Origin of the sequence: Streptomyces sp. NPDC013157, assembly GCF_042899865.1 — a bacterium.
Taxonomy (GTDB): domain Bacteria; phylum Actinomycetota; class Actinomycetes; order Streptomycetales; family Streptomycetaceae; genus Streptomyces.
Genome location: NZ_JBIBAK010000003.1, coordinates 113,245 through 170,401 on the forward strand (window position 1 = coordinate 113,245; position 57,157 = coordinate 170,401).

The following is a 57,157-nucleotide window of genomic DNA, read 5'->3' on the forward strand; positions in this document are numbered from 1 at the left end:
GCGGCGACGCCCCAGGCCGAGCCGGCCGTGCCGGCGGCGGCCGCGCCGCCCAGTCCGCCGCCGACGTAGCAGGCGGAGGCGAACAGCTGGCAGCGCAGGCTGCGCCGGGCCGCGCCGAGGGCGCGCAGACCGGCCGCCGCGCCGGTGCCGAGGCCCGCTCCCGCGACGCTGAGGGTGATCTGCACGACGAGGTGCGAGGAGGAGTGCCAGACGTCGCCGAGCGCCAGGTCGCCGAGCCGGTCGGGCATCAGCAGCAGCGCCGAGCCCCAGAGCAGCGCTCCGGCGGCCTGTCCCCCGCCCAGGAGGAGGCAGAACCTGCCCAGTCGGTGCGGGGCCCGGCGCAGCACCCGTGCGGCCTCCGGGACGGTGACCAGCGAGAGACCCATCAGCACGGCGAGGAACGGGCCCATCAGGAGCTCTGCGCCCCGGATGGCGCCCACCGCGCCGACGCCGACGATCACACCGACCCCGTACGCCCGCACCTGGCTGGCGCCGCTGAGGGAGACGTTCTCGACCAGGTACCGGTAGCCGAGATCGCGCTGCTTGCGCAGCCAGCCGCGGGCCTCGGCCATCCGGGGCCGGATGCCGGACTGGAGGTAGCCGTACCCCGCGGCCACCGTGGCGGAGGCGCCCCAGGCGAGCACGAAGGCGGCCACGGTGTCCACGTGGGCCGCCACCACCATGGCAGGGACGAGGGCGATGCCCCACACGACGTCGTTGAGGAACGCCTTGCGCCCGTTGCCGGCGGCGAAGAACGCGAACCGCCAGGCGTCCTGGAGCAGCAGCCCCGGCATCATGAGGCCCAGGGCGGCGAAGGCGGGCCCCACGCGGCCGCCGAGGCCGAGCCCGGCCGCCAGACACGCCACGCCGAGGGCCGCACCGACGCCGAGCGCGGTACCCGTCGACCGGGCCACCGCCCCGCGCCAGGAGGCCTCCGGCACACCGCTGAAACGGACCACGAGCGGGTCGGTGGCCAGGCCGCGGGAGACGTTGAGCACCACGCCGTAGGTCACCCAGGCCAGGCTGAAGACACCGAACGCGGTCACCCCCAGCGAGCGGGCCACGTAGAGCCCCACCGCGAAGTTGCTGATGCTGGAGGCCGCCTGGTCGGCCAGTCCCCAGGACAGCCTGCCGACGAGAGCCCGCCTGGCGGACCCGGCCGGTACCGTCGTCTTCTCCCCCTGGGTGGTCATGTGCGTCATTCCTTGACGAGGTCGGCGCCGCGCAGGGCATCGGCCGCGGCGGCCACGGTGTCGAACGGCAGCCCGGACCGCTCGGCGACGTCCAGCAGACTGTGCTCGCCGTCGGCGAGGTTGAGCACCCAGAGCATGGCCATCTGGGCCTGCTTGGTGTCGCTGCGGCCGCCGAGCGCGTCGTACAGCCCGCGCCGGCCCAGCTGCGGTTCGCCGTAGGGGCTGAGGTTGACGTACCGCCGGTTGCGGTCGAGGACGGCGAAGGCCTCGCGGCAGACGGCGAGGGTGTCCGCCATCGCCGCCGGGGAGACGAAGTCCAGGTTGTCCGCCGAGGTGTGGTACTCGGGGTAGCCGGCGTACGGGGTCCGGGTGAGCGAGCCCACGCCGAGGTTGAACCCGGGCGAGCAGAACTGCCGCTCGTCGTAGCCGTACGGGGTGAACTCGGTGACGCGGTGCGGGCGTTCGGAGGCGGTCAGGACATGCTGGAGCACCCGGTCGATCTCCGCGTCGCCGCGCCTGCTCTGCTTGTACGTCAGCCGGCCGGGGTCCCCGGCGCAGGCGAGCACGAGTCCGTGCTTGACCCGGTCCACCCGCTCCGCGTTCCGGGCCAACCAGGTGATCGCCCCGATGGTGCCGGGCGCGAACAGGAACCGGTAGGTGTAGTAGGTCGGCTGCTCGGCAAGGGCCCGGGCGAGGTACGTCGCCACCGCGATGCCGGCCAGGTTGTCGTTGGCCAGCGACGGGTGGCAGACGTGGCAGGAGACGATGACCTCGTCCGCGACCTGTCCGGGGACCACGTACTCGGCGTAGGTGAGGTGGCCGTCGGCGAGGGTGGAGTCGATGCGCACCTCGTACTCGCCGTCCGGCAGCGCGTCCAGGGTCTCCTGGGCCAGGCAGAACCCCCAGTCCGGCTTGTAGTAACTGGTGCGGTACGGCACCCAGGAGGGGTGGTCCGGCAGGGTGTGCAGGTGCCCGCGCAACTCGGCCAGCGGCATGGTCGCCGACACGGGCACGCTGTAGCCGAGCACGTGCAGGCTGGACGCGGCGAAGTCGACGACCCGCCGGCCGGCGGTGTCGGCGACGTACGCGTCCCGGATGTTCCACTCCTGCGGCACCGTCCAGTCGAGCACCTGCGTCCCGGTCGGCACCTCGTGCACCTGCAGCGGGATGTACTCCCCGACGATGTCCAGGGTGGCGCGCACACCGTCGCCGGTGATGCTCCGGCAGAGCGGGTACATCCGCTCCACCAGCGCGTACATCTCCTCGCTCACGTCGGTCACCGGCGCCGCCTGAGGGTGTCGTCGACGGTGCCGGCGTCGGACGCCGCGCGCAGCACGGCGAGCCGGGTGTAGCGCCGCTCGAAGTCCTCCCGGTTGAGGTCGAACTTCCGGTAGGCGTCGGCGAGTTCGAGCGCGCCCTGCTTCACCGTCCACTCGCAGTCGAAGCCGGGTATCGCGGCGCGGAACCGGGAGAAGTCCACCCGGTAGGACCGCGGGTCGGCGCCGGTCTCCCCGGTGATCACCACCTTGGAGCCGGCCACCGCCTCGGCGACCTGTCCGGCGATCTCGGCGACCGTGACGTTGTTGATCTCGCTGCCGATGTTGAACGCCCGGTCGTGCACCGCCTCGTGCGGCGCGGTCAGCGCGGCCGTGAAGGCCCGCGCGATGTCGGCGGCGTGCACCAGCGGGCGCCAGGGGGTGCCGTCGGAGAGCACCAGGACCTCGCCGGAAAGGAGCGCGTGGCCGACAAGATTGTTGAGCACGATGTCGGCGCGCAGCCGGGGCGAGAAGCCGAAGGCGGTGGCGTTGCGCATGTACACCGGGGTGAAGTCGTCGTCGGCCAGCGCGTGCAGGTCGTCCTCCACCCGCACCTTCGACTCCGCGTACGGCGTCACCGGGCGCAGCGGGGCGTCCTCGGCCACCAGGTCGTCGCCGCCGGCGGCGCCGTAGACCGAGCAGGTCGACGCGTACAGGAAGCGCCGTACTCCGGCATCGCGGGCCAGCCGGGCCAGGTGCACGGACGCGTGGTGGTTGATGTCGTAGGTGAGCTCCGGCGCCAGCGAGCCGAGCGGGTCGTTGGAGAGCGCGGCCAGGTGGATCACGGCGTCCACCCCGGCCACGTGCTCGGCCGTGACGTCGCGCAGGTCCACCCGCTGCCCCGGCGGGTCCTCGGGCCGCGGGCCGAGGACGCAGTCGGCGAACAGGCCGGCGTCGAGGCCGACGACGTCGTGCCCGGCGGCCTTGAGGACCGGGGCCATCACGGTGCCCAGATAGCCCTGGTGTCCGGTCAGTAGTACGCGCAAGGTTGTTCAACCCCCCAGGTTGAGCGTGAGTTTGGTGACGGCGAACGCCTCGGCGTAGCGCGCGTGGCATTCGATGCCGCGGATCCGGGCGAGGCCGAGGAAGGCCTCCCGGTCGTACCAGGGCCGGTGCCGCTGCGAGGGGTAGTGCTCCTGCAGCAGCCGCACCTTCTGTTCGGCGGTGTCCGGGTCCAGCGGCTGGTAGGCGGCCGGCCGGCCGAGGTCGCCGTCCCACTTGACGATCTCGTAGCCGAGGACGAGGTGGTCGCGGAACGCGGTGGTCATCAGCTTGGCCAGGCCGCGGTGGTCCTGGTGGGCGTCGTCGGTGCGCGGCGCGAGGACCAGGTCCGGGTCGGTCTGCGCGCGCAGTTCCTCGACCGCGGACTTGGCCTCCTCCCAGTGGGCCGGGAAGCGGCCGTCGGGCAGTTTGTGCACGGTCAGCCGCAGGTCGGCGCCCGGGCAGAAAGCGGTGAGCGCGGCCTGTTCCTCCTGCTCGCGTTCGCTGCCGCCGCCGGTGAGCACCAGCGCGTCGACCCGGACACCGGGCCGCGCCCGGCACAGCGTCAGCAGCGTGCCGCCGGCGCCGATGGCGATGTCGTCGCAGTGGGCGCCCACCGCGACGATCCGGTTCAGGGGGCCGCCCCCGAGCCGGATCACGCTCTGGCTCCGGCGGTGTCCCGCTCCCACACGGCCCACGGGCGGTCGCCCCGGACATAGGCGGCGTCGAGCGCGGCCCGTTCCTTCACGGTGTCGGTCGGCTTCCAGAAGCCGCGGTGCTGGTGCGCCACGAGCCGTCCCCGTTTGGCCAGCTGGGCGCAGCCGTCGGCGACCAGGTCACCGTTCTCGGGTATGTGGTCGAAGACCTCCTGGCGGAGCACGAAGTAGCCGCCGTTCTCCCACAGCGGCAGCTCGCTCACCGCGGTGATGCCTCCCACCAGGCCGTCCTCGCCCAGCTCCACGCAGTGGAACGACGACTGCGGCGGCACCACCATCATCGACACCCCGGCGTCGCGCGCGGCGAACTTGTCGATCATCTCCGGCAGCGGGGCGTCGGTGAGCACGTCGGCGTAGTTGGCGAGGAACATCTCGTCGCCGTCCAGGTGGTGCCGCACCCGGCGCAGCCGCTCCCCGATCGGTGACTCGATGCCGGTCTGCGCGAAGGTGATCGTCCAGTCGGCGATGTCGGTGGAGAGCAGCTCGGTCCGCCCGCCCCGCAGGACGAAGTCGTTGGACGTCGTCTCCTCGTAGTTGAGGAAGAAGTTCTTGATGTGGTGGGCCCCGTACCCGAGGCACAGGATGAACTCCTTGTGCCCGAAGTACGCGTAGTAGCGCATGACGTGCCAGATCAGCGGGCGCGGGCCGACCATCGCCATCGGTTTGGGCACGTCGTCGGAGGTTCCGTTGCGCATCCGCATCCCGTAACCGCCGCAGAACAGGACGACCTTCACGACTTCACCTCGACGATGCTCAGTTCCGGGACGGGAAAGACGAGCCGGCCGCCCCACTCGTGGACGAAGGCCAGCTGTTCGGACAGTTCGGCCCGCAGGTTCCACGGGAGGACGAGGACGAAGTCCGGCCTGTCGGCGGCTATCTGCTCGGGCGCCAGGATCGGGATGCGGGTGCCCGGAGTGAACCTGCCGTGCTTGTAGGGGTTGCGGTCGACGGTGTAGGCCAGCAGGTCGGGGCGGATGCCGCAGTGGTTGAGCAGGGTGTTGCCCTTGCCCGGGGCGCCGTAGCCGACGACCGTCTCGCCGCGCTCGGCCGCGTCGATGAGGAACCGCAGCAGGTCGCGGCGCACCTTGGCCACCCGGGCAGAGAATTCGGCGTAACCGGAGAGCTCCTGGAGCCCGGCGGCCTTCTCCCGGGCCAGGACGTCGGCCACCCGCCGCGTCGGCTCGCCGGCCGCCTCGGCCGGGCGGGCCCACAGCCGGATGGAGCCGCCGTGTGTGGGGAGCAGTTCGACGTCCACGAGCGTGAGTCCGCCGCTCGCAAGGGCCCGGATCGCGGAGGCGACCGTGTAGTACTGGAAGTGCTCGTGGTAGATCGTGTCGTACTGGTTCTCCTCGATCAGGGTCAGCAGGTGCTGCACCTCGATCGAGACCCAGCCGTCGTCGGCGACCAGGGCGCGCAGCCCCTGGGTGAACCCGACCACGTCGGGGATGTGCGCGTACACGTTGTTGGCCACGACCAGGTCCGCCGGGCCGTGCTCGGCGCGGACGGCCGCGCCGGTCTCCGGGGAGAGGAACTCCGTGAGCGTGGGCACCCCCGCCTCCCGTGCCGCGCCGCCGACGTTCACCGACGGCTCGATGCCGAGGCAGCGGATCCCCCGGTCCACCACGTGCCTCAGCAGGTAGCCGTCGTTGCTCGCCACCTCGACCACGAAGGCGTCGGGTCCGAGCGGAAGCCGCTCCGCGGCATCGGCGACGAAGGTGCGCGCGTGTTCCACCCAGGAGGTCGAGTAGGAGGAGAAGTACGCGTACTCCTTGAAGGTCTCCTCCGGCGTGATCAACGGAGGGATCTGCGCGAGCCAGCACTCGGTGCAGACCCGCAGGTGCAGCGGGTACGCCGGTTCCGGCTCGTCCAGTTGGTCCGCGGCGAGGAAGCTCTCGCACGGTGGCGTCGCCCCGAGGTCGACGACGCTCGCCATCGCTTCCGAGCCGCACAGTCGGCATCGTGTCATGTGCTGTTCCCATCCCCCCTGCTCACGCGGGTGTCCCCGTCGCGAGCCTGTGCCGACCGCACCGCGATCGCGGTGCGGTACTCCTCCTCCAGGCGCGCCAGGCCGACGGCCGGGCTGAAGCCCTGCTCGTAGCGGCGGCGGGCCGCCCGGCCCATCTCCTGGCCCAGGTCCGGGTCGGCCGCGATCCGGCGTATGCAGGACGCGAGCGAGGCGGGCTCGCCCGGCCGGTGCAGCAGCCCGGTGACCCCGTCCTCGACGAGTTCGACGAACGCGCCGTGGCCGGCCGCGACGGTCGGGACGCCGGCCGCCATCGCCTCCACGACCACCAGGCCGAACGCCTCCAGCCAGGTCGAGGGCGCCACCACGGCGACCGACCGCGCGACGGCCTTCCGGCACTCCGCCGTGTCCAGCAGGCCGGCGTAGCGGACGTCGTCCCGGCCCGCCGCCCAGGCGGTCACCTCCCGCTCCAGCGGCCCCGTGCCCGCGATCACGAGCGGTACGCCCACACCGCCGTCGGCCGCGATCTCGTCCCACGCGGCCATCAGCAGCCGTACCCCCTTGGCCTCCGCGAGCCGGCCGAGGTAGAGCAGCTGCTCTCCCCCGCCCTCCCGGCACAGGCCCGGGTCGGGCACGAAGTTGTGCTTCACCGCCAGTCGCTCGGCCGGCATCCCGGACCGGACCAGGACGTCGCGCTGGGCCGCGGAGATGCAGAGGAACCGCTCGACGCCGGACCACCACCGCCGCCGGTTGGCGGACAGGCTGACGGCGAGCGGCACCGTCGCGAGGCGGGAGCCCCGGTAGCAGCCGTGCCGGACGGCGGGCAGCGGTGCGGAGCCGACGCACTCGGTGCACGGCCGGCCGTCCCGCTGGAGCGTGCCGGGCGGGCAGACCTGGGTGTAGTTGTGCAGCGTGGCGACGGCGGGCACACCGGCGTCGGCGCACGCGGCGAGGACCGCGGGCGACAGGAGCGGGAAGACGTTGTGGACGTGCACCACGTCCGGCCGCTCGGTGCGCAGCCGGGCGGCGAGTTCCGTGCGGACCGCCGGGTTCCACGGTACGAGGAGCGGTACCGCGACCTTGCCGAGGAGGGACCGGGCGGCGATGTCGTCGCTGCGCCGCTCGAACACCCCGACCCGGTGACCGGCCGCGCGCAGCAGCTCCACCTCCTGGTCGACGACCTTGTTCTCCCCGCTCGGCTGTGCGGAGCCGTAGCGGTTGTGCACCACGAGGATGTCCATGGTCAGGTCACCTCCGAGCCCTGGGTCGTCGGTCGGTGGAATCCGGGCGCCGAGGGAGGAGCCGCCGCGACGGGTGTCGCCAGCAGCGAGGCGGCCAGGGCCAGATGCAGCAGGTACGGCGAGGCGTCGCCGAGGCCGGCCTCGGTGTACGAGGCGATCGCGCAGTAGCTGATCAGGAAGATCGCGCAGGCGCGCTGCAGCGACGGCGGCCGCAGCAGGGCGACGCCGCCCAGCACGACGATGATCACCGCGACCAGGGTGACGCCGATCAGACCCTGCTCGTTGTAGACGGCCAGCCAGCTGTTGTCGATCGGCAGCCCGCCGAACGACTTGTCGCCCAGGCCCACGCCGAGGAACTTCTCCGAGGTCGTCCGGGGCGCGGCAAGCAGGGCGTCCCAGACCTTGGCCCGGCCGGTGAGGCTGGAGAAGTTCTCCTTGCTCTGTCCGCGCAGGAACCACGTCTGCAGGGCGGAGGCGAACCCGACCGCGGCCACCGAGCCGACCAGCACCGCCCAGGTGAAGAACCGGCGGGCGGCCGCGCTGGTCAGGATGAGCGAGCCGATCGCCAGTGACAGACCGAGGAGCAGGCCGAGGGTGGCCGTCCGGGTGTGGGTCAGCGCGAGCAGCACGAAGGACGGCACGATGACCACCGCGGCACTGGTCCGGTCGGTCCGGCGGCCCAGCAGGAGCAGCGCGGTGAGCCCGATGATCACCGCCGCGTACTGCCCGATCTGCGGCGGGGTGAGCGGCCACAGCGCGCCGACCAGCCGTCCGCCGTAGAGGTCGGGCAGGGCCGCGCCCGGTGAGACGACCAGGCCGGCGGCCACCGATCCGAGCACCGCGAAGTAGGCCCGGATGTGGTACCGGACGAACGTCAGGCTGCCGTCCCACCAGCGGCTGAGCAGCCACAGGGTGCCGATGAAGAGCGTGAGCCGGAAGCAGCGGAACAGCGCGCCGAACCCGGACTCCAGGTTGGCGCTGGAGATCACGCTCGTCACCAGCAGCAGGGTGAGCAGGAGCAGGTAGGCGCTGGGCCGGACGCGCAGCCGGAGGTTGACCAGGAGCGCCAGCGCGAACGCGGCGACCAGGGCGCCCATGGTGACCATCTGGATGAGGGAGCGGGGCAGCGTGACGATGGTCTTCGCCCCGGCGGAGCCGAGCGTGTTGAGGACCAGCAGCCCCCAGACGACGCCGACGATCCTCGGTGTGGCAGCGCGCGGTTCTGCCTCGGTCTGCCCCTTCATCTGCCCGTTCACCTGCCTGGTCAGCCACGTGTTCATCGGCGTGTTCGTCCGCGTGTTCATCTCAGCCACCGGCCTCCTGGTCGAGGGTGCTGCCCGCGTCCTGCCGGTAGTCCGTGCCCTGCCACTCGTCGAAGTCGAGCACCTGGCTCGGGTCCTGGGCGACGAACTGCCACGGTCCGAGGTAGACGTTGTGGTGCCAGCGGTTGTCCTGTCCGTGGGTGATCGCCTCGGCCACCTTCTCGCCCTTGTACGGCGACCAGTCCGGATAGGTCCCGTAGTTGGACAGCACCGCCATGCGGTTGCACATGTCGGTGCACTTGACCACGGACTCGTCGAGCACGAAGCGGTTGTCGTGGATGTCCACGCGCTGGGTCTTCCACCGGCAGTCGGCGTAGAGCGGAGCCTTGGCGATGGCCGGCTCCGTGCAGCGGTGGGCGTTCTTCACCAGCAGGGTGCAGTCACCGGACGAGGTGTTGGCCGGACTGTTGCAGAACCGGTCGGCGTTCTCCCACAGGGTGATCCCGGACCAGTTGTTCTCCAGCACGTTCCGGTAGACCTCGATCTTGTCGGTGCGGGCCCGGATCCGTGGTTCACCGCCGGACTCCGACAGGTAGACGGCCGCGTACGGGAAGTTGTCGCCACGGTCGGCGTACTTGCGGCCCTCGACCCAGTTGTTCCGACGGATCGTGTTGTTCCGGACGACCGCGTTGTAGCTGGTCTCGTAGATCAGCGCGGCACCGTCGTTGGCCTCCAGCACGTTGTTCTCGATGAGGAAGTCGTTGTTGTCGGTGTCCGCCCACAACCCGGCTCCACGGTTGTCGTGCACCCAGTTGCCGCGCACGTCGGCGCCGTCGACGGCCCAGAACTTGACGCCTCCGGTGCAGCCGCAGCCCTGCTGCCGCCGCTCCCAGTCGTCGGTGTTGTTGCCCACGATCTCGTTGTCCTCGACCACCAGTCCGGTGATACCGCCCCCGCCCTTGTACGCGTTCATTCCGTACTGCCCGTTGTCGCGCAGGCAGCTGGCGCGGACCTGCTGGCGGGCACCGGCCATCAGCCCCGCCCCGGAGTTGTTCTGGATGGTGGTGTGCTCGATCACCCACCCGTCGGCCGAGTCGTGGTTGACCACGCCCTCGTTCTGCGGTGCGACGAAATGCTGCACGGTCAGGTAGCGGATGGTGACGTCGCGGGCGGTGCCGGCGAACGCGTACTGGTTCTTCTTCCGGCCGTCGAGCACCGCGCCCGGCGCACCGAGGTAGCGGTCCCCCTTCTTGGGGATGACCTGGGCGTAGCGGTCCGGGGCGAGCCGGTGCTTGCCCGGCCGGAGCCAGAACGTGGTGTTCGGGGGGCTGCTCCTGGTCTTCGCCGCCAGGTCGCCGACGACCGCGGGGTCGACCGTGACCGCCCCGGCCGGCGCCTTCGCCGGCCCGGCCGCGGGGTTGGCACAGACCCGGGCCACGGCTCGGGCCGCGGACGTGGACGTGGACGGCGCGGCGGTCGGCTTCGCCGCCGGGGCGCCCGACGTGCTGTCGCAGCCGGTCGCCGTCAGCAGGGCCAGCGCCAGCGGTGCCGCCGCCAGCGCCCAGTGCCGCCTCTTGATCACCACGTGCCCCCTAGCCGCCGAACCTGAGCACGGTGGTGAACCCGCCCGCGCCGTCGGCGGGGCTGGTGCCGGTGCCGATCAGCGTCGTGGTGGGTTCCTTGCGCCCGAATCCGGCGGAGTACCAGCCCAGCGGCGGGTCGGTCTCGCCGCGGTGCGCCCGCCAGGACAGCTGCGCAGGCAGGTCGAGCACCGCGGAACGGCCCTCGCCGTCCCGGATCCAGGTGAGTACCGCCCGGTTCCCCACCAGGTCCGCGGCGATCTCCGGGCCGAGGTGGAACGCCAGCCGCACGGTCCGGCGCGGCCCGCGCACCTCGTCGACCACCTTCAGCTCCTGGCTCGCGGCCGTCAGTTCCACCCGACGGCGATGCACGGAGCCCTGGTACCCGTCGTGTTCGGCACACCAGCCGGCCACGTCCTCGCCGGAGGTGTCCACGGCCAGCACGCGGGTGCGGGCCTGCCGGGTCCACAGGAACGGTCCGCCGGAGACCGACTGGTCGGTGGCGTCCAGTTGCAGCGTGTTGTGGCCGAGGGTGGAACGGAAGTACTGCCGCCACACGGGCTGCCCGTGGTAGCAGAAGGTCCCCGGGTCGGCGAGGACGTCGACCCCGTCGTGCCGGACCTCGACGGACAGCGCGTCCGCGTGGGCGTGCGCGGCGATGGACAGGAAGCCGTGGGGGCCGCCGTCGCAGCGGCACCAGATCTCCCCCGGACCGCGCAGGATCGTCATGCCCGCGTCGGCGAGGTGCGCCGGCCGGACCGCAGGGCGGGTCACGGACAGTCCGGTGGGCTTGATGAGCGCGGCCAGCAGCGGGGTGCGCACATCGGTGCCGGTCACCTCCGGCCACCAGGCGAGCCGGCCGAACACGGCGTCGCCGGTGGCCAGCAGCGAGGCCCACCGGTCGGTGCCCGCGCCGTCCACGACCAGACCGTGCCCGTCGTCCGCGTCCCCCTGGCGCGGCGGCCGCAGCCGGTTGTCCACGACGGCCGCGAGCGCGTCGGTCATCCGCAGCAGCACCAGCCAGACGGACGCGGGGACCGGCACGCCCGCGGCGTCCGCCTCGGCCACCGCGGCCAGGCCGAGCTCCAGCACGAGTCCGTGGTACTCGGTGGCCAGCTCGCGGTTGAGGCCGGAGGCGAAGGTGTTGCTGCGCAGGTGCCGCTCCAGCGACCGCAGCGCGTCGGCCCGCCAGCGCCCCGAGGCGGGGAACCAGCCGAACGCGCAGGCCGCGGCGAACTGCCCGGCGGCCTCCGCGATGACGTGGTTGTTCGCCGAGGAACCCCGGCTGGGGAAGGCTGCCAGCCAGCGCTGGTGGTGCCAGATCTGGTTCCGCGCCACGGGGTTGTCCTCGAACAGCCCGGCCGCGCCCGGCCAGTCGTCGAGCAGCCGGCGGATCCACACCCAGGACAGCAGCCGGATGCCCAGCTCGATGCCACTGATCCAGTGCACGCCCCGCAGCGGCGGGTTGGCCGTCCACCACGACCGCAGGTGCTCGGCCACACGCTCGGCGTACCGCTCGTTCCCGGTGATCGCGTAGGCGGCGGCGAGCACGGTGAGGTACTGGTGCCGGGACAGCTCCCAGATCTGCTTGATGTCCCCGACCGCGTCCTCGTTGCGGTACGGCACGTCGAAGGCGTAGCCCCAGGGGGCCCGGCGCCCGGTCTTCGGGTCGCACCACCAGTCCGGGTCGGTGAGGTCGTCGCGGACCACCCCGAAGTACTCGACGTGCCCGTACATCAGCCGGTCCGCCTCGGCGACGAGACGCTTCGCGGCGTCCGCCGGCACCGCGGCGAGCGTCCCGGCGGGCAGGACCGCGGTGAACCGGGCGCCGGTCACGCTCGGGCAGTCCGGCCGGGCGGACCGCCACCGCCGTCTGCGCACCGTGTCGCCCACCCGGCCCGCGACCTCCCGCGGCCCCATCCGGGACAGGCGCCGCAGGTACCAGCTCGCACTCATGGTCATCGTGCCCGCTCCAGCCCCACCGGCGCGCCGGAGGCCAGGGAGCTCCGCACGGCGAGGGTGGCCGCCGTGGTCGCGACCAGCGACTCCAGGGGCACCGGCATCGGCCCGCCGGTCCGAACGGCCTTGACGAACGCGGCCAGTTCGGCGTTCTGGCCCTTGTCGCGGGCCTTCGGCAGCCGCGAACTCACCCAGCGCTTGCGGCCGTACACCGAGGCTCGGACGAAGTCGTCGAGCCTGAGCACCTTGCCGTCGGCGACGAGGTCCAGCGTCTCCTTGGGGAAGCCGGGCGATCCGGTGGTGACGTAGCTGATGGCGGCGGTGGACCCGTCCGGGTACCGCAGCACGATCTGCAGGTCGTCGTTGCCGGACGGGGCGACGGCGTACACCGAGACCGGGTCGGCGTCGAGCAGCCAGCTCGCCGTGTCGACGAAGTGCCCGCCCTCGCCCTCGAACCGCGAGCCCTCGGTGCCCTGGCGCAGGTACCAGCTGCCGTGCTGCAACTGGCCGGCGTTGACCAGATAGCGCAGGCTCGCCGGTCCGGTCCGGGCGCCGAACCGCTGCCTGGCCTCGGTCAGCAGGGGTGCGAAGCGGCGGTTGAAGCCCACCTGCAGCCGGTCGTTGCCGGACTCCTCCACCGCCGCGAGCACGCCGGCCAGTTCGTCCTCGGTGAGGGCCAGGGGCTTCTCCACGAACACCGTCTTGCCGGCGAGGAGCGCCTGCCGGGTCAGTTCGGCGTGCGAGCTGTGCCGGGTGACGACGAACACCGCGTCGATCGACTTGTCGCCGAGCACGGCGTCGAGGTCGGTGGTCGCCCCGGCGAAGCCGAACTTGCGCTGCGCGTTGGCCGCGGAGAGGGCCGTCGTGGTGACGACGGTCGACAGCTCGACGCCGTCGCGCTGGGCCAGGTGCGGCAGCAGCATCGACGTCGCGTAGTTCCCCGCGCCCACGAACGCGAGGCGCACCGGGGAGGTGGCGGCCCGGGCCGGACCGGGCGCTCCCCCGCCGCGGCGCACCGCGGGCACGGCCACCGACGGGGCCTCCGCCTCCCCTTCCGTCGCCTCCTCCGCCTGTTCGGGGTACCGGAACAGCACGGCCACGGCCTTCAGTTCGCCGTCCTTGAGCCGCCGGTACGTCTCGACCGCGTCGTCGAAGTCGGCGACGTACGAGATCAGAGGCTCCACGTCGACGCTGCCGCGGGCGACGAGGTCGAGGAAGCACGCGAGGTTGCGGCGCTCGGTCCAGCGCACGTAGCCGATCGGGTAGTCGCGGCCCTCCAGCTCGTACTCCGGGTCGTAGCGCCCGGGGCCGTACGAACGCGAGAACCGGACGTCGAGTTCCTTCTCGTAGTACGCGTTCCACGGCAGGTCGAGGCGGCACTTGCCGATGTCGACGACCCGGCCGCGGTCCCGGCAGAGCCGGGCGGCGAGCTCGACGGGCTGGTTGCTGCCGCCGCCGGCGGCCAGGTACACCTGGTCCACTCCGTGCCCGTCGGTGAGTTCGGCGACGGCGGCTTCCAGGGCCGCGGACGCGGGGTCGCCGCAGGCCACGGCGCCCAGGCGCTCGGCGAGTTCGCAGCGCGCCGGGTCGGGGTCGGCGCCGACGACGCGGACTCCCGAGGCGCCGAGGAGCTGGACCACCAGCTGCCCGATCAGGCCGAGGCCGATGACCAGGGCCACCTCGCCGAGCTGCGGCTCGCCCTGGCGGACGCCCTGCATCGCGATCGACCCGACGGTGCCGAAGGCGGCGTGGCGCGGTGCGAGGCCGTCCGGCACCGGGGTGTAGAGGTTCTTCGGCACCCAGTTCAACTCGGCGTGCAGCGCGTGCTCGTTGCCGGCGCAGGCGACGAGGTCGCCGACCTTCACGTCGTCGACGCCGGCGCCGACCTGCTCGACCACCCCGCACAGCGAGTATCCCAGCGGCGTGTAGGAGTCCAGCTTCCCCATCACCTTGCGGTAGGTGGCGGGCACCCCGTTGGTGGCCACGCTCTGCATGACCTTGGCCACCTGGTCCGGCCGGGAGCGGGCCTTGCCCAGCATCGACATGCCGGCCTCGGACACCTTCATGAGCTCGGTGCCGGTGGAGATCAGCGAGTAGGCGCTGCGGACCAGCACCCCGCCCGGCTTGCACCCCGGGACCGGAACGTCGAGCACCGCCAGCTCGCCGCTCTTGTAGTTCTGTACAACCTGTTTCACCGGAACTCCCCTGATTCCTAAGCCGTTTGCCGAGTGCTCTGGCCGGACCCAGAGGTCGCGTCGCGATACCAGTACTCGAGGGTCAGCACATGCCACAGATGCTTGGAGAAGTCCTGCTGCCCGGCGGCGTCCTCGGCGACCATCCGCGCCAGCGCGTCGCGCCGCAGGAACCCGGAGCGGACGAGCTCACCGTCGTTGACGACCTCGCGCACCAGCGGCGCCAGATCCCGGCTCATCCAGGCCCGCAGCGGCGCGCTGAACAGGCCCTTGGGCCGGTACACGATCTCCCGGGGCAGGACCGAGGTGGCCGCCTCCTTGAGGACGGCCTTGCCCTGCCGTCCGACGATCTTGCGGTTGCCGGGCACCGCGAACGCCGCCCTGACCACCTCGACGTCCACGTACGGCACGCGTACCTCGGTCGAGGCGGCCATGCTGGAGCGGTCCGTGTACGTGAGGTTCAGGCCCGGCAGGAACATCCGGGCGTCGGTGAGGCACATCCGGTTGACGAAGTCGTCGAGGTCGTTGTCCTGGTAGACGTCCGCGTGCTCGGTCAGCACGTCCTCGACCGTCCCGGCCAGGTCCGGGTCGAGCAGGGCGAGCAACTCGTCCTGGTCGTACATGGTGTAGCTGCGCCGGAAGGCGGTCTCCTCCGGCAGGTCGGCGAAGGAGAGGAACCGTTTGGCGAAGCGCACCGACCGGTACCCGCGGCGGGCCGTCGCGACCGGCAGCCGGTCCACGGCCCCGGAGATCCCGCGCCGCAGGGGCCGGGGGACGCGCTGGTAGCGCAGCGCGATCAGGTTGGCCAGGTGCTTGCGGTAACCGGCGAACAGTTCGTCCGCGCCCATCCCCGAGAGCATCACCTTGACCCCGGCCTCCCGGGCGGCCGAGCAGATCAGGTACGTGTTGATCGCGGCGGGGTCGCCGATCGGCTCGTCCAGGTGGTACGTCATCTCCGGCAGCAGGTCGAGCACGTTCGGCGCGATCTCGATCTCGTGCAGGTCGACACCGAACTTCTCGGCCACCTGGCGGGCGTAGCGCAGGTCGTCCGGCATCGCCTCGAACCTGGCGTCCTCGGCTCGGAACCCGATCGTGTAGGCGGAGATCCCCGGCTGGTGGCGGGCCGCGAGCGCGGTCAGGTAGCTGGAGTCGAGGCCGCCGGAGAGGAAGGTCGCCACGGGTACGTCGGAGAGCAGGTGGCGACGGGTCGACTCCTCGACGACGGCGGCCAGGTCCGGCTGGTCGCCGGCCAGGGCCCGCTCCCGGCCCTCGGCGGCGACGTCCTTCAGGTCCCAGAACCGGCCGCGCTCCACCCGGCCGTCGGCCCGGCACCTCAGCCAGCTTCCCGGCGGCAGCTTCTCCGCCTCGCGGAACGCGCACCGGGAGTCCGGCACCCAGTAGTACAGCAGCGAGGCCACCAGCGCCGCGTCGTCCACCTCCAGCTTGCCGCCGGTGGCGGCGGCGAGCGCCTTGAGCTCGGAGGCGAACACCAGGCCCGCGCCGCGCCGGAGCAGGAACAGCGGCTTGATGCCGAGCTGGTCGCGCGCGAGCACCAGGTCCCCGGTGCGCTCGTCGAAGATCCCGAAGGCGAACATGCCGCGCAGCCGGGGCAGGCACTCCGTGCCCCAGCGCCGCCAGGCCTCCAGGAGCACCTCGGTGTCGGAGGTACCGCGGAAGCGCACCCCGGTGGCCGCCAGCTCGGCCCGCAGCTCGGGCGCGTTGTACAGCTCACCGTTGTACGTCAGGACGAGGCCGTCCGAGGCCATCGGCTGGGCGCCGGTGTCGGACAGGTCGATGATGGCCAGCCGGCGGTGCCCGAGGTGCACTTCGCCGTCGCCCACGGGGTGGCTGTACCGGCCCGCCCCGTCCGGACCGCGGTGGGCGAGGGTGTCGGTGAGCCGGTCGGTCACGGCCTTTCCGTCCGGCCAGCGGTAGGTACCTGCGATGCCACACATGTGCTACCGCGCCTCCTGGTCGTTCTCCGGGCCCCGGACGGCCCACACCGGCTGCCGCTCGGCGCGCCGCTGGCCGGTCCCCTGCTGCCGGGCCGGCCGCTCGCTGCGGCCGCGCAGCGCCGTCTGCAGTCCGTCCCACAGGGTGCCGTCGGTCCGGTCCCGCGGATCGGGGTCGATCAGCACCACGCCGATCACCGGGATGCGCTGGTCCGCGAGCTGCCGGGCCACGGTGTGCAGCCAGGCGGCGCTCCCGTGTCCGGCCCGCACCACGAGCACCGTCTGGGTGCCGAGGTACTGGAGGTCGGTCCACGCCGTGCCGGGCGCCACCGAGCCGACGCCGATCCGGCGCTCCTGCGGCGGCACGGTCGCGGCGCGCTCGGCGCCGACCACGGTCGGGTCGCCCGGCTTCTGGCGGCGGCCCGCCAGAAGCCGGCGGGGCAGCGCGTCGACGACGGTCACCGGCCCCTCCGCCGCCAGCGCCCTGGCGAGGTCCAGGGCGATCACGCTCGCGCCGCGCGCACAGCCCAGTTCCAGCAGCGACACCGGTTCCGCGGAGCCGCGCAGGGTGCGGGCCAGGGACGCGGTGAGCCGTTCGCGGGTCAGCCGGGTCCGTCGGCGCTGCCACGGCCTGCCCGACCGGCGGGGCAGTTCCGCGATGACCGAGGCGCCCAGGTTCGCCGCGATGTCCCGGCGCAGCACGGGGCGGTCCGCCACCACCGTGCCGACCGCGGCGCCCGCGAGCCCGAGGAAGAGCCCGAGGACGAGGCCGATCGCGGAGTCGGTCGCGACGGCCTTGGGCAGGGAGTGCCGCAACGCGCGCGGGGTGTCCACGATCTGCGTGCCGGCGACGACCTGGGGTGCGCCGGTCCGCGCGTCCGCGGCGCGCTCGTCGAAATCGGAGATGCGCGAGTTGAGTTCGGCGCGGCGGGCGAAGAGCGACTCGAGGGTCGCCGACGCCTTCGGGTCGCTGTCCGCCGACTGGTTTCCGATCTCCTTGTTGACCTGGGCGAGTTCGTCCCGCATGCGGTCGCGCTGGTCGAGCAGGGCCTGGGCCTGGGCCTGCGCGGTCCGCTGCATCCGCTGCACGTGGTCCGCGACGAACGCGTCGGCCAGCGCCTTGGCGCGGGCCACCGCCTGGGCGTCGGTGGCGCCGGTCACGGTGATCTGCAGCAGGTTGTTGGTCAGGCCGGCACCTTTGTAATCCTGGAGGAAGTCCTCTGGTTTCTCGGTGGACTTGAGGGACCGCAGGGCTTTGCCGGCGATCTGTGTGGTCTGGAGCAGCTGGACGTCGGTGCGGATCAGCGTTCCGGTGTCGTTCGGCTGGTCGGCTTCGTGCGCGACCAGCACCTCGGTCACCGCGGTCGGTGCCGGGGGCATCGCGACCGCGAGCCCGGAGCCCCCTATCAGACCGAGGAGCGCCGTGGCGTACCAGAGGCGGCGGCGCCTGCGCACCGCCACCACCAGGGCCTGAAGGTCGAGAAGCGGAGCGGTGGCCGACGGCTCCGCGGTCGTGCTGGTCGTCACGCTGAACCTCCTGTGGCCTGGCCGCGAACCGCGAGTGCGAGAGTGGCGTCGTCCGGAAGCTGACCGGCGGGCCTCGGCTCACGGGCGCGGACCGGGTCGGCGACGACGATGCCGAGGACCTCGTGCCGGCCGTCGGCACACGCCTCGGCGATGCCGGCGAGTTCCTCCGCGGTCCAGCTGCCCGCGCTGAGGACGACCAGGGCACCGGACTCGGTGTCGCGGTCCGGCACGATCGGCCGGTCCACCGAGACCTCCACCACCCGCAGCTGTGGATCGCTCTTGGCCTCGGCGGCGAGCTGTCCGGCGGCCCGGCGGGCGATCTGGTCGCCGTCCGGTACGACCACCAGCAGCCGCCGGGGGGCGGGCAGTTGCTCCCGAAGACGGGCACATACCCGCCGGTAGCGGATCCGCCGGGCGGCCTCGTCGTCGGACCTCGGCGGGGTTGGCAGGTCCCACCGGGTGTCGATACCGAGGAGCCGGCGGATCCAGGACGGTCGGCCGCCGTCCTGCGGCCGGTGCGCGCCGCGTCGCTCGGCGGGCACCTCGACGGTGCCCAGCAGCGCCGAGCCCAGCGCCGCGGTGATCTCCGGTTCGGTGCGCAGCCGTCGGTTCATCCGGGCGGCGGCGAGGTGGCCGACGACCGCGAGCACGAAGAACAGCAGCGCTCCCGCGCCGATGAACTGCGTCCTCGTCGGCGGGGCCTCGCCGGTCGGCCGGGCCGCCGGACCCATGACGACCATGCCGGCCTTGTTGGTCGCCGGGTCGGCCTCGTCCAGCTTCGTCATGGCCTCCTCCAGCGAGGTGCTCAGCTTCTCCAACTCGGTCCGGGCCTGCACACCCTCGACGGTCTGCCCCGGATCGGACGCGTCGGCCAGCTCGGTGATACGGCGGTTGGTCTCCTCGACCTGCTTGCGCAGCGCCTCGGCCTCGGTGGCCGCCGCGGAGTCGGTGCCGCCGCCCGCGACCCGGGCGGCGAACTTGACGAACTGCGCGGCCACCTGGTCGGAGAGCTGCTGCGCGCGCTTCGGGGTGTCGGCCGTGCCCGAGATCTTGATGATGTTCCCGTCCGCGGCCGAGGCGGTCACCTGGTTCCGCAGCTCGGCGGCGCTGACGTCCCGCCAGTCGAGCGCGGCGGCCGCGCGGTCGACCACCGTCGAACTGGTCGCTATGTCCACCTGGGTCAGCAGCTCGCGCTCTTCCCACTGCCCCGGCAGCAGGACCGACGCCGACGTCGTGTACTGCGGCGGGAACACCACGGAGGCGCCGTAGCCGACGAGTGCTCCCACCACGGCGACGACGGCGAGAAACCGCCAGCGCCGGCGGAATATCCGCCCGATGGTGACCAGACGTATCGATTCCTCGCTCAACTGCGCTGCCTCTTCCCTGTTCGAACCTGATCGGCCGCCGACACCGGATTGTGGTCACGGCAGGCGGCGGTGTAGGCAGCAAGCAGCGACGCCTGCGAGTTGCGCCAGGAGAGCGGCCCGCTGACCCGCTCCTGGCCGATCTTGCCCATCCGGGCCCGCCGGTCCGGGTCGTCGAGGAGCTGCTCGACGAGCGCGGCGAACTCGGTCTCGTCGTCGTCGGCCGCGTAGACGGCGGCCTCTCCGGCGGAGACGCGCGCTTCCTTCAGGTCGAACGAGACGATCGGCCGGCCCATCGCCATGTACTCCAGGACCTTGTTCATGGTCGACACGTCGTTGAGCGGATTGCGCGGGTCGGGGGAGAGGCAGACGTCCGCGGTGGACAGGTAGCGCACCAGGTCGGCGTCCGGAATGCGCCCGGTGAACTGCACCTGCTCACCGAGCCCGAGCCGCCGGGACAGCTCCACCATCGCGTCGAAGGCGTCGCCGGAGCCGACGAACACCGCGTGCCAGTCGGTCCGCCCGAGCTCGTCGCGGAGCTTCGCGAGGGCCCGCAGGGCGTAGTCGACGCCGTCCTGAGGGCCCATGACGCCGAGGTAGCAGAGCAGGTGAGGCTTGCCGCGCTTCAACTCCGGCTCGGGCGGCACCGGCTGGAACCGCTCGACGGCGGGTGCGCTGCGCACCACGAACACGTCCTCCGGCCGCCGCCCGCCGCGGCGTATCGCGACGTCGCGGTAGCTCTCGTTGGTGGCGAGGACGATGTCCGCGGCACGGTAGGTCCGCCGTTCCAGCGCGCACACGGCGCGGTAGAGCAGGTCCTCGCCGCGGTCGAACCGGGAGAGGTACAGCTCGGGTACCAGGTCGTGCTGGTCGAAGACGAACCGTGCGCCGCGCCGCTTCAGCCACAGGGCCGGCAGGAACAGCAGGTCGGGCGGATTGCAGGCGTGGACCACGTCGACCGGGCCGACCTTGCGGGCCAGCCGGGCCGTGTGCCAGAGCGCCGATCCGTACTCCTTCAGGTAGCCGGCCGGGCCTCCGGTGGCCGCGCGCAACGGGTAGCGGTGGATCCGCACCCCGTCGATCTCCACCTCCGGCTCGGTGTCGCGCTTGCTGCCCTGCGGACAGATGACGTGCACCGTCCAGCCCGCGTCGCGCAGCGTCGTGCACTCCTGCCACACCCGCCGGTCGAAGGGCACCGACAGGTTCTCCACCAGGATCAGCGCGCGCCGGCCGGAACCGGTGCCGCCGGTCGGGTTACCAAGCAAGGCCCATGTACCCCGGTTCGGTCCGGCGCGTCTCGGCGTCGGGAAGGCGGACGAGGTCGACTATCACGGGTCCTTCGCCGTGCGGCAGCGCCGCCGTCACGGCCGGCTCCCTGGTCCCGACCAGGCACACCTCGGCGTGGTCGAGCACCTCCTCGACGGAGTCCGCGAGCAGCTGCGCGAGGTGCGGCAGCCGGGTCTCGATGTATTCGCGGTTCGCGCCGATCAGCCGGGAGAGGCTCACGTTGGCGTCGTAGATCTTGATGTCGTACCCCTTGCCGAAGAGCCGCTCCGCCAGCTCGACGAGCGGGCTCTCGCGGAGGTCGTCGGTGCCGGGTTTGAAGGACAGCCCGAACATCCCCACCCGGCGTTTTCCGGTGCGTTCGACCAGGTCCACCGCGCGCTGCAGATGGTCGGAGTTGGAGCTCAGCACGTGGGCGAGGATGGGCACCGAGACGTCGGCCCGCTGGGCCGCGTGGACCAGGCTGCGCAGGTCCTTGGGCAGGCAGGAGCCGCCGAAGGCGAAGCCGGGCCGCAGGTAGGCGGGGCTGATGTTCAGCTTGCGGTCGGCCAGGAAGACGTCCATCACCTGGTGCGAGTCCACCCCGAGCGCCTGGCAGACCGCGCCCAGCTCGTTCGCGAAGCCGATCTTGAGGCCGTGGAAGGCGTTGTCCGCGTACTTGATCGCCTCGGCCGTCGGCACCGGCACCCGGAACACCTCGCCGGGCAGGCCGTCGTACAGCGCCAGCACCGCGTCGCCGCTTGCCGGGTCGAGTTCGCCGATGACGGTCTTGGGCGGGTCGAAGAAGTCCCGCACGCTCGTGCCCTCGCGCAGGAACTCCGGGTTGACGGCGACCCCGAAGTCCACTCCGGCGGTGCCGCCGACGTTCTTCTCCAGGATCGGCACCAGCAGGTTCAGGCAGGTGCCGGGAAGCATGGTGCTGCGGAACACGATGGTCTGCCGCCCGCCGCGCTCGGCGAGCGCGGCGCCGATCTGCTCGGTGACCCGTTCCAGGTACGTGGTGCACAGGCTGCCGTTGGGCTCCGACGGCGTGCCCACGCAGATCAGCGACACCTCGCTGTCCATGATCGCCTCGCGGACGTCGCCGGTGGCGCGCAGGGCTCCGGTCCGCACGACCTCGGCGAGGAGCTCGCCGATACGTTCCTCCACCACCGGGGCCTTGCCGTCGTTGACCAGGTCGACCTTCACCTGGTTGACGTCCACCCCGATGACCTCGTGGCCCATGCTCGCCAGGCACGCGGCTGATACGCAGCCCACGTAGCCGAGCCCGAAAACGCTGACTCTCATGACTCGTCCCTCCCCCCGGGCAGGCCCTTGTGGCCTGCGCTCCGCGCGTCGGCCTGCCGACGCCCCCCGCGCATCAGTAGGCCCCCTGCCCGTGGAGCACCGCACGCATCGTCTTCCACAAGATCACCGTGTCGAGGGCGAGCGACCAGTCCTCCACGTACCGCAGGTCGAGGCGGACCGCCTCCTCCCACGGCAGGTCGCTGCGTCCGCTGATCTGCCACAGGCCGGTGAGCCCGGGCTTGACCAGCAGCCGCCGCCGGATGTCCGGGTCGTACGCGGCGCACTCCTCGGGCAGCGGCGGTCGCGGGCCGACGAGCGACATCGCTCCGGTGAGCACGTTGAAGAGCTGCGGGAGTTCGTCGATCGAGTACCGGCGCAGCACGGCTCCCACCCGGGTCACCCGTGGGTCCCGGCGGACCTTGAACAGCAGCCCCGCGCCCTCGTCGCGGTCGGCGAGCTGGGCACGTGCCCGGTGCGCCCCGACGACCATGGTGCGGAACTTGAGGATCGTGAACTCCCGGCCGTCCTTGCCGACCCTGCGCTGGCGGTAGAAGGCCCCGCCGCGGCTGTCCGCCAGCACCAGCAGTGCGACGGACGCCATCAGTGGCGCGAACAGCATCAGCAGGACCGCCGCGCCCACCCGGTCGACGACTTCCTTGATCGCCCGGCGGCCCCCGGTGAAGGTCGGCAGGCTGACCCGCAGCAGCGGTATCCCGAGCACCGCGTCGACGTGCAGCCGCGGGCCGGCCACCTCCATCAGCACCGGGGCCACGACCATCTCGGCATCGCTGCCTTCGAGGTTCCAGGCCAGCCGCTGCAGCCGGTCCGGGGTCCAGTACGGGTCGGGTGTGACCGCGACGACACGGTACCCGTCGTGGCGGACGTGCTTGGCGACGTCCGCCAGTCCGCCGACGACCGGCACGCCGTCCAGTTCGTCACCGTCGAGTCCACGGCCGTCCGTCGTGCACACCGCCTGCACCCGCCAGCCGATGTGCGGGAACTTGCGGGTCCGGGTGATCAGGTCGCCCACGGTGGCCGGACTGCCGGCCGCGAGCACCGGTCTCAGGCACCGCCCGTCCTTGCGCCGTCTGTGCAGATCGAGGCGGAGCAGATACCGCGCGGTCATCGTGACGAGCCCGATCGCGGGGATCGCGACGAAGATCCAGAGTTTGATGTTGCGTGAGGTGAGGGCGATCCCGCCGAGCGCCAGGACGACGGTCGCCGCGAACAGCGAGCGTCCGAGCCGGCGGAATTCCTCGGCGCCCTGGCCGAGCACGGCCGGCGCCCACGACCGGCCCACCACGAGCGCCGACAGCACCAGCAGTTCGGTGCCGAACGCGAGAATCCCCCATTTCTCGTGCCAGTTGGCCGCGTCCCGGCCCCCGAATAACTCGCCGATCCCCGCCACCACCAGGGCGGTGGCCACGGTATCGCTGACGATCACGGTACGCCGGTACCGCGGCTCCCACTCGATCGCCGGTCTGTCGACCGGCCCGTCCGCCAGACGCCTGCGCGCCGGCGGGAAAGGGCCGACTAGTCCCCCCTGCCGCACAGAAACCCCCCGGTTCCCAGTGGTTCGAGATGGTGCCCTGACACCGTTCCTCCCCCCGGGAGACCCCCGCCTCCCGTACGCTTCCGCCCCCGGGAGGCCCCCCGGCTCCCCGCGCCGCGCTGTTCCTTCCGCGGACGGCCCCCGCCGTCCGCGTATGACATCCCGGCTACTTCAGCGCTGCTTGTGCAACCCGCCCGTCCCGCAGCGGACCCGCCCGCCCTGGCAGGCCCTCGAAGCGTGCGGGAACCCGTCGGAACCGCGAGTGCTCCCCGCACCCGAAGCCCTTCTCGGACCGCAGGAGTTGATCACCCCCACGCCCGGCGGCACGGACACGGCCACTGGCCGCCCGCATCGCCTGACCCATAGATCATCATTTGTCGCCTCGTGTCCCAGCATGCGAAGCACGGTCAATCTAGACCATCAGGGCCCGTCTGAAGAGAGGGCTGTGTGGAATTTGTGCTCGTGTCCTGAAGACGGGTCAACGGCCGGACGGCCGCCCGGCGAGGCCTCGGCGACGGACGACACTCCGCGTGACCTGCGACGACTGGAGTTTCCCGAGCCCCAGGCACCGCCGGTAACCCCGGGCGTTCCAGCGCTGCCAACTGGCTTGCTTTCGGGGTCTGTTCGGCGGATTCCCATCGGTGAGCGCCGGGCGGCGGTTGCGGGGCGGGATTCGACAGAACCCGGGAAGGGATCTTCACAGCTCTGTCGGAGCGAGCGGAACCGGAGGGCGCCGCGCTCAACCGGGCCGCGCCGGCCGCGCTGCGGCTGTCGCGGCCGAGGCGCCGACTCGCACAGGCGGACCCGCCACGGACCGGACGGACGTCGAGAGCGGGCGCCCCTGCCGGTTTCCACGGGTCGAAGCCGGCGAGACGGATGCGACAGCCGTCGGCGGAGCCGGGTTCGGGCTCCGGACACGGAGTGAACCCGGCCGGACGCACGACCGCATACCGTCCGCGGGCCATGGCGGGCTCGAGGGCCCGGCACCCGCCCGGATCAGCCGTTCATGGCGTCGCGGACGAGGGCGGTGTCGACGAACTGCTCGAAGCGGACGATCAGGCCGCCGCGGACCACGAAGTGGTGGGCGACGCGCACCGCGAGGGGGCGGCCGGTGCGTTTGTGGACGGCCGTGTAGCGGGCCAGGACGACGACGTTCTCGCCGTCGGCGACATAGGTGTCGTCGTGAGCGGTCCAGCCGTCCCAGTCCTGGCCGAGTTTCTCCATCACGTGGGAGGTGACCCCGTCAGGGGTGCGGTACGTGCCCGCCAGCGGGAAGCCGGCCATCTCCGTCCACTCGACGTCGGGGGCGAGCGTGGCCCGCAGGGCCGCGAGGTCGCCGGCCGCCGAGGCCAGGTACTGGCGTCGGACGACGTCGGCGGGGACGGTGGAGGTGGCGAACTCGCTCATTCTCAGCCCCACTTCATCTCGCCCTTGGCGACCTTCGCGCCGATCTGGGCGGCGATCTGCATGCCGTTGTCCGGGTAGCGGGCGACCAGCGCCTCGGTGAGTGCGGCACCGTCCGCGGCCTTGCCCAGCTCCTCCTCGAACGCGAGCAGGTACTCCCGGGTGGCGGTGATGGCGGAGGCGTCGGCGGCGGTGCCGGGGAGGCGGTGGCCGGGGACGACCAGCTCCGGGTTCAGGGCGGCCATCTCGTCGAGCAGGTCGATCCACGCGGCGCGGTCGCCGGGGGTGGGGGTGTCGGCGACCCAGACGTGCTCCTGCTGGAAGAGCAGGACGCCGCCGAGCAGGGCGCGATGTCCGGCCTGCCACAGGTAGTGACGGTCGGGCAGGACGGCGGAGGCGCCCTTGAGCTCGAAGCGGTGGCCTTCCAGGGTGAGGTCGCCGGTCAGCGGGGTCAGGTCGACCAGACGGGTGGGCAGGTTCGGCCCGAGGGCCGCCCACGCCTTGAGCTTGCCCTCGTAGGAGTGCGCGATGTGCTCGATGACGATCGGGGTCGCGACGAAGACGGCGTCGGGGAAGGCGTCGGCGAGGACTTCGGCGCCGAAGTAGAAGTCGGGGTCGCCGTGGGAGACGAAGACGGTGGTCAGCTTCTTGCCGGAGTCGAGGATCTCGGCGGCCAGGCGGTGACCGTCGGCGCGGGTGAAGCCGGCGTCCACCAGGATCGCCTCGCTCTCGCCGGTGACGAGGGCGGCGGTCTTGTTCTTGATGCCGGCCGGGAAGTCGAGGTCGAGGACCTTGAAGGAAAGGGTGCTCATCGATGGCTCCTTGAACGGGGAAGCGGTCGGAACGGGGAGGTGCAGTCGGTACGGGCACCCGCGCGGCGCGTGATTCACCTGACATAACAGTTACTGACTGCTCAGATATTTCCACGCGAGCGTGCCGACGGCAACCGCCGTCGGCGATGCCGGCACGGCGTGACGGGCGCGACGGCACCCCGGACGGAGGCTCAGGGCAGGCGCGGCAACTCGTCACGCGCCGAGTGGCTGAGGATGCGGAGGTCCTCCGCGAACCGCTTGCGATGCGCCGCGGGCAGGGGGTCCAGGAAATACCGGTTGATGTTCTCCCGATGGATCCGGGAGGCCCGTACGGCGGTCTCCGCGCCCAGCGCGGTCAGCCGCACCAGTCGCCCGCGCCGGTCGTCGGGATCCTCCGCGCGCTCGACCAGCCCGGCCGCCTCCATACGGTCCACCAGCCGGGTGGCGCCCCCCGTCGTGAGGACCTGCTCCTGGGCGACGGCCCGCATGGAGAGTCCGGGCTCGCCCGCCCGGCCGAGGATCAGCAGCACCTCGAACATCAGGTGGCTGACACCGCACTCCGCCTCGAGGGCCCGGCCGAGGATGTACTCGAGCCGGTTGGCGGCACCCTGCAGCCGGCCGAACGCCAGGATGAGCTCGTCGTCCGCGGCCTCCTTCGCCGTCGAGATCTCCGTCTGCTCGCCCACGCCCACGCCACCTCTCTGTTCGTCGCGGTACCACCGTACCGATCATGCGCGGTGCGCTCGGCCGTCCGGCACCGCGCGTCCGGCCCTCGCCACAGCGTCAACTTCGCACTTCATCGAACCAATTTCCGTCGCTCAAACGGACTGGGTGCGCAGTTGTTCGGACAGCATGCGTCAGACCCGGAGACGCCGTCCCGGCGCCACTTCCGCCGACCTACGGTCCATACGTCGGGCGGGCCGGCGACCGCCGGTCCGTCGCCATCCGCATACGAAGGGGAGGCGCCAGTATGGCGAGCGTGGAAGTGTCGCTGAAGGAAATGATGGCCGGGGTGGAGGGGGCACTGGGAGCCGCGGTCGTCGACTACACCAGCGGCATGGCCCTGGGGACACTGGGCGGGGGCAAGGACCTCGATCTGACGGTCGCGGCGGCCGGGAACACGGATGTCATCCGGGCCAAGGTGCGCACGATGGGAGAGCTGGGCCTCAAGAGCCGGATCGAGGACATCCTGATCACCCTGGAGAAGCAGTACCACCTCATCCGGCTGATCACCGGCCGCAGCGGGAACGGCCTGTTCCTCTACCTGGTGCTCGACAAGGGGCGCTCGAACCTCGCCATGGCCCGTCACCAGCTGAAGCGGGTCGAGGAACAGCTCGAGGTCTAGCGACGGTCCAGGTTCCGGGGCTTCGTGCGCCCATGATGTGAAAACTTCTTCAAGTGACCACATCAGCATGATCCCAATTCATGCCTGCACACGGCCCCGAACGGCAAGGATCGGCCTACAGGGCCAGTGCGGCGGTGTCGCGAGGCGCCGCCGCACCTCGGCGCCCCACCCCACCCGACCCGGCAGAGAGCGAGCGGTCATGCAAGTCCCCCTCTACCAGGCCAAGGCGGACTTCTTCCGCATGCTCGGGCACCCGGTACGGATCAGGGTCCTGGAACTGCTCCAGCACGGGCCCGTCCCCGTGCGGGATCTGCTCGCCGACATCGAGATCGAGCCGTCCAGCCTCTCCCAGCAACTGGCCGTCCTGCGCCGCTCGGGCATCGTGGTGTCCACCCGGGAGGGCTCCACCGTCCGCTACGCACTGGCCGGCGGGGACGTCGCCGACCTCCTGCGCGCGGCGCGCCGCATCCTCACCGAGCTCCTCGACGGGCAGAACGTCCTCCTCGCCGAACTACGCCAGGCCGACGCGTCCGCCCCGCCGATGTCCACGAGCAGCCGCGGCTGACCGACGGTCGGCGAGCGCATCGCACACCTGCCCGTCGGCGAAGTCGGCTGCCACGTGCTGCGCGGCCCGATCCCCGGTCGACCCGCTTCGTGTACGCCCCAGTCCATCAGGTCCGGACAGTTCAGGTCCGTGTCCCGTGAAGTCGTCGATTCAGCGGGCCAGTTGCCGGGCGCCGGACGCGGTGACACCGCCGCCGCCTGTGAGTTCGCCTCGCGCGTGGTTGCCGGGCAGGCATCCCGCGGAGTCCGCCGCCGTCACGACCGTGCCGGAGCCCCCTCGTACGCCGCGCGCAGCACGGTCAGCGCGTCGTCGGTCGTGACCGGTCTGGGGTTGGCGTACGGCTGCCCGGCGACCTGGGTGGCGGCGACCGTCAGGTCGGCTTCCTGCAGGCCGAGTTCGGCGAGGGAGCGGGGGGCGCCGAGGCGGGCGGCCAGGTCCTGGAGGGCGGCCGGGGCGTCGTCCGTGCCGAGGGCCCGGGCGACGGCGGCGGCCGCCTCGGGGGCGGCGGGCGCGTTGAAGGCGAGGGCGTACGGCAGGACGACGGTGTGGGTCTCGGCGTGCGGGAGGCCGAAGGTGCCGCCGAGGACATGGCACAGCTTGTGGTGCAGGCCCATGGTGGTGGCGCCGAGGCAGGCCCCGCACAGCCAGGCGCCGTACAGGGCGCGGGAGCGGGCCGGTACGGCGTCCGGGGCCGCGGCGATCTCCGGCAGCGCGGCGGCCAACGCCCGTACGCCCTCCTCGGCCATCAGCGCGACCAGCGGCGAGCCGTCGGGGGCGTACAGCGCCTCGACGGCGTGGGCGAGGGCGTTGATCCCGCTGGTCACCGAGAGCGGGACGGGCAGGGAGAGGGTGAGTTCGGGGTCGTAGACGACGCTGCGCGGCAGCACCACGGGGTCGCGGCCGGTGCGTTTGACGCCGTGCTCGGTCAGGCCCCAGACCGGGGTCATCTCGGAGCCGGCGTAGGTCGAGGGCACGGCGATCAGCGGGAGCCCGGTGCGCAGGGCGATGGCCTTGCCGAGGCCGATGGCCGAGCCGCCGCCGACGGCCACGCAGCCGTCGGCGCCCGCGGCCCGGGCCGCCTCGACGCCCCGGTCGGCGACCTCCACGGGGACGTGCATCCGGGCCCCGGTGTGCAGGCCCGCGCAGACGTCCCCGAGCGAGTCGGCGACCGCCCGCGCCGTCGCCGCGCCCCGCTCGCCGCTGAGCACGAGGAGCCGCCGCAGACCGAGGTGCCGGGCCTCCTCGGCGGGTGCGGTGAGCGCGGCGCCGGGGCGGAAGACCACTCGGGAGGGACGGGTCTCGTACACGAAGTCCAAGGGGTTCACGAGCGCTCCAGGACCAGGTCGAAGCTGGCGTGCCGGAACGGGTTCGACACCCCGTACTCCCCGGCCAGGGCGGGGTCGTCGGTCGGGGTGAAGTCCTTGACCAGGCTCTCCTTGACGGCGAACACCGCGTCGGAGTCCAGGTACTCCCCGCCGGCGACGAAGATGTGCGTGGTGACCGGCGCGTGACCCGCGGCCGAGACGATGAAGTGGATGTGGGCGGGGCGGTAGGGGTGCCGTCCGGTGGCCTTGAGGAGGGCGCCCACCGGGCCGTCGGTCGGGATCGGGTAGGCGCTGGGCACACAGGTCCGGAACCGGAAGCGGCCCTCTTCGTCGGCGGTGAACAGGCCCCGCCCGTTGCCGGGCGGCTGGACGTCGGGCTGCTGCACGTCGTAGAAGCCGCTCGGGTCGGCCTGCCACACGTCCAGGACCGCGCCGGGCAGCGGGGTGCCGTCGGCGGAGCGGACGACACCGCTGACCACGCAGGGTTCGCCGCCTCCCACCAGGTCGATGTCGGCGCCGGGTTCCCGGACCGGGGACTCGGTCATGTGGAAGGGGCCGAGGACGGTCGACTCGGTGCTGCCGGGGTCGCTGTGCCCGTTGACCGTCTCGACCAGCATCGACAGGCCGAGGACGTCGGAGAGCAGGATGAACTCCTGGCGGGTGTCCGTGCAGGTCTGGCCGGTCTCGGTGAGGAACGCGATCGCCGCCTCCCACTCGCGCCGGGTCAGCCGGGTCTCGCGTGTGAAGGCGTGCAGATGGCGGACGAGCGAGGCGAGCAGCTCGCGCAGCCGGGGGTCGTCGGTGCCCCGCAGACTGTCGACGGCCTCTGCGGTGACTGCGTCTTCGGTGGTCATGCCGGCTCCTTGCACGGAGGAACAGTGCCCTCGGGTGATCGTAAACCCGTTCACTGTTCAATGAACCGCGGCCACGCACCGCGCCCGCCCACCGCGTCTACTTGATGAGCGCGTTGGCCACCACCACGATCACCCCGAGCAACGCGTCCGCCGTGCCGATCAGCACGGCGGCCGGCCAACTCCGGGCCGACCAGCGGGCGGTGACGATGCCGAGGCCGAACAGGATGACGATGTTCAGGACGAACACCGGGTACTCGACGCCCTTCGGCGGCCACCAGCCCCAGCCGGCACCCGCGAGCAGGAAGACCGTGGGCAGCACGGCCGTGACCAGCGGCCATTCGTCGGCCAGGGTGTGCAGCACGTCCCAGCGCCGGTGCGGGGCCCGCTCGGCGATGTAGTGGGCGTAGCCGTGGGCCAGGGCGGAGGCGCAGGCGGTGACCAGGAGCCAGAGGGCGTCGTAACGGCGGCCGGCCGCGGAGGTGTGGCCGTACTGGCTGAGCGCGGCCACCATCGAGCAGGCCAGCACGGCGCCGTAGACCCCGCCGAACAGGACGGCCTCGCGGGTGTCGTGCGCACGCGGCTCCGGCACGGCCGCCGTGGAGTCAGCCATGTCCTCCACGATCACCCGGGCCGGACCCGGCCGCCACCGGGCGTGGCCCGACGAAGTGTCCTCCCACCAGGCCGGATGCCGCACATCCTGTCCACGGCCGGGACACCGGTCGGCTCGCTAGGGTCGCGGTATGACGACGCACAGCTTCGCCCTGCACATCCCCGACGCCGCACTCGAACCCGACCCGCTCGACCCGGCGCAGATCGTCTCCGGCGCTCCCGAGGTCACCGGGAAGGTGGTCTGGGAGTCGGCCGACGGCCGGCAGATCCGCGGGATCTGGCAGATCACCCCGGGGGTGGTCACCGACACCGAGGCGGACGAGCTGTTCGTGGTGGTCAGCGGCTCGGCGACCATCGAGGTCGAGGGCGGGGCGACGTTCACCGTGGGCCCGGGTGACATGGCCGTACTGCACGCGGGCGACCGTACGACCTGGACGGTGCACGAGACGCTGCGCAAGGCGTACGCGATCAATCTGTGAGCCGGTCCGCGGACGCGCTCAGCGGGTCGTGGCCGCGGGCATGTTGTAGGGCGTGACCACCTGGATCGCCGACGGCAGGGTCGGACCGGCCGGGGGCAGTGCGCCCTGGGCGCGCATCACCAGGTGGCAGGCCTCGCGCATGTCCTGGCGCAGGTCGTGGTGGAGGACGGCGGACAGCCGGTGCTCGCGCAGCAGGCGCGTGTTGTCGTGGTCGAGGTCGTGGGCGATGAACACGGCGCATGCGCGGCCGAGGTCGGCGAAGGCGCGCAGGGTCGCGATGTTGCCGCCGCCGATCGAGTAGACGGCGCGGATCTCCGGGTCGCGCTCCAGGGCGGCGCGGACCAGGTCGTACTGGGTGGCGTCCAGCCCCTGTCCCTCGGCGATCTCCACCAGGGTACGCTCGGGGTGCCGGGCTCGCATGGCGCTGCGGAAGCCCATCTCGCGCTCCTCCTCGTTGCGGAAGAAGCCGCTGCTGAGGCTCGTGAGAACGTTGCCGGGCCGGTCGCCGAGCCACTGGCCCATCAGGTACGCGGCGGTGGCGCCGGCGGCCCGGTTGTCGCTGCCGACATAGGCCAGCCGGCCGCTGGCGGGCAGGTCGGTGACGAGCGTGACGACCGGGATCTCCGCCGACCTGAGGCGCCCGACGGCGGCGGTGATCTCGGGGACGTCCGGCGCCTTGAGGATCACGCCCTGCGAGCCGCGGCGGCCTATCCGGTCCAGGGTCCGCACCAGCTCCTCCACCGGCCCGGTCTCCCGGAAGTGGAACCGGGAGCGCACCACCGCCGGGTGCAGGGCCGGCAGCTCGGCCTCCAGCGCGCCCCGCACGGCCGTGGTGAACCGTTCGGGCGCCTGCATCACGATGTCGACCATGAAGGTACGGCCCACCAGCCGGACCTGGGTGCGCTGCCGGTCCAGGTCGGCGATGGCCCGCTCCACCTCGCGGGCGGTGCTCTCCCGGACGCCGCCCCTGCCGTTCAGCACCCGGTCCACGGTGGCCTCGCTGAGCCCGGCCTGCCGGGCGATCTCACGGATGGGGAAGGGGTGGCCCACGGGCTGCCTCCTTGAGGGGTTTTTGACGGGTCGCTGCTGGTTGTTCGAGGGGTTTGTGCTGACAAGAATGGCAGAGCCCCGCCGTGGCCGAGACCATGGCCGTGACCGAAAGCAGGACATCGATGTCCCTCGCCGCCGAACAGGGCCGTGCCTGGCTCTCGCAGCAGGACTGCGGCCTCGACGAATTCCGTGCCCTGGTCGAGCGGACCACGGACCCGGCCGGCTACCCGTACGCCTCGGCCGTCGAGGACAACGTCCTGGTCTACGACAGCGAGCGGCTGCGCGCCGCCGACGCGGCCCACGAGGTGCGGACCGAACTCGTCCGCGCCCTGACCGACGGTCCCGGCGTCGTGGTCTTCAGGGGCGCGTTCCCCGATCCGAACGTGGTCGACCGGGCCACCGCGGTCTTCGAGGCGCTCATCTCGGAGCAGCACGAGTCCGGCGCGGGGGCGGGCGACCACTTCGCGACGCCCGGGGCCAACGAGCGGGTGTGGAACGCCCTGGAGAAGGCGGCGCTGTACGACCCGGAGGTGTTCGCCGACTACTACGCCAACGACGTCGTGGCCCTGGTCTCCCGGGCCTGGCTGGGCCCCGGCTACCAGATCACCTCGCAGATCAACGTGGTCGAGCCGGGCGGCGCGGCGCAGACCGCGCACCGCGACTACCACCTCGGTTTCCTCTCCGACGAGCAGGCCGAGGCGTACCCGGCCCATGTTCACCGTCTCTCCCCCGTGCTCACCCTCCAGGGCGCCGTCGCGCACTGCGACATGCCGGTGGAGTCGGGGCCGACGATGTACCTGCCGTACTCGCAGACCTACGAGCCCGGCTACCTGGCCTGGCGGCGGCCGGAGTTCCAGGAGTACTTCAAGGCCCGCCACGTGCAGCTGCCGCTCGCGAAGGGCGACGCCGTGTTCTTCAACCCGGCCGTGTTCCACGCGGCCGGCACCAACCGGACCCTCGACGTGCGCCGGATGGCCAACCTGCTCCAGGTGTCCTCCGCGTTCGGGCGGGCCATGGAGACCGTGGACCGGGAGGCGGTGGCCAACGCGGTCTACCCGGTGCTGCGCCGGCGCCGGTCGGAGGGGGCGGGCGAGGCGTGGCTGGAGCACGTCATCGCCGCGAGCGCCGAGGGCTACCCGTTCCCGACCAACCTCGACAGCGATCCGCCGGTCGACGGCATGGCCCCGCCCTCGCAGGCGGACCTCGTGCGGCGGGCGCTGCGGGAGGGGTGGGTGCCGAGGGTGCTGCGGGACGGGTTGCGCGCGGCTGCGGTGCGGCGGGAGAGCTAGGGGTCGACAGGCCGGAGGTCGTCTGCGGGTTCGTTGCAGCTGGTCGCGCAGTTCCCCGCGCCCCTTGGGGCGCGTCATACATCAAGGAGTTACAAGCACATGCGTATCGGAATCCTCGGTCTCGGCCGTATCGGTGCTTTTCATGCCGAGACTCTCTCCGGACTCGACGTCGTCGAGTCGCTCGTCTTCACCGACCCGTTCGCGGACGCGGCCAAGGCCGCCGCGGAGAAGTTCGGTGCCGAGGTCGTGGACTCGCCCGAGGCGCTGCTGGCCGCCGGCGTGGACGGCATCGTGGTGGCCGCCGCCACCGACGCCCACCCGGCCCTGATCCTGGCCGGTGTCGAGGCCGGTGTGCCGGTCTTCTGCGAGAAGCCGGTCGCCAAGACCATGGCCGAGGGCGTCCAGGTCCTCAAGGCGGTCCAGGGCCGGGGCGTGCCGATCCAGATCGGCTACAACCGCCGCTTCGACGCGGGCTTCGTCGCCGCGCGGGCCGCCGTCCAGGCGGGCGAGCTGGGCAAGCTGCACACCGTGCGCTCCACCACCCTGGACCCGGCCCCGCCGCCGGCCGCGTACATCGCCGCGTCCGGCGGGATCTTCCGGGACTGTTCCGTGCACGACTTCGACATCATCCGCTGGGTGACCGGCCGTGAGGTCACCGAGGTGTACGCGGTCGGCGGCAACCGGGGCGCCGACTACATCCGGGAGGCGGGCGACGCCGACACCACCGGCGCGATCCTCACCCTCGACGACGGCACCATCGCGGTGGTCTCCAACTCCCGGCACAACGCACGGGGTTACGACGTCCGCATGGAGCTGCACGGCTTCGCCGACTCCATCGCCGTCGGCCTGGAGGACAAGCTCCCGCTGCGCTCGGTGGAACCCGGTGTGACGTTCCCGGCGGGCACCCCGCACGACTTCTTCATGGACCGGTTCACGGCGGCCTACCGCGCCGAGCTCACGGCGTTCACCGAGGTCGTGGCCGGCACCCGGCCCTCCCCGTGCACGGTCGAGGACGCCCTGGAGGCCGGCCGGATCGCCGACGCCTGCACGCTGTCCCTGCACGAGCACCGGCCGGTGACGATCGCGGAGGTCCGCGGAGCCTGACACCCGCGGGCTCTCGCACGACGGCGGGGCGGGGACCGGACCACGGTCCCCGCCCCGCCGTTCGTCGTGCCGGACGATCGCCGAGGGCGAGGCCGGCACGGTCCGGCTCCCGTCGGCGGCTCAGAGGCCGTAGCGCACCGCGAACTCGTCCGGGTCGTAGGCGTCCCGGTCCGGGTCGTGCTGAACAGCCGGCCTGGTCTCCACCATGTCCTCCGGGCGGATCCGCTCGGGCAGTGCGCCGAACCGCTCCTTGCGTGTCACGGCCTCGGCCGCGGTCTCCTCATGGCTCATGCTCGTCCTCCCCGTCGTGGCGGGCGTCACCCGTCACCATGCGAACGCGCGCGCCCCGGCGGGTGTTCCCGAACCCGCCGGGGCGCGCGGAGCCCGCGGAGAGATCCACGGGCCCCGGGAAGCGGCTGTCAGGCGCCGCAGGACCGCAGGAACGTCCGGGTGCGCACCGCGATGGGCAGCGGCTTGTCCGGCTCGCAGGGGTACATGTCCTGCTCGACGATCGCGAACAGGTCGACACCCAGCCGCTGCGCCGCCGCCAGCACCGGACCCAGCTCCGGCACGCCGGCGGGTGGTTCGCACATCACGCCCTGGGCCACGGCGGGCCCGAACGGGGTGCCCCGGGCCTGGACGTCGGCGAGGATCGCCGGGTCCACCTGCTTGAGGTGGAGGTAGCCGATCCGTTCGCCGTAGGTCTCGATCAGCTTGACGCTGTCGCCGCCGCAGTAGGCGTAGTGACCGGTGTCCAGGCAGAGGTTGACCAGCTCGGCGTCGGTCGAGTCGAGGAAGCGCTCGACGTGTGCCTCGGTGTCGATGTGGGTGTCGGCGTGCGGGTGGACGACGATGTCCAGGCCGTACGTCTCCTTCACCTCGTGGCCGAGCCGCTCCATGCCCTTGGTGAGGTGGGCCCACTGCTCGCCGGTCAGCTCCGGCGGCTCCAGGATCTCGGCGGTCTTGTCGTCCCGCCAGAAGGACGGGATGACCACCAGGTGCTTCGCCCCCATGGCCTGGGTGAGCGCGGCGACCTGGCTGACGTGCTCCCAGGTGGACTCCCAGACCGCCGGGCCGCGGTGCAGGCCAGTGAAGACCGTGCCCGCCGAGACCTTCAGGTCCCGCTTCGCGATCTCGTCGGTGAGGCGGGCCGGGTCGGTGGGGAGGTAGCCGTAGGGGCCGAGTTCGATCCAGGAGTAGCCGGCCTCGGCCACCTCGTCGAGGAAGCGTTCCCAGGGAACCTGCCGGGGGTCGTCCGGGAACCAGACGCCCCAGGAGTCCGGGGCCGAGCCGACCCGGATGCGGTCGAGAGGGTCGGTCATGGGGTCACGGCTTCCCTTCCGGACCGGTCGCGGCGGGTGCGGCGAGGTCTTCCTCTTCGGGGAGCTCCTCGGTGTCGACCCCGCGCACCTGGGACAGCTCGTGCTTGAGGGCCGCGAGCTCGGCGCCGCCGGCCATGTGGTTGGTGAGTTCCTCCAGGGTGATGGCGCTGCGTTCGGCGGAGAGTTCGAGGGTGCCGAGGCGCAGGACGCTGAAGTGGTCGCCGACCATGTAGGCGTGGTGCGGGTTGTGGGTGATGAAGATGACGCCGAGGCCGCGTTCGCGGGCGGCGGCGATGTACTTCAGGACCACGCCGGACTGCTTGACGCCGAGGGCGGCGGTCGGCTCGTCCAGGATGAGGACGCGGGCGCCGAAGTAGACGGCGCGGGCGATGGCCACGCACTGCCGCTGGCCGCCGGAGAGGGTGCCGATGGGCTGGTCCAGGTCGTCCAGGATGATGCCCATGTTGCGCAGTTCGCGGTCGGCGGTCTCCTTCATCCTCGCGATGTCGAGGCGGCGCACGGGCCAGGGGCCCCTGGTCATCTCGGAGCCGAGGAAGAAGTTCCGCCACACCGGCATCAGGGGGACGGTGGCGAGGTCCTGGTAGACGGTGGCGATGCCCTTGTCGAGGGCCTCGCGCGGGGTGGAGAAGCGGACCGGGGTGCCGTCGACGAGGAAGTCGCCCTCGGTGTGCTGGTGCAGCCCCGAGATGATCTTGATGAGGGTGGACTTGCCGGCGCCGTTGTCGCCGAGGACGCAGGTCACCTGGTTCGGGAAGACCTTGAGGTCGACGCCGTGCAGGGCGCGGATGTTGCCGTAGGACTTGCCCGCGCCGCGCAGTTCGACGATCGGGCCGCCGTCGGTGGGCGCCTCGTCCTGGAGGACGGCCCCGTGGGTTCCGGTGGTGTTGTCTGTCATCGGGTCACCTCCTGGTCGCGGTCCGCTGGACCCACAGGTTGATCATCACGGCGCCGAGCAGCATCACGCCGAGGAAGGCCTTGAACCAGTCGGGGTTCCAGCCCGCGTAGACGATGCCCTGCTGGACCATGCCGAACATGAAGGCGCCGAAGACCGGGCCGATCGCCGAACCGGCGCCGCCGGTGAGGAGGCAGCCGCCGATGACCGCGGCGGAGATGTAGATCAGCTCCTGGCCCACGCCCTCGCCGGACTGCACGGTGTTGAAGGAGAAGAGCTGGTGCATGCCGACGAACCAGGCGCCGAAGCCGACCAGCATGAACAGCGAGATCTTGGTGAAGTTCACCGGGACGCCGACCGCGCGGGCGCTCTCCTTGTTGCCGCCGACCGCGAAGATCCAGTTGCCGTACTTGGTGCGCAGCAGCACCCAGGTGGCGATGGCCGCGAAGAACAGCCACCAGAAGATGGTGATCTTCACCTGGACGCCGCCGATGTCGAAGGACGACGCGAAGACCGCCTTGACCTGGTTGAAGCCGTCCATGTTGCTGATGTCGTCGGTGGCGACGTTGCCGGTGACCAGCTTGGTCACCGCGAGGTTCACGCCCTGGAGGATCAGGAAGCTGCCCAGGGTGATGAGGAAGCTCGGCAGGCCGGTCTTGACCACCAGCCAGCCGTTCAGGAAGCCGATGCCCAGCGACACGAGGAGCGCGACGATGACACCCGCCCACACGTTGAGGGTCAGCTGGTAGCTGAGCATGGCGGCGGTGAGCGCCGAGCTGACCACCGCGACGCCGGCGGAGAGGTCGAACTCGCCGCCGATCATCAGGAGGGCCACCGGCAGCGCCATGATGCCGATGGTCGACGACTGGTAGAGGATGTTCGCCATCGAACTGGCCTCGCGCACCGGCGGTGCCGCGATCAGGAAGAAGACGTAGACCGCGACCGCGCCGAGGAAGACACCGACGTCCGGCCGGGCCAGGATCCGCAGCGCCAGGGGGCGCTGTGCGGTCCGCCCGTCCTTCTCCTTGGGGCCGGGAGCCGGCGGTGTCGCCACCGCCGGCTGTGCCTGCTGACTCATACCGATCACCGGGTGCCCTTCGCGGCGAACGCGGCGACCTTGTCGACGTTGGACTTGTCGACGAAGGCCGGGCCGGTCAGCACCGGCTGCTCGCCGCCGCCCATGTAGTTGCCGTTGTTCTTGTAGAGCCACAGCGAGTCGACGGCCAGGTAGCCCTGGAGGTAGGGCTGCTGGTCCACCGCGAACTCGATGGTCCCCTTGCTGATGGCGCCGGTCAGGTCCTTGTTGAGGTCGAAGGTGGCGATCTTCGCCTTGCTGCCCGCGTCGGACACCGACTGCACGGCGATCAGCGCGATGGGGGCGCCGAGCGTGACCACGTGGTCGATCGCGCTGTCCTGCTTGAGCTTCGCGGTGATCGTCGACTTGACCGAGGTCGGGGACGTGCCGTCGACGTACAGGGTCTCCGTCGTGCCCGAGAACGTCTTCTTCACGCCGTCGCAGCGCTGGGTGAGGCCGACGTTGCCCTGCTCCTGGATGACACAGACGACCTTCTTCGCGCCCTCCGTGTTCAGCCGGTTGCCGAGCGCCTCGCCGGCGACCGTCTCGTCCTGGCCGAAGAACTCCATCAGGCCGAGCTTCTTCCAGTCGCTGACACCGGAGTTGAGCCCGACGACCGGGATGTTCGCCGCGGTCGCCTTGGAGATGACGTCCTTCATGGCGTCCGGCTTGGCGAGGGTGACGGCTATCCCGTCGACCTTCTGGTCGATGGCGTTCTGCACCAGGTTGGCCTGGTTGCCCGCGTTCGGGTCGGCGGAGTAGACGAGCTTGACGTTGTCCTTGTCGGCGGCGGCCTGGGCGCCCTTGCGGACGATGTCCCAGAAGGTGTCGCCCGGCGACTGGTGGGTGACCAGCGCGACCGTCATGCGGGGGGTGGACGCCTTGCCCGCGGAGGCCGCCGCTCCTCCCTCTTCGGACTTCTTTCCTCCGGAGCTGCTGGAGCAGCCTGCGAGGGTCAGGGCTGCCGCCGCGGCGACGGCCACCACGGGGACCAGCCTGCGCGAACGGGAGTGGGAAGAGCGGTCCATCCTGCACCTCACTGTGCGACCGGGGAAAGGAAGGGATCCGGCGGATCCCCGTGCCCGGGCCGTCGGAAGTGGCCCGGGTCACTGCTGTGCGTTGGGACGGGATACAAGTCCCTGTGAGGCCCGCTGTCAATACTTTGTTAAGACATCATTTCACATTCAGGTCCGAATGTAAGTACAAACCATTGACAGCGCGACCTGCCCCGATCTACACCTGAGGGGCACTGCCCAACCCGCTCCGAAGGCGATCTCTACCCGCTCCCGTCGGGCGTACCCCTCACCCGGGCGGAGCGGGCCGCCGGCCCGACCCTCTCCACCACCCCGTCCGAATGAGGTCCCCATGAGCCAGCCGACCACCCGCCTGACCGTCGCCCAGGCGCTGGTGCGGTTCCTGTCCGCCCAGTACACCGAGCGCGACGGCGTCCGGCACCGGCTGATCGCCGGCACCTGGGGCATCTTCGGCCACGGCAACGTGGCGGGGATCGGCCAGGCACTCCTCGAGTACAGCGACGTCATGCCGTACCACCAGGGCCGCAACGAGCAGGCGATGGTGCACGCCGCGGTCGGGCACGCCCGCCAGCTGGACCGGCTCTCCGCGCAGGCGGTCACCACGTCCATCGGGCCGGGCGCCACCAACCTGGTGACCGGCGCCGCCCTCGCCACCGTCAACCGGCTGCCGGTCCTGCTGCTCCCCGGCGACTACTTCGCCAGCCACGCGCCCGACCCGCTGCTGCAGCAGCTGGAGCACCCGACCGAGTTCGACGTGTCGGTGAACGACACCCTGCGCCCGGTCTCCCGCTACTTCGACCGGGTCACCCGCCCCGAGGCGCTGATCCCCTCCGCGCTGAACGCCATGCGGGTCCTCGCCGACCCGGCCGAGACCGGCGCGGTCACCCTGGCCCTCCCCCAGGACGTCCAGGCGGAGGCGTACGACTGGCCGGAGGAGTTCTTCGCAGAGCGCGTGTGGCGGGTCCGGCGGCCCGCCCCCGACCCCCTGGAGCTGGCGGACGCCGTGAGCGCCGTGCGGGCCGCTCGGCGGCCGTTGATCGTGGCGGGCGGCGGAGTCCACCACAGCCGCGCCGAAGGCGCTCTGAGGGCCCTTGTGGAGGCCACGGGCATCCCCGTCGCCTCGACCCAGGCGGGCAAGGGCTCGCTGCGCCACGACCATCCGGCCGACCTGGGCGGGATCGGGCACACCGGGACCGCCGTCGCCGACGACCTGGCCCGCACCGCGGACCTGGTCATCGGCGTCGGCACCCGGTACACGGACTTCACCACGGCCTCCGGCACCCTCTTCCGGAACCCGGACATCCGCTTCCTGAACCTGAACATCACCGGCTTCGACGCCCACAAGCTGGCCGCGCGCACGGTCGTGGCGGACGCGCGGGCAGCCCTGGAGGCGCTGGCGGCGGCGCTGTCCGGGTACCGCGTGGACGGCGCCTACGAGGACGAGTACCGGGCCGGCAAGGAGCGCTGGGACGCGGTCGTCGAGGCCGCCTACCGTGCGGACGACGAGGACGCCGTGCCCACACAGACTCAAGTACTCGGGGCCCTTGACGCCGTCGTGGGCGATGACGACGTTGTCATCAACGCGGCCGGCTCGCTCCCCGGCGACCTCCACAAGCTGTGGCGGGCCCGCTCGCCGCGCCAGTACCACCTGGAGTACGGCTACTCCTGCATGGGCTACGAGATCCCGGCCGGCATCGGCGTCCAGCAGGCGGCCCCGGACACGGTGGTGTGGTCGCTGGTGGGCGACGGCACCTATCTGATGATGCCGACCGAGATCGTCACCGCGGTCCAGGAAGGGCTGCCCGTCAACCTGGTCCTCATCCAGAACCACGGGTACGCCTCCATCGGCGGCCTCTCCGAGACGGTCGGCGGCGAGCGGTACGGCACCGCCTACCGCTTCCGCTCCGCCGACGGGACCTTCGGCGGGGCGCCGCTGCCGGTGGACCTCGCCGCCAACGCGGCCAGCCTCGGCATGGAGGTGCTGCGCGCCAAGACCGTGCGGGAGCTGCGCGAGGCGCTCGCCGCGGCCCGCGCGAGCGACCGGCCGACCTGTGTGTACGTGGAGACGGACCCGGCGCCGACCGCTCCCGGGGCGGAGGCCTGGTGGGACGTGCCGGTGGCCGAGACCGCCTCCCGCGAGTCCGCCGTACGCGCCCGCGAGGAGTACGACCGGCAGGTCGCCGACCGCCGCCGGCACCTGTGATCCCCCGAACCCCGGAAGGAGGTGTTCCGATGGCCCGTACCGGTGATTCCGCCCGCAGCGCGACCGCCTCGGCGCTCGACACCCTGGACTTCGCCCTGGACCGCGGCAGTCCGGTTCCGCTCTACTACCAGCTCGCCCAGCAGCTGGAGGAGGCCATAGAGCACGGGGTGCTCGCCCCGGGCAACCTCCTGGGCAACGAGATCGACCTGTCGGTGCGGCTCGGCCTGTCCCGTCCCACGGTCCGCCAGGCCATCCAGTCCCTGGTCGACAAGGGGCTGTTGGTGCGCCGCCGGGGCGTGGGCACCCAGGTGGTGCACAGCCAGGTCAAGCGGCCGCTGGAGCTGAGCAGCCTCTACGACGACCTGGAGTCGGCCGGGCAGGGCCCGACCACCCGGGTGCTGCGCAACGAGCGGATCCCGGCGACCGCCGAGGTGGCCGCCGCGCTCGGGATCGCGGAGGGCGCGGAGGTGGTCGTCCTGGAGCGACTGCGCTGCACGCACGGCCAGCCGGTGGCGTTCCTGTGCAACTACCTGCCCGCCGCCCTGCTCGAACTCGACACGGAACGGCTGGAGTCGACCGGCCTGTACCGGATGATGCGCACGGCCGGCATCACCCTGCACAGCGCCCGGCAGACGGTGGGCGCCCGCAGCGCCACCGCCGAGGAGGCCGTCCGGCTCGACGAGAAGGAGGGCGCCGCCCTGCTCACCATGCAGCGCACCGCGTACGACGACACCGGGCGGCCGGTGGAGTACGGCAGCCACGTCTACCGGGCGTCCCGGTACGCCTTCGACTTCCAGCTGCTGGTACGGCCGTAGAACGTGCCGTGCCGGGCCGGTTGCTGCGGGTTTAACCGCTGGTCCCGCCACCCGAAACCAACACGCCCGCACACGAGCCCCCACGGAGTTTGTCCCGTGGGGGCTCCGTCGTACCGCTTTGTTCAACAAACCGGCAGGCGACCATGTCGATTACGTTTCGGGCAAGAGACGGGCGAGAGAGACGCAGGCTATTGACGCATGAGCGGACAACCGGCTGTTATTGCGCCCACGATGTTCGGCCGAGTTGGTTTCTGATCGGTTTCGGGACCTTTCGAAGATCAACTCTTCCCCTTGCCGAACCCTGTTACTCAGGAGCCGCCATGCGCATCTCCCCGTCCGGTCTTCACGTGCCGGGTCCGAGCCGCCGTAACGTCCTGCGCGGTGCCGGTTCGGCCGCCCTCCTCGCGGGCGCCGGCATACCCCTGCTGTCCGCCTGCGGCGGCAGCGGGTCCTCCTCCGACCCGAAGACCGTCAGCCTCGGCTCCAACTCGTCCGACGCCGTGCCGAAGAAGGCCTTCGCGGAGATCTACGCCGCCTTCACCAAGCAGTCCGGCATCAAGGTCGACGTCAACACGAAGGACCACAACACCTTCCAGGAGCAGATCAACTCCTACCTGCAGGGCACGCCGGACGACGTGTTCACCTGGTTCGCCGGCTACCGCATGCAGTTCTTCGCGGCCAAGAACCTGGCCTCGCCGATCGACGACGTGTGGGCGAAGATCGGGGACAACTTCCCCGACGCGATGAAGCAGCTCAGCAAGGGCGAGGACGGCAAGTACTACTTCGTCCCGCTGTACACGTACCCGTGGGCGATCTTCTACCGCAAGAGCGTCTTCCAGGCCAAGGGCTACGAGGTCCCCACCACCTGGGACGCGTTCGTCGCCCTGTGCAAGAAGATGAAGAACGACGGCCTGGTCCCGATCGCGTTCGGCGACAAGGACGCCTGGCCGGCGATGGGCACCTTCGACCAGATCAACTTCCGCCTCAACGGCTACGACTTCCACAAGTCCCTGATGGCGGGCAAGGAGGCGTGGACCGACCCCAAGGTCAAGGCCGTCTTCGACCACTGGGCCGAGATCCTCCCCTACCACCAGGACGGCTTCATGGGCCGCACCTGGCAGGACGCCGCACAGACCCTGGTGTCCAAGAAGGCCGGCATGTACGTCCTCGGCTCCTTCGTGGCCCAGCAGTTCACCAACAAGTCGGACCTGGACGACCTCGACTTCTTCGCCTTCCCGGAGATCAACTCCGCGTACGGCCAGGACACCGTCGAAGCGCCCACCGACGGCTTCATGGTCAGCAAGTCCCCCAAGAACCACGACGGCGTCGTCAAGCTCATGGAGTACCTGGGCACCCCCGAGGCCGAGCAGATCTACCTCAAGGCCGACTCCAGCGTGGTGGCCGCCTCCAGCAAGGCCGACACCTCGTCGTACACCGCGCTGCAGAAGAAGGCGTACACGATGATCAGCGGCGCCAAGAACCTCACCCAGTTCATGGACCGCGACTCCCGCCCGGACTTCACCTCCACGGTGATGCAGCCCGGTCTGCAGAAGTTCCTGCAGAACCCGAAGGGGATAGACAGCCTGCTCTCGTCCATCGAGCGCCAGAAGAAGACGATCTTCGCGTCCCAGTGAGCTCACGAATGTCGACTGACACCCCCACGAAGTCCCAGGAGGCGGCCGCCGTGCCGCCTCCTGGGCGCGCGTCCGAGAAGAAGCGGGTTCAGCAGGGCCACAAGCGCCTGCTGACCCGCCGTGACCGGATCACCCTCGCCTTCATGGCGGGCGTGCCGACGATCCTCCACGTACTCCTGGTCTGGGTGACCGCCCTGGCCTCGATCCTCCTGGCCTTCACCTCCTGGGACGGCATCGGCTTCGACTCCATCAAGTGGGTCGGGTTCGACAACTTCCATCAGCTCTTCACCGACAACCCGCAGTTCTGGCCGGCCGTCCAGCACAACGTCATCTGGTTCGTCGTCCTCATCCTGATCCCGACGCCGTTCGGCCTGTTCCTGGCCGTGCAGCTGGACAAGAAGATCAGGTTCAGCCGGGTCTACCAGACGGCGTTCTTCCTCCCGGTCGTCATCTCCCTGGCCTGCATCGGGTTCGTCTGGCAGCTGATCTACAACCCGGACACGGGCCTGATCAACAGCATCATCGGCGCCAACAAGCCGGGCCACTACATCGACTGGATCGGTGACCCGAACCTCAACCTGTGGGCGGTCCTGGTCGCCGCGTCCTGGCGGCACACCGGCTACATGATGATCCTGTACCTGGCCGGCCTCAAGAGCGTCGACCCGTCGCTGCGGGAGGCCTCGGCCCTCGACGGCGCGAACGAGTGGCAGACGTTCAAGAGCGTCATCTTCCCGACGCTGCGGCCGACCAACACCATCGTCCTGGTCGTGACCATCATCGAGGCGCTGCGCGCCTTCGACCTGGTCTTCGTCTTCAACAAGGGCGCCCAGGGCACCGAGTTGCTCTCCATCCTGGTGACCAACAACATCATCGGCGAGTCCAGCCGCATCGGTTACGGCTCGGCGATCGCGGTGGTGCTGCTGTTCATCTCCCTGATCGTGATCATTCCCTACCTGATCGCGACCTTCCGGAAGGAGCGGCGCGCATGAGCACCGTGAGCGCGCTGGCCAAGCAGCGCACCCCGATCCGTCCGGCCCGCGTCCTGCTGCACACGTTCCTGGCCCTGACGGCCCTGGCGTGGCTCGCCCCGCTGCTGTGGGCGATCTTCTCCGCCATGCGCCCGTACAGCGAGACCAGCGACCGCGGCTACGTGTCCTGGCCGCACACGCTGAACTTCGACAACTTCAAGAACGCGTTCACGCAGTCGGACATGACCCACTACTTCACGAACACGCTGGTCATCGCGGTCCCGGCCGTGCTGCTCACGCTGTTCCTGTCGTCGATGGTCGCGTTCTACGTCGCCCGCTTCGACTTCCGGGTCAACCTGTTCCTGCTGCTGGTCTTCACGGCCGGCAACCTGCTGCCGCAGCAGGTCATCATCACCCCGCTGTACCGGATGTACCTGCTGACGAACCTGCCGGGCATCACCGCGAGCGGCAAGCTGTACGACTCGGCGCTCGGCCTGGTCCTGATCCACGTGGCGTTCCAGTCCGGGTTCTGCGCGTTCGTGCTGTCGAACTACATGCGCTCGCTGCCGCACGAACTGACCGAGGCGGCGCTGGTGGACGGCGCGTCGGTGTGGCGGCTGTACTGGCAGATCACCCTGCCGCTGTGCCGGCCCGCGATGGCGGCCCTGGCGACCCTGCTGTCGATCTGGATCTACAACGACTTCTTCTGGGCGCTGGTGCTGATCTCGACCGGTGAGAACATGCCGATCACCTCGGCGCTGAACAACCTCTCCGGCCAGTACTTCACCGACCCGAACCTGGTCGCCGCCGGGTCCCTGCTCACCGCGATCCCGACGCTGGTCGTGTACTTCGCGCTGCAGAAGCAGTTCGTCAGCGGTCTGACCCTGGGCTCCGCCAAGGGCTGATCCGGCCCCGTCCGAAAGAGAACCTCGTGCACAACCCGTTCACCCCGGTCGCCTCCGTGCCCGTGGACACGCGCACCGCCCGTGTCCACGAGGAGGGCTGGCAGTCCTGGTCGCCCAGTGGCTCCTACGCCCTCGGCACGGCCCCGTACCGCCCGACGAACGCCAACTGGGCGACCGTGTGTTACCGGCCGGGCCGCAGGGTGCCCGCCGGGGCCTTCCAGGGCGAGGGCCTGCTGGCGGTCGACCCGGGCGACGGCTCCCCGGTCCGGCTCTGGGCGGCGGCCGACCCGCTGCACGAGGTTCCGTCGGTCCGGCTGACCGTCGCGGCCGGGGTCGCGGAGGTCGAGGCCGACGGCCCGGTCAAGGAGTGGACCGGCCCGGACATCCGGTCCGTGCTGGCCGACTGGGCCGGCGCCCTGGCCGTGGCCGCCCCCCGCCCGGCGCCCACCGTCTGGTGCTCCTGGTACGAGTACTTCACGGCCGTCACCGAGGACGACATCCACGAGAACCTGCGGGCGATGGACACCCTCGACCTGCCGATCGACGTGGTACAGATCGACGACGGCTACCAGAGCGCCCTGGGCGACTGGCTGACCCTCTCCGGCCGCTTCCGCTCACGGCGGGGCATCGCGGACGCCATCCGCGCCCGCGGCCGCCGGGCGGGCATCTGGACGGCGCCCTTCCTGGTCGACCCGGCGAGCGCGCTCGCCGAGACGTACCCGGACTGGCTGGTCCGCGACCCCGACGGCAACCCGCTGCACGCGGGCCGCAACTGGGGCCACGACCTGTACGTCCTGGACACCACCCACCCGGCCGCCGCGGCCTACCTGACCGACGTCTTCGCGACGCTGCGCGCGGAGGGCTACGACTACTTCAAGGTCGACTTCCTCTACGCGGGCGCGATGGACGGCGTACGGCACTCGGGCGCGGACGCGCTCACGGCGTACCGGCTGGGCATCGGCCTGATCCGGGAGGCGATCGGCGCGGACGCCTACCTGCTCGGCTGCGGCGCGCCGATGCTGCCCTCGATCGGCCTGTTCGACGCGATGCGGGTGAGCCCGGACACGGCTCCGCACCGGCGGCCCGAAGCCGACGACTTCAGCCAGCCGGGCCAGGATCCGGCCGAGTTCACCGGCGTCGGCCGCCACTGGCAGCACGGCCGCCTCTGGGTCAACGACCCCGACTGCCTGATGGCCCGCCCCGCCGTGGAGACCCGTGCGCGCTGGGCGGCGCACGTGGAGGCCGTCGGCGGCCTGGTCGCCTCCAGCGACCGGCTGCTCTCCCTCGACCAGTGGGGCGTGGAGACCACCCGCCGCCTTCTCACCGGAGCCACCGGAGTCACCCGATGAACGACCGCACCCTCTCCGTCCCGGGCATCGCCTACGGCGGCGACTACAACCCCGAGCAGTGGCCCGAGGAGGTGTGGGACGAGGACGTCCGCCTGATGCGCGAGGCGGGCGTGAACATGGTCAGCGTCGGCATCTTCTCGTGGGCGCTCATGGAGCCGTCCGAGGGCGTCTACGACTTCTCGCGCATGGACCGGATCCTCGACCTGCTGCACGAGAACGGCATCGCCGCCGACCTCGCCACCCCGACGGCCGCCCCGCCGGCCTGGTTCTTCCGCGCCCACCCCGAGGCGCTCCCGGTGGACCACGACGGCCGCACCCTGTCGTACGGCAGCCGCCAGACCTTCTGCCCGAGCAGCCCCGCCTACCGCGAGGCCGCGCTCAGGATCGCGGGCGCGCTCGCCGACCGGTACGCGAGCCACCCGGCCGTCCGGATGTGGCACGTCCACAACGAGTACGGCTGCCACAACGCGGCCTGCTACTGCGACACCAGCGCGGAGTCCTTCCGCCGCTGGCTGCGGGCGAAGTACGCCGACGACCTGGCCGCCCTCAACGACGCCTGGGGCACCACCTTCTGGAGCCAGTGGTACTACGACTGGGACGAGATCCTGCCGCCCCGCGCGACCGGCGCCGTCCCCAACCCGACGCACCAGCTGGACTGGCGGCGGTTCTGCTCGGACGAACTGCTGTCGCTGTACAAGGCGGAGCGGGACGTCCTGCGGGAGGCGGCCCCAACGATCCCCGCCACCACCAACTTCATGGTGATGTACAACTTCGACGCCCTCGACTACTGGCGCTGGGCCCCGGAGCTGGACGTGGTGGCCAACGACCACTACCTGATGTCGGCCGACCCGGAGTCGCAGATCGACGTCGCGCTGAGCGGCGACCTGATGCGCTCGCTGGCGGGCGGGCCGTGGCTGCTGATGGAGCACTCGACGGGCGCGGTCAACTGGCAGCCCGTCAACCGGGCCAAGACCGCGGGTGAGTTGCGGCGCAACGCGCTCGCGCACGTGGCGCACGGCGCGGACGGCGTCTGCTACTTCCAGTGGCGGGCGGCGAAGGCGGGTGCCGAGCAGTGGCACTCGGCGATGCTGCCGCACGCCGGGACCGACAGCCAGATCTGGCGGGACGTCGTCCGGCTCGGCGCCGACCTCCGGGCAATCTCCGAGGTCCGCGGCAGCACCGGCACGGCCGAGCTGGCCGTCGTCTGGGACTGGGACGCCCGGTGGGCCGTGGAGCTGCCCTCGCAGCCGAGCGAGAAGCTGCGCTACCTGGACGTCGTCCGCGCCTGGTACGAGCCGCTGTGGCGGGCCGGCGTGGCGGTGGACTTCGTCCGGCCGGACGCGGACCTGTCGGCGTACAAGGTGGTGCTGGCCCCGAGCCTGTACCTGGTGGACGACGCGGGCGCGGCGAACCTGACCGCCTTCGCGGAGGGCGGCGGCACCCTGGCCGTCGGCTTCCACAGCGGTGCGGTGGACGAGAACTGCCATGTCCGGCTGGGTGGTTACCCGGGCGCCTTCCGGGAGCTGCTCGGCGTGTACACGGACGAACTGTTCCCGCTGCTGCCCGAGGAGCGGGTGACGCTCGGCGAGGGCGGCACGGGCTCGCTCTGGTCCGAGCGGGTGCGGCTCGCGGGCGCGGCGGCGGTGACCTCGTACGCCGACGGACCGCTGGCCGGGGTGCCGGCGGTGACCCGGCACGGCTACGGCGCGGGCACCGCGTGGTACGTCGCGACGCTGCCGGACGCGGACACCCTGGCGGGGCTGCTCGGCCGGATCCGCGCCGAGGCGGGCGTGCCCGCGGGCCGCACCGCCCCGGCCGGTGTGGAGGTCACCGTGCGGCGCGGTGCGGACGCGGACTACGTCTTCGTGATCGACCACACCGGCGAGGGCGCCGAGGTCCCGGTCGCGGCCGGGTCGGTGGAGCTGCTGTCCGGCAAGCCCGCCGACGGCACGGTCGCCGTGGCGCCGGGCGAGGTCGCCGTCGTACGGGAGCCGCGCGGTCAGTGAGCCGCGTCCAGGCGGGCGCGCTGGCCGGGCGTCAGCTCCAGGTCCACGGCGGCGAGGTTCTCCTCCAGCTGGGCCACGGACGACACCCCGGCCAGCGGGACCACCGGCAGCGACCCGCCCAGCAGCCAGGCCAGCACCACCTGGTTGCGGGTCGCCCCGGTCTCCCGGGCCACCTCGTCCAGTGCGGCGAGGCGGGCCGGGGTGCCGGGGTGGTCGTGATCGGCGGGGAGTGTCCTGCCCCGCTGGGTGTAGGCGCCCTTGAGGAGCGGTGAGTAGGCGACCAGGGTGAGGTCCGGCTCCGCGCGCAGATAGCTGCGGAGCTGGGCGTCCGTGCCGCCGAGGCTGCCGTCCGGGAACAGGTCGTCCGGGACGTCGGTGCGCGGGCGCAGGTAGCTGTGCTGGTACTGGAGCACCTCGTAGCCGGGCAAGCCCTCCGCGGCGGCGAGGGCGCGGGCGCGTTCCAGCCGCCAGACGGCGTGGTTGCTGGCGCCGAGCAGGCCGACGGTGCCCTCCGCGACGAGCGCGGCGAACCCCTCGACGGTCTCGCGGAGCGGGACGGCCGGGTCCTCTATGTGGGCGTACAGCAGGTCGAGCCTCTCGACGCCGAGGCGTTCGCGGCTGCGTTCGGCCGACTCCCGGATCACCTTCGCGGACAGGCCCTCCGGATGGTCGGTGTAGCCGGTGCCGGGGGCGAGGGGGCGGGCGCCGAGCTTGGTGGCGATGACGACCTCGTCGCCGATCCCGCGGCTGCGCCGCCAGCGGCCGAGCAGTTCCTCGCTCTGGCCGCCCTGGCTCCCGTCCTCCCAGAAGGCGTAGTTGTCGGACGTGTCGATGAAGTTGCCGCCGGCCTCGACATAGCGGTCGAGGACGGCGAAGGAGGTCTGCTCGTCGGTCCGGGACCCGAACAGCATGGCGCCGAGCGCGAGGACGCTCACCTCACGGCGGGTGCCCGGGTCGGTGCCGATGGTGCGGTACTTCATGCCGTCTCCTCCGTCCGCGCACCCGGGGGTTCGGGTGCACGGAGGCGAGTCTTCGGCTTGAAGTGCGCTTGAAGTCAAGGGTGCCGGGCGAACGGTCCGTCCAGGGCCGCCCACTGCAGCAGCATGATCGTCTTGGCGTCGGCGATCTCGCCCGTCCGGATCATCTCCAGGGCGCGCCGGAAGGGGAGTTCGAGGATCTCGATGTCCTCGCCCTCCTCGTCCAGGCCACCGCCCTCGTGGGTGCGGGTCGAGGGGCCGTAGGCGGCCGCGTAGAAGGAGATCCGTTCGGTGACCGAGCCCGGGCTCATGTAGACGTCGAAGACGTGCTCGACCTCGCCGACGGTGTGGCCGGTCTCCTCGACGACCTCCCGGCGGACCGCGTCCTCGGGGTGCTCGGCCTCGTCGTCCAGGAGCCCCGCCGGGGTCTCGACCAGCATGCCGTCGGGGTGGCCGTTGACGTACACCGGGAAGCGGAACTGGCGGGTGAGCAGGACCGTTTCGCGCCCGGCGTCGTAGAGGAGGAGCGTGGCGCCGTTGCCCCGGTCGTGGGTCTCGCGTTCCTCGGTGTGCCAGGTGCCGTCGGCGTGCTGGAGGTCGAAGGTGGTGGCCCGCTCGACGTACCAGTGGCTGGACAGGAGTTTCACCTCCCGGACCTTCACGCGCGGGTTGCCGGTCAGCTCCAGACCGGTGCGGTCGAGTCCGGTACGGCCCCGGCGGTCGGGGGTGTCGATCCCGGCGGTCATCACAGACCGTCCGGGCGGGTGAGGGCGTTCAGGTGACTCATGGTCACCTGTCTACCACCCGCCAGCAACAGCGCCCCTTCGGGGCGCTGGGGGTACCCCCAGCCGAAGGCTGGGGGAGGCGGGCGGCCGTCGACGGAGGCCGACGGCGCCCCCGTCCCCGCGGAGGGGGCGGTGACGCGCCGGCGACGGCGGGAACTGCGCGACCAGCCACGACGGCGCCGCACCCAACCGACAACGCGCCCCCGGCTCCCCCAGCGAAGCGCCTAGTGCACTTCGGCAGGCCGCGGCCCCTCATCGAGGAACCCACCCGACTGGTGCTGCCACAGCTTGGCGTACGCGCCCTCCGCGGCGAGCAGTTCGCGGTGCGTGCCCTGCTCGACGATCCGGCCGCGGTCCAGGACCACCAGCCGGTCCATGGAGGCGACCGTGCTCAGGCGGTGCGCCACCACCAGCGCCGTGCGGCCCTCCATGAGCCGCCACAGCGCCTCCTGGACGAGGATCTCGCTCTCGGAGTCCAGCGCGCTGGTCGCCTCGTCCAGGAGCAGGATCGGGGCGTCCCGCAGGATCGCCCGGGCCAGCGCGACCCGCTGGCGCTGGCCGCCGGAGAGCTTGACGCCGCGCTCCCCCACCATCGTGTCGAACCCGTCCGGCAGCGCGTCGGCGAACTCCGTGACGTGCGCGGCCTCGGCGGCCAGCCGGATCTCGGCGTCGGTGGCGTCCGGCCGGGCGAAGGCGATGTTGTCCCGCAGGGTGCGGTGGAACATCGCCGGGTCCTGCGGGACGTAGGCGATCTGGCTGCGCAGGTCGGCCTGGCGCAGCCGGCTGATGTCCTGGCCACCGATCATGATCCGGCCGGCGTCGATGTCGGTCATGCGCAGCAGCAGCCGGGTCAGCGTGGTCTTGCCGCCGCCCGACCGCCCGACGAACCCGAACTTCGACCCGCTGGGCACGTCCAGCTCCAGCCCCTCGAACAGCGGTTTGGCGCCCGCGTGGGTGAAGGAGACCTTCTCGAAGCGGACGTCGGCGGCCCGGGGCGCGAGCGGCTCCGGGGCCGGGGGGTCGATGACGGTCGGCGGTTCGAGAAGCAGTTCGGTGAACTGGGCCGCCTCCGTCATCGAGCTCTCCATGCGCCGGTAGATCTGGTTGAACTCGAACATGATCCGGGTCGCGTTGGTGAAGTAGGTGAAGGCGACCACGACCGCCTCCACGCTGTGCCCGCCGCCCGCCAGCGTCACCGCGAGCAGCAGGCCCACCGCGTTGGTCGCCACGGACATCGGCGCGACGAACGTGTCGATGCGCAGGTTGCCGTAGTCCCAGGAGCGCAGGGTGCGCCGCCTCGACTCGGCGACCCGCGACCGGTGTTCGGCGGCCTCCCGCTTCTCGGCGGCGAACGCCCGGACGGTGTCCATGTTCATCAGACTGTCGGCGACGTGCCCCGACACCCGCGCGATCGCCTCCTCGCGCTGGTCGACCAGCCGCTGGCGGCGGCGGATCAGCGGGAACACGCACACCGCCGTCACCGCGATCATCGCGAGGAGCGCGACGACGAGCAGCGGCTCGTACCGCCACAGCACCACCGATCCGAACGCCAGCGGCACGAAGCTGCCGACGATGTTGAAGGTCAGCGTGTCGCCGAACTCCTCGAACCGGGTGGCGAAGCTCAGCACCCGCTTGGTGAGGGAACCCGCGAAGTTGTCGTGGAAGAACGCGGCGTCCTTCGCGAACAGTTCGTCCATGCCGATGACGTACAGGTGCTCGATGCCGAGGGCGTCCAGACGGTTCAGACAGTGCAGACCGACCCGCCAGAACGCCTCCGCCAGCAGCAGGACACCGGCGAAGCCGAGGACGTACGGCAGTGCGGCGCGCAGGGCCAGGCCGTGGCCGTCGGCGATCCGGCCGATCAGCTTGGCCACGACCAGCGGGGCCAGGTAGTTGATTCCGATGTTGCCGAGCGCCGGCAGCAGCATCCCGGGCAGCGTGAGCCACCTGAGCCGGGCCAGCTCCCGTCCGTAGTAGCGAAGCGCGAGCAGCACCGCGCCCTTGCGCGGTCCCGTCGCAGGTAAATCGACAGAGGATGTCATCTCAACCCTGTGTAGTCGTCGCGCGGCATGCCGAGCCGGCCGCCGCATGGTCCGCGGCGGCCTGGAATCGGCAGGTCAGGAAAGGGAAGTGTCCCGCGACGACGGTCGCCCGGTCCACGTGTTTTTTCGTCGGCGACTACGGAGCGAACACATGACCGACGGCACTGCCCGGCAGCGGCGACCCGGGCCCCGCGAAGTGGCCCGCTCGATGGGAAGGGAAATGGCCCAGGGTTGCGGGCCGGTTGCGTCGTAGGGTCGAGGGCGTGACGACGCGGGAGCCCGCGGGCTCCCCCCGGTCCGCCGCCGTCCGCGGTGGCAGGGCCCGACGCGGGGCGCTGAGATGGGTCACGACGGGCGGTGCCCGCTCGTCACCGCGACTCCCCCACTTCTCTGCGAGGAACCCTTCATGCCCCTCCCCGAGGAACCCCTCATGCAAGCAGTCACCGTCAGGGACCGGGACGCCGGGGTCGGCGGCCTCGCCCTCACCGAGCTGCCGCACCCGCACGCCGCGGAGAACGACGTGATCGTGCGCGTGCACGCCGCCGGGTTCACGCCCGGCGAGCTGACCTGGCCCGCCACCTGGACCGACCGGGCCGGCCGCGACCGCACGCCGAGCGTGCCCGGCCACGAGCTGTCCGGCGTGGTCACCGGGCTGGGCTACGGCACCACCGGACTGAGTGTCGGCCAGCGGGTGTTCGGGCTCGCCGACTGGGCCCGCGACGGCACGCTCGCCGAGTACACCGCCGTCGAGGCCCGCAACCTCGCCCCGCTCCCGGCCGACGTCGACCACGTCACGGCCGCCGCCCTGCCGGTCTCCGGGCTCACCGCCTGGCAGGGCCTCTTCGACCACGGCCGCCTGACCACCGGGCAGACCGTGCTGGTCCACGGTGCCGCGGGCGGCGTCGGCTCCGTCGCCGTGCAGCTGGCCCGTGAGGCGGGCGCGCGGGTGATCGGCACCGGGCGGGCGGCCGACCGCGACCTCGCCCTCGACCTGGGGGTGACCGCCTTCGTGGACCTCCAGGCCGAGCGGCTGGAGGACATCGGCGAGGTCGACGTGGTGTTCGACGTGATCGGCGGCGAGATCCTCGACCGCTCCACGGCACTGGTGCGCCCCGGCGGCACGCTGGTCACCATCGCCCGTCCGGTCACCGTCCACCCCACGGACGGGCGGGCGGTCTTCTTCGTCGTCGAACCCGACCGCGCACGCCTCACCGACCTCGCCGCACGGCTGCGGGACGGGCGCCTCAGGCCGGTCGTCGGGGCGGTCCGGCCCCTGGCCGAGGCGATCGCCGCATTCACCCCGGAGAAGCGCACACCCGGCCGGACGATCATCCGGGTGACGGAGGACTGAGGGCCGCCGGTAGGAGGGCGGCCCGGCGCCTCGCTGGTCCGTCGCCTCGACCGGCTGGCTTCGAACGGTCTCGGAGCCCTCCCGCCGCCAGTCCCGGTCCGGGAGTTCCAGCAGCCGGGCGATGTCCGCCGCCTCGGGCAGAGGTCCGTGATCCCCCGTCACCTTGAGCGCCGAGACGGCGGTGAGGTGCCCGAGCCGGAGGGCACGGGGCAGCGGCTCCGCGCGCAGCAGCCCGGCCAGGAAGCCCGCCGCGAACGCGTCGCCCGCCCCGACCGGTTCCACCACGGCCGTCCGCAGCGCGGGCACCGTACAGGCGCCGTTCGCGGTCAGGGCGGTCGCGGCCCGGGCGCCGTCCTTGACGACGACGATCCGCGGCCCGGGCAGCAGGTCCCGCAGACCGGCGACGGTCAGGTCGCCGCCCCACAGCTCCTGGGCCTCGTCCAGGCCCACGAAGACGATGTCGGCGCGGTCGGCGAGGGCGCGCAGCACCGTCGGGGCGGTGCCCTCCGGCCACAGCGCGGCACGGTGGTTGACGTCGAAGCTGACGGCGTACGGCCGTTCGGCGGCGGGCGGGTCGAGGGCCCGGGTCACCAGGGCGCGGCAGGAGGCGGAGAGGGCGGGGGTGATGCCGGTGAGGTGCAGGAGGGCGGCCGAGCCCAGGGGTTCGCCGTCGAGCAGGCCGGGGCCGAGGGCCGAGGCCGCCGAGCCGCTGCGGTAGTAGTGGACGCGGGTTCCGGCCGGGCCCGGGTTCTTGAGGAGGAGGCCGGTGGGCCGGTGCGAGTCGGTGCGCACGTGCGTCACGTCGACCCCGGCGGCGGCGACCGCGGCGCGCACCCGGCGGCCCAGCGGGTCGTCGCCGACGGCCGAGAGCCAGCGGGCCGGGACGCCGTGGTCCGCGAGGTACATGGCCACGTTCGACTCGGCTCCCGCGACGGACAGCCGCAGTTGGCCGGCGTCCGCCAGTGGCCGGGGCGGGTCGGGGGCGAGGGCGGCCATGGTCTCGCCGAGGCAGACGACCGGTCCCGGGGCCGGACGCCAGGCGGCCGTCACGCGGGCCCCTCCTCCCGCACGGCGGCCCGGAACACGCGGGCCCGGTCGCGCAGGGCGGTGATGCTGCCGCCGTCCGCCGCGTCCCCGACGAGGGGGGAGCCGACGCCGACCGCGATGGCCCCGGCGGCCAGGTAGGCCCGCGCGGCCGGCACGTCGACGCCGCCGACCGGGACGAACGCCGCGTCGGGGAACGGCCCGCGCAGCGCCTTCAGATACGCCGCTCCCCCGGCCTCGGCGGCCGGGAAGAGCTTCAGGGCGGCCGCGTCCCGGGCCTGCGCCGCGATCACGTCGGTGGGGGTCAGCACACCCGCCAGGACCGGCATGCCGAGCTGCCGCGCGGTGTCGGCACCGGCACCGAGGCCGGGGGTGACGGCGAACGTGGCGCCCGCGCGGTGGGCGGCGTGCGCGTCGGCGGCGGTCAGCACCGTGCCGGCGCCCAGCGGACGGCCGGGCCCCAGCTCCTTGCGGGCCCGGGTGAGGACGGTCAGCGCGTCCGTGCCGCTCAGCGACACCTCGATCAGTTCGATGCCCTCCTCGGCCAGGGTCAGCACGGTGCGCAGGGCGGCGTCCGGGTCGCCGCCGCGCACGATGGCGAGCAGGCGACGGGCGGCGAGGGCGGCTCGCAGATCCACGAGCGGGGCTCCTTCCATGGTCAGTGGGGGCAGCGGCAGTCGGCGGTCACGGTGAGCCGCCAGCGGACCTCGCCCGAGGCGGGGACGCGGGCGGCGTCGTCCGGGCCCGCGTCGGCGAGGTCGAAGACGCGGCCGAGCATCGGCTCGACGCCGGTACTGCGGTAGGGCCGGCCGGCGGGGAAGCCGCCGAGGTTGCGCCACAGGGCGACGGACAGCGGCTGCCCCTCCGCCTCGACGGCCAGGGCGAGCCGGTCCGCGCCGTCGTGCACACAGCACCGGCCGCCCTCCACCACGGCCCCGACCGCCGTTCCGTCGTCCGGCCCGAAGCGGTCGAGCCGCAGCCCCCGGGGTGCCGGCCAGTCACCCTGCACCCAGGGGGCGCCGTCCGGCCAGGGGCGGGCCAGCAGGGGCGCCGCCTCCGGGAACAGCCGGGTGGGCGCCCCCTCCCGGGCCCGCACGACGGCCTCCGCGGAGAGGTCCAGCAGCGCGTGGGCGGCCCAGAGGAAGCGGAAACCGGGCTCGGCCGTGAGCACATAGGCCGCCTCCACACCGTCGTCCGTACCGCGCAGCGTGCGCGTCAGGGCGAAGCGGTCGCAGCGGACGGTCTCCCCGACGCCGTCCTCGGCGCGCGTCCAGGGCCGGGACCAGACGTCCCCGTGGTCGGGGGTGCCGCGCACGGTCGGGACGCACTCCTCCAGTCCTCCCGCGTCCACGAACGTGTCGCCCGGTGCGGCACCATCGCGTTCGGGGTTCTCGCGCCGCCACAGCCATTCCCGGCCGCCGTGGCGCAGCGAGGTCCAGCGGCCGCCGTGCGCGAGGTCGGTCACGACGGCGAGGGGCAGTGGCATGGTCACCACTCCGCGAAGGAGCCGTCGGCGTGCCGCCACACCGGGTTGCGCCACCGGTGCCCGGTGCGGTCGGCCGCGCGGACGGCCGCCTCGTCGAGGGTGATGCCGAGCCCGGGGGCGTCACCGCGGTGCGCGTGCCCGTCCACGAAGCGGAAGGGTTCGGGGTCGACGAGGTAGGAGAGGAGGTCGGCGTCCTTGTTGTAGTGGATGCCCCGGCTCTGCTCCTGGATGAGGAAGTTCGGGGTGGCGAAGGCGACTTGGAGACTGGCGGCGAGGGCGATGGGGCCGAGCGGGCAGTGCGGGGCGAGCTGGGCGCCGTAGGTCTCGGCGAGCGAGGCGATGCGGTGCACCTCGGAGATGCCGCCGGCGTGGGAGAGGTCCGGCTGGGCGACCGCGATGCCGGCGGCGAGGACGGGCAGGAACTCCGCGCGCGAGTACAGGCGTTCGCCAGTGGCCAGCGGCACCGGGCTCGCGGTGACCAGGCCGGGCAGCAGGTGGCCCTGCTCGGGGACGACGGGCTCCTCCACGAACAGCGGGTGCAGCGGGGCGAGTTCGGTGAGGACGCGGCGGGCGCTCGCGGCGGTGAAGCGGCCGTGGAAGTCGACGGCGACGTCCCGGTCCGGGCCGAGGGCGGCGCGGGCGGCGCTCACCCGGGCGACCACGGCCGCCGTCTCCGCGGCCGTCGCCACCGGCGAGGTGGCCCCGGCGGCGTTCATCTTCACCGCGGTGAAACCCGCCGCCACCTGCGCGGCTATCTGCTCGGTCAGCTGGGCGGGTTCGTCGCCGCCGACCCAGGCGTAGACCCGCACCCGGTCGCGCACCGGACCGCCCAGCAGGGCGTGCACGGGTGCGCCGTAGGTCTTGCCGGCGATGTCCCACAGGGCCTGGTCGAGGCCCGCGACGGCGCTCGACAGCACCGGGCCGCCGCGGTAGAAGCCGCCCTTGGTGAGCACCTGCCAGTGGTCCTGGATGCGCAGCGGGTCCTGCCCCACCAGGTACTCGGCGAGGACGTCGACGGCCGCGCGGACGACCTCGGCGCGCCC

The 57,157-nt window shown here is 72.0% G+C and carries 48 protein-coding genes and 1 pseudogene (2 of these 49 running past the window's edge); 13 read left to right on the forward strand and 36 right to left on the reverse strand.

The features are described from left to right. From ACFY6U_RS10635 to ACFY6U_RS10730, 20 genes are all read right to left on the reverse strand, one after another. Positions 1-1,202, reverse strand: partial view of a hypothetical protein gene (locus ACFY6U_RS10635; RefSeq protein ID WP_390036767.1) — the 5' portion only. It extends 97 nt beyond the left edge of the window; the window shows 1,202 of its 1,299 coding nt (coding positions 1-1,202); its start codon is at positions 1,200-1,202; its stop codon lies off the left edge, out of view. Beyond that, entirely contained in the window at positions 1,199-2,452 is a 1,254-nt protein-coding gene (locus tag ACFY6U_RS10640; protein ID WP_390037604.1) for a DUF4910 domain-containing protein, read from the reverse strand. Before ACFY6U_RS10640 ends, ACFY6U_RS10635 begins: the two co-directional genes overlap by 4 nt. Before the next feature lie 17 nt (positions 2,453-2,469). After that, positions 2,470-3,495, reverse strand: coding sequence for an NAD-dependent epimerase/dehydratase family protein (locus ACFY6U_RS10645; protein WP_390036769.1), 1,026 nt, complete (start codon positions 3,493-3,495; stop codon positions 2,470-2,472). A 6-nt stretch (positions 3,496-3,501) separates the two neighbouring features. After that, on the reverse strand, positions 3,502-4,149 hold the full coding sequence (locus ACFY6U_RS10650; protein WP_390036771.1) for a PIG-L deacetylase family protein: 648 nt from the start codon (positions 4,147-4,149) through the stop codon (positions 3,502-3,504). After that, a complete protein-coding gene (locus ACFY6U_RS10655) occupies positions 4,146-4,940 on the reverse strand; it encodes a sugar phosphate nucleotidyltransferase (protein WP_390036773.1) in 795 nt (264 codons plus the stop codon). The genes ACFY6U_RS10650 and ACFY6U_RS10655 overlap by 4 nt, the downstream gene beginning before the upstream one ends. Next, positions 4,937-6,172, reverse strand: a complete 1,236-nt coding sequence (locus tag ACFY6U_RS10660) for a class I SAM-dependent methyltransferase (protein WP_390036775.1) — start codon at positions 6,170-6,172, stop codon at positions 4,937-4,939. The genes ACFY6U_RS10655 and ACFY6U_RS10660 overlap by 4 nt, the downstream gene beginning before the upstream one ends. Then, positions 6,169-7,410 (reverse strand): glycosyltransferase, encoded by a 1,242-nt coding sequence (locus tag ACFY6U_RS10665; protein ID WP_390036777.1) that lies wholly within the window; start codon positions 7,408-7,410, stop codon positions 6,169-6,171. The genes ACFY6U_RS10660 and ACFY6U_RS10665 overlap by 4 nt, the downstream gene beginning before the upstream one ends. A 2-nt stretch (positions 7,411-7,412) precedes the next feature. Further along, positions 7,413-8,654 carry an O-antigen ligase domain-containing protein gene (locus tag ACFY6U_RS10670; protein WP_390037606.1) on the reverse strand — a complete coding sequence of 414 codons (1,242 nt, stop codon included), beginning with the start codon at positions 8,652-8,654 and terminating at the stop codon, positions 7,413-7,415. A 61-nt stretch (positions 8,655-8,715) separates the two neighbouring features. Further along, a complete protein-coding gene (locus ACFY6U_RS10675) occupies positions 8,716-10,257 on the reverse strand; it encodes a right-handed parallel beta-helix repeat-containing protein (protein ID WP_390036779.1) in 1,542 nt (513 codons plus the stop codon). A gap of 7 nt (positions 10,258-10,264) precedes the next feature. Beyond that, positions 10,265-12,214 carry an alginate lyase family protein gene (locus tag ACFY6U_RS10680; RefSeq protein WP_390036781.1) on the reverse strand — a complete coding sequence of 650 codons (1,950 nt, stop codon included), beginning with the start codon at positions 12,212-12,214 and terminating at the stop codon, positions 10,265-10,267. Further along, entirely contained in the window at positions 12,211-14,406 is a 2,196-nt protein-coding gene (locus ACFY6U_RS10685) for a bi-domain-containing oxidoreductase (protein ID WP_390036783.1), read from the reverse strand. Before ACFY6U_RS10685 ends, ACFY6U_RS10680 begins: the two co-directional genes overlap by 4 nt. Before the next feature lie 17 nt (positions 14,407-14,423). Further along, on the reverse strand, positions 14,424-16,358 hold the full coding sequence (gene asnB, locus ACFY6U_RS10690) for an asparagine synthase (glutamine-hydrolyzing) (RefSeq protein WP_390036785.1): 1,935 nt from the start codon (positions 16,356-16,358) through the stop codon (positions 14,424-14,426). A 3-nt stretch (positions 16,359-16,361) separates the two neighbouring features. Further along, on the reverse strand, positions 16,362-17,882 hold the full coding sequence (locus ACFY6U_RS10695; protein WP_390036787.1) for a Wzz/FepE/Etk N-terminal domain-containing protein: 1,521 nt from the start codon (positions 17,880-17,882) through the stop codon (positions 16,362-16,364). Next, complete coding sequence (locus tag ACFY6U_RS10700) at positions 17,879-19,249, reverse strand: Wzz/FepE/Etk N-terminal domain-containing protein (RefSeq protein ID WP_390036789.1); 1,371 nt, start codon at positions 19,247-19,249, stop codon at positions 17,879-17,881. Before ACFY6U_RS10700 ends, ACFY6U_RS10695 begins: the two co-directional genes overlap by 4 nt. Continuing rightward, complete coding sequence (locus ACFY6U_RS10705) at positions 19,246-20,511, reverse strand: glycosyltransferase family 4 protein (protein ID WP_390036791.1); 1,266 nt, start codon at positions 20,509-20,511, stop codon at positions 19,246-19,248. Before ACFY6U_RS10705 ends, ACFY6U_RS10700 begins: the two co-directional genes overlap by 4 nt. Beyond that, positions 20,501-21,817, reverse strand: a complete 1,317-nt coding sequence (locus ACFY6U_RS10710) for a nucleotide sugar dehydrogenase (protein WP_390036793.1) — start codon at positions 21,815-21,817, stop codon at positions 20,501-20,503. The genes ACFY6U_RS10705 and ACFY6U_RS10710 overlap by 11 nt, the downstream gene beginning before the upstream one ends. 73 nt (positions 21,818-21,890) lie before the next feature. Then, positions 21,891-23,369, reverse strand: a complete 1,479-nt coding sequence (locus tag ACFY6U_RS10715; protein WP_390036795.1) for a sugar transferase — start codon at positions 23,367-23,369, stop codon at positions 21,891-21,893. 996 nt (positions 23,370-24,365) lie between these two features. Further along, on the reverse strand, positions 24,366-24,776 hold the full coding sequence (locus ACFY6U_RS10720) for a nuclear transport factor 2 family protein (RefSeq protein ID WP_390036796.1): 411 nt from the start codon (positions 24,774-24,776) through the stop codon (positions 24,366-24,368). 2 nt (positions 24,777-24,778) lie between these two features. Further along, positions 24,779-25,585 carry an MBL fold metallo-hydrolase gene (locus ACFY6U_RS10725; RefSeq protein ID WP_390036798.1) on the reverse strand — a complete coding sequence of 269 codons (807 nt, stop codon included), beginning with the start codon at positions 25,583-25,585 and terminating at the stop codon, positions 24,779-24,781. A gap of 191 nt (positions 25,586-25,776) precedes the next feature. Next, positions 25,777-26,271 (reverse strand): MarR family winged helix-turn-helix transcriptional regulator, encoded by a 495-nt coding sequence (locus ACFY6U_RS10730; protein ID WP_390036800.1) that lies wholly within the window; start codon positions 26,269-26,271, stop codon positions 25,777-25,779. Positions 26,272-26,555: 284 nt separating this feature from the next. Between ACFY6U_RS10730 and ACFY6U_RS10735 the strand changes: the two genes are divergently transcribed. Together ACFY6U_RS10735 and ACFY6U_RS10740 are read left to right on the forward strand one after the other, a co-directional pair. Continuing rightward, positions 26,556-26,930, forward strand: a complete 375-nt coding sequence (locus ACFY6U_RS10735) for a hypothetical protein (RefSeq protein ID WP_390036802.1) — start codon at positions 26,556-26,558, stop codon at positions 26,928-26,930. 199 nt (positions 26,931-27,129) lie between these two features. After that, the gene (locus ACFY6U_RS10740) at positions 27,130-27,495 is read left to right on the forward strand and encodes a metalloregulator ArsR/SmtB family transcription factor (RefSeq protein ID WP_351485864.1); all 366 of its coding nucleotides are present in this window, start codon (positions 27,130-27,132) and stop codon (positions 27,493-27,495) included. A gap of 254 nt (positions 27,496-27,749) precedes the next feature. Here the strand turns inward: ACFY6U_RS10740 and ACFY6U_RS10745 are convergent, their stop codons facing one another. The 3 genes from ACFY6U_RS10745 to ACFY6U_RS10755 all read right to left on the reverse strand — a co-directional run bounded on the left by ACFY6U_RS10745 (position 27,750) and on the right by ACFY6U_RS10755 (position 30,284). Further along, positions 27,750-28,811, reverse strand: coding sequence for a maleylacetate reductase (locus ACFY6U_RS10745; RefSeq protein WP_390037608.1), 1,062 nt, complete (start codon positions 28,809-28,811; stop codon positions 27,750-27,752). A gap of 5 nt (positions 28,812-28,816) precedes the next feature. Continuing rightward, on the reverse strand, positions 28,817-29,674 hold the full coding sequence (locus ACFY6U_RS10750; RefSeq protein ID WP_390036804.1) for an intradiol ring-cleavage dioxygenase: 858 nt from the start codon (positions 29,672-29,674) through the stop codon (positions 28,817-28,819). 97 nt (positions 29,675-29,771) lie between these two features. Continuing rightward, positions 29,772-30,284 (reverse strand): hypothetical protein, encoded by a 513-nt coding sequence (locus ACFY6U_RS10755; protein ID WP_390036806.1) that lies wholly within the window; start codon positions 30,282-30,284, stop codon positions 29,772-29,774. Between the two features lie 130 nt (positions 30,285-30,414). Here ACFY6U_RS10755 and ACFY6U_RS10760 point away from each other — a divergent pair, with 130 nt between their 5' ends. Next, positions 30,415-30,762 (forward strand): cupin domain-containing protein, encoded by a 348-nt coding sequence (locus ACFY6U_RS10760; protein WP_390036808.1) that lies wholly within the window; start codon positions 30,415-30,417, stop codon positions 30,760-30,762. 18 nt (positions 30,763-30,780) lie between these two features. Here the strand turns inward: ACFY6U_RS10760 and ACFY6U_RS10765 are convergent, their stop codons facing one another. Further along, positions 30,781-31,812, reverse strand: coding sequence for a LacI family DNA-binding transcriptional regulator (locus ACFY6U_RS10765; RefSeq protein WP_351485856.1), 1,032 nt, complete (start codon positions 31,810-31,812; stop codon positions 30,781-30,783). A gap of 122 nt (positions 31,813-31,934) precedes the next feature. Here ACFY6U_RS10765 and ACFY6U_RS10770 point away from each other — a divergent pair, with 122 nt between their 5' ends. Continuing rightward, a complete protein-coding gene (locus ACFY6U_RS10770; protein ID WP_390037610.1) occupies positions 31,935-33,101 on the forward strand; it encodes a phytanoyl-CoA dioxygenase family protein in 1,167 nt (388 codons plus the stop codon). A 99-nt stretch (positions 33,102-33,200) separates the two neighbouring features. Continuing rightward, complete coding sequence (locus ACFY6U_RS10775; RefSeq protein ID WP_390036810.1) at positions 33,201-34,205, forward strand: Gfo/Idh/MocA family oxidoreductase; 1,005 nt, start codon at positions 33,201-33,203, stop codon at positions 34,203-34,205. A gap of 120 nt (positions 34,206-34,325) precedes the next feature. Here ACFY6U_RS10775 and ACFY6U_RS10780 read toward each other — a convergent pair whose 3' ends face one another. The 5 genes from ACFY6U_RS10780 to ACFY6U_RS10800 all read right to left on the reverse strand — a co-directional run bounded on the left by ACFY6U_RS10780 (position 34,326) and on the right by ACFY6U_RS10800 (position 38,543). Further along, positions 34,326-34,496 carry a hypothetical protein gene (locus ACFY6U_RS10780; protein ID WP_177232845.1) on the reverse strand — a complete coding sequence of 57 codons (171 nt, stop codon included), beginning with the start codon at positions 34,494-34,496 and terminating at the stop codon, positions 34,326-34,328. Positions 34,497-34,624: 128 nt separating this feature from the next. Continuing rightward, entirely contained in the window at positions 34,625-35,527 is a 903-nt protein-coding gene (locus tag ACFY6U_RS10785; RefSeq protein ID WP_390036812.1) for a sugar phosphate isomerase/epimerase family protein, read from the reverse strand. A gap of 4 nt (positions 35,528-35,531) precedes the next feature. Beyond that, positions 35,532-36,443, reverse strand: a complete 912-nt coding sequence (locus ACFY6U_RS10790) for an ATP-binding cassette domain-containing protein (protein WP_390036814.1) — start codon at positions 36,441-36,443, stop codon at positions 35,532-35,534. A 4-nt stretch (positions 36,444-36,447) separates the two neighbouring features. After that, positions 36,448-37,518, reverse strand: coding sequence for an ABC transporter permease (locus tag ACFY6U_RS10795; RefSeq protein ID WP_390036816.1), 1,071 nt, complete (start codon positions 37,516-37,518; stop codon positions 36,448-36,450). 5 nt (positions 37,519-37,523) lie between these two features. Continuing rightward, a complete protein-coding gene (locus ACFY6U_RS10800) occupies positions 37,524-38,543 on the reverse strand; it encodes a sugar ABC transporter substrate-binding protein (RefSeq protein ID WP_390036818.1) in 1,020 nt (339 codons plus the stop codon). A 337-nt stretch (positions 38,544-38,880) separates the two neighbouring features. Between ACFY6U_RS10800 and iolD the strand changes: the two genes are divergently transcribed. The 7 genes from iolD to ACFY6U_RS10835 all read left to right on the forward strand — a co-directional run bounded on the left by iolD (position 38,881) and on the right by ACFY6U_RS10835 (position 48,429). Further along, positions 38,881-40,752 (forward strand): 3D-(3,5/4)-trihydroxycyclohexane-1,2-dione acylhydrolase (decyclizing), encoded by a 1,872-nt coding sequence (gene iolD, locus ACFY6U_RS10805; protein WP_390036820.1) that lies wholly within the window; start codon positions 38,881-38,883, stop codon positions 40,750-40,752. Positions 40,753-40,781: 29 nt separating this feature from the next. Next, entirely contained in the window at positions 40,782-41,567 is a 786-nt protein-coding gene (locus ACFY6U_RS10810) for a GntR family transcriptional regulator (RefSeq protein WP_351489159.1), read from the forward strand. A 320-nt stretch (positions 41,568-41,887) separates the two neighbouring features. Beyond that, positions 41,888-43,201, forward strand: a complete 1,314-nt coding sequence (locus ACFY6U_RS10815; protein ID WP_390036822.1) for an ABC transporter substrate-binding protein — start codon at positions 41,888-41,890, stop codon at positions 43,199-43,201. Positions 43,202-43,209: 8 nt separating this feature from the next. After that, positions 43,210-44,190, forward strand: coding sequence for a sugar ABC transporter permease (locus tag ACFY6U_RS10820; protein WP_351489155.1), 981 nt, complete (start codon positions 43,210-43,212; stop codon positions 44,188-44,190). Next, entirely contained in the window at positions 44,187-45,074 is an 888-nt protein-coding gene (locus ACFY6U_RS10825) for a carbohydrate ABC transporter permease (protein WP_390036824.1), read from the forward strand. The genes ACFY6U_RS10820 and ACFY6U_RS10825 overlap by 4 nt, the downstream gene beginning before the upstream one ends. Positions 45,075-45,100: 26 nt before the next feature. After that, positions 45,101-46,423 carry a glycoside hydrolase family 36 protein gene (locus tag ACFY6U_RS10830; RefSeq protein WP_390036826.1) on the forward strand — a complete coding sequence of 441 codons (1,323 nt, stop codon included), beginning with the start codon at positions 45,101-45,103 and terminating at the stop codon, positions 46,421-46,423. Then, positions 46,420-48,429: a beta-galactosidase gene (locus ACFY6U_RS10835; protein ID WP_390036828.1), complete on the forward strand. Its 2,010-nt coding sequence runs from the start codon at positions 46,420-46,422 to the stop codon at positions 48,427-48,429. The genes ACFY6U_RS10830 and ACFY6U_RS10835 overlap by 4 nt, the downstream gene beginning before the upstream one ends. Here ACFY6U_RS10835 and ACFY6U_RS10840 read toward each other — a convergent pair. The 3 genes from ACFY6U_RS10840 to ACFY6U_RS10850 form a co-directional block, all read right to left on the reverse strand. Further along, positions 48,423-49,409 carry an aldo/keto reductase gene (locus ACFY6U_RS10840; protein WP_390036830.1) on the reverse strand — a complete coding sequence of 329 codons (987 nt, stop codon included), beginning with the start codon at positions 49,407-49,409 and terminating at the stop codon, positions 48,423-48,425. The two genes, ACFY6U_RS10835 and ACFY6U_RS10840, sit on opposite strands and share 7 nt — an antisense overlap. 74 nt (positions 49,410-49,483) lie before the next feature. Next, entirely contained in the window at positions 49,484-50,152 is a 669-nt protein-coding gene (locus tag ACFY6U_RS10845) for an NUDIX domain-containing protein (protein ID WP_390036832.1), read from the reverse strand. Positions 50,153-50,415: 263 nt separating this feature from the next. Beyond that, positions 50,416-52,233, reverse strand: coding sequence for an ABC transporter ATP-binding protein (locus tag ACFY6U_RS10850; RefSeq protein WP_390036834.1), 1,818 nt, complete (start codon positions 52,231-52,233; stop codon positions 50,416-50,418). 430 nt (positions 52,234-52,663) lie between these two features. Here ACFY6U_RS10850 and ACFY6U_RS10855 point away from each other — a divergent pair, with 430 nt between their 5' ends. Next, complete coding sequence (locus ACFY6U_RS10855) at positions 52,664-53,584, forward strand: NADP-dependent oxidoreductase (protein ID WP_390036836.1); 921 nt, start codon at positions 52,664-52,666, stop codon at positions 53,582-53,584. Positions 53,585-53,670: 86 nt separating this feature from the next. Here the strand turns inward: ACFY6U_RS10855 and ACFY6U_RS10860 are convergent. The 4 genes and pseudogenes from ACFY6U_RS10860 to dgoD all read right to left on the reverse strand — a co-directional run. Continuing rightward, a pseudogene (locus ACFY6U_RS10860) lies at positions 53,671-54,580 on the reverse strand (sugar kinase); the annotation flags it as partial. Positions 54,581-54,630: 50 nt separating this feature from the next. Beyond that, positions 54,631-55,266, reverse strand: a complete 636-nt coding sequence (locus tag ACFY6U_RS10865) for a bifunctional 4-hydroxy-2-oxoglutarate aldolase/2-dehydro-3-deoxy-phosphogluconate aldolase (protein ID WP_390036838.1) — start codon at positions 55,264-55,266, stop codon at positions 54,631-54,633. 20 nt (positions 55,267-55,286) lie between these two features. Beyond that, complete coding sequence (locus ACFY6U_RS10870) at positions 55,287-56,114, reverse strand: hypothetical protein (RefSeq protein ID WP_390036840.1); 828 nt, start codon at positions 56,112-56,114, stop codon at positions 55,287-55,289. 2 nt (positions 56,115-56,116) lie between these two features. Continuing rightward, positions 56,117-57,157, reverse strand: the 3' portion of a protein-coding gene (gene dgoD / locus ACFY6U_RS10875) for a galactonate dehydratase (protein WP_390036842.1). The gene runs 105 nt beyond the window's last position; 1,041 of the gene's 1,146 nt are visible here — the last part of the coding sequence; its start codon lies beyond the right edge, outside the window; it ends in the stop codon at positions 56,117-56,119.

Coding starts and splice junctions, on each gene's coding strand:
- ACFY6U_RS10785 (WP_390036812.1), bottom strand. CDS start 35,527: ATGACCGACCCTCTCGACCGCATCCGGGTCGGCTCGGCCCCGGACTCC.
- ACFY6U_RS10810 (WP_351489159.1), top strand. CDS start 40,782: ATGGCCCGTACCGGTGATTCCGCCCGCAGCGCGACCGCCTCGGCGCTC.
- ACFY6U_RS10660 (WP_390036775.1), bottom strand. CDS start 6,172: ATGACACGATGCCGACTGTGCGGCTCGGAAGCGATGGCGAGCGTCGTC.
- ACFY6U_RS10790 (WP_390036814.1), bottom strand. CDS start 36,443: ATGACAGACAACACCACCGGAACCCACGGGGCCGTCCTCCAGGACGAG.
- asnB (WP_390036785.1), bottom strand. CDS start 16,358: ATGTGTGGCATCGCAGGTACCTACCGCTGGCCGGACGGAAAGGCCGTG.
- ACFY6U_RS10755 (WP_390036806.1), bottom strand. CDS start 30,284: ATGGCTGACTCCACGGCGGCCGTGCCGGAGCCGCGTGCGCACGACACC.
- ACFY6U_RS10800 (WP_390036818.1), bottom strand. CDS start 38,543: ATGGACCGCTCTTCCCACTCCCGTTCGCGCAGGCTGGTCCCCGTGGTG.
- ACFY6U_RS10665 (WP_390036777.1), bottom strand. CDS start 7,410: ATGGACATCCTCGTGGTGCACAACCGCTACGGCTCCGCACAGCCGAGC.
- ACFY6U_RS10825 (WP_390036824.1), top strand. CDS start 44,187: ATGAGCACCGTGAGCGCGCTGGCCAAGCAGCGCACCCCGATCCGTCCG.
- ACFY6U_RS10720 (WP_390036796.1), bottom strand. CDS start 24,776: ATGAGCGAGTTCGCCACCTCCACCGTCCCCGCCGACGTCGTCCGACGC.
- ACFY6U_RS10740 (WP_351485864.1), top strand. CDS start 27,130: ATGCAAGTCCCCCTCTACCAGGCCAAGGCGGACTTCTTCCGCATGCTC.
- ACFY6U_RS10770 (WP_390037610.1), top strand. CDS start 31,935: ATGTCCCTCGCCGCCGAACAGGGCCGTGCCTGGCTCTCGCAGCAGGAC.
- ACFY6U_RS10820 (WP_351489155.1), top strand. CDS start 43,210: ATGTCGACTGACACCCCCACGAAGTCCCAGGAGGCGGCCGCCGTGCCG.
- ACFY6U_RS10835 (WP_390036828.1), top strand. CDS start 46,420: ATGAACGACCGCACCCTCTCCGTCCCGGGCATCGCCTACGGCGGCGAC.
- ACFY6U_RS10670 (WP_390037606.1), bottom strand. CDS start 8,654: ATGAAGGGGCAGACCGAGGCAGAACCGCGCGCTGCCACACCGAGGATC.
- ACFY6U_RS10750 (WP_390036804.1), bottom strand. CDS start 29,674: ATGACCACCGAAGACGCAGTCACCGCAGAGGCCGTCGACAGTCTGCGG.
- ACFY6U_RS10815 (WP_390036822.1), top strand. CDS start 41,888: ATGCGCATCTCCCCGTCCGGTCTTCACGTGCCGGGTCCGAGCCGCCGT.
- ACFY6U_RS10855 (WP_390036836.1), top strand. CDS start 52,664: ATGCAAGCAGTCACCGTCAGGGACCGGGACGCCGGGGTCGGCGGCCTC.
- ACFY6U_RS10850 (WP_390036834.1), bottom strand. CDS start 52,233: ATGACATCCTCTGTCGATTTACCTGCGACGGGACCGCGCAAGGGCGCG.
- ACFY6U_RS10680 (WP_390036781.1), bottom strand. CDS start 12,214: ATGACCATGAGTGCGAGCTGGTACCTGCGGCGCCTGTCCCGGATGGGG.
- ACFY6U_RS10780 (WP_177232845.1), bottom strand. CDS start 34,496: ATGAGCCATGAGGAGACCGCGGCCGAGGCCGTGACACGCAAGGAGCGG.
- ACFY6U_RS10870 (WP_390036840.1), bottom strand. CDS start 56,114: ATGCCACTGCCCCTCGCCGTCGTGACCGACCTCGCGCACGGCGGCCGC.
- ACFY6U_RS10710 (WP_390036793.1), bottom strand. CDS start 21,817: ATGAGAGTCAGCGTTTTCGGGCTCGGCTACGTGGGCTGCGTATCAGCC.
- ACFY6U_RS10725 (WP_390036798.1), bottom strand. CDS start 25,585: ATGAGCACCCTTTCCTTCAAGGTCCTCGACCTCGACTTCCCGGCCGGC.
- ACFY6U_RS10735 (WP_390036802.1), top strand. CDS start 26,556: ATGGCGAGCGTGGAAGTGTCGCTGAAGGAAATGATGGCCGGGGTGGAG.
- ACFY6U_RS10760 (WP_390036808.1), top strand. CDS start 30,415: ATGACGACGCACAGCTTCGCCCTGCACATCCCCGACGCCGCACTCGAA.
- ACFY6U_RS10840 (WP_390036830.1), bottom strand. CDS start 49,409: ATGAAGTACCGCACCATCGGCACCGACCCGGGCACCCGCCGTGAGGTG.
- ACFY6U_RS10795 (WP_390036816.1), bottom strand. CDS start 37,518: ATGAGTCAGCAGGCACAGCCGGCGGTGGCGACACCGCCGGCTCCCGGC.
- ACFY6U_RS10845 (WP_390036832.1), bottom strand. CDS start 50,152: ATGACCGCCGGGATCGACACCCCCGACCGCCGGGGCCGTACCGGACTC.
- iolD (WP_390036820.1), top strand. CDS start 38,881: ATGAGCCAGCCGACCACCCGCCTGACCGTCGCCCAGGCGCTGGTGCGG.
- ACFY6U_RS10775 (WP_390036810.1), top strand. CDS start 33,201: ATGCGTATCGGAATCCTCGGTCTCGGCCGTATCGGTGCTTTTCATGCC.
- ACFY6U_RS10640 (WP_390037604.1), bottom strand. CDS start 2,452: ATGTACGCGCTGGTGGAGCGGATGTACCCGCTCTGCCGGAGCATCACC.